This is a genomic window from Streptomyces sp. NPDC040410 (assembly GCF_055595715.1).
This window is the reverse complement of record NZ_JBVIVK010000001.1, coordinates 217,933-274,300: the sequence shown is the minus strand read 5'-3', so window position 1 is coordinate 274,300 and position 56,368 is coordinate 217,933. Positions and strand designations below refer to the sequence as shown.

At 70.7% G+C, this 56,368-nt stretch carries 48 protein-coding genes, 1 tRNA gene and 1 pseudogene (1 of these 50 cut by a window edge); 27 read left to right on the top strand and 23 right to left on the bottom strand.

Annotated features, from left to right (window positions below; all coding sequences use genetic code 11):
• Together ACZ562_RS01180 and ACZ562_RS01175 are read left to right on the top strand one after the other, a co-directional pair.
• Nucleotides 1–421 carry the 3' portion of a cupin domain-containing protein gene (locus tag ACZ562_RS01180; protein ID WP_471172739.1) on the top strand. It extends 461 nt beyond the left edge of the window, so 421 of the gene's 882 nt are visible here — the last part of the coding sequence; its start codon lies off the left edge, out of view; the stop codon is at nt 419–421.
• Nucleotides 418–1,107, top strand: coding sequence for an SDR family oxidoreductase (locus ACZ562_RS01175; RefSeq protein WP_471172736.1), 690 nt, complete (start codon nt 418–420; stop codon nt 1,105–1,107). Before ACZ562_RS01180 ends, ACZ562_RS01175 begins: the two co-directional genes overlap by 4 nt.
• A gap of 49 nt (nt 1,108–1,156) precedes the next feature.
• On the opposite strand, the pseudogene ACZ562_RS01170 reads toward ACZ562_RS01175, so the two are convergent.
• From ACZ562_RS01170 to ACZ562_RS01155, 4 genes and pseudogenes are all read right to left on the bottom strand, one after another.
• Nucleotides 1,157–1,488, bottom strand: a pseudogene (locus tag ACZ562_RS01170) (DUF3140 domain-containing protein).
• A gap of 60 nt (nt 1,489–1,548) precedes the next feature.
• Nucleotides 1,549–2,028 (bottom strand): Dps family protein, encoded by a 480-nt coding sequence (locus tag ACZ562_RS01165; protein ID WP_471172734.1) that lies wholly within the window; start codon nt 2,026–2,028, stop codon nt 1,549–1,551.
• The gene (locus ACZ562_RS01160; protein ID WP_471173936.1) at nt 2,025–2,282 is read right to left on the bottom strand and encodes a WhiB family transcriptional regulator; all 258 of its coding nucleotides are present in this window, start codon (nt 2,280–2,282) and stop codon (nt 2,025–2,027) included. Before ACZ562_RS01160 ends, ACZ562_RS01165 begins: the two co-directional genes overlap by 4 nt.
• 97 nt (nt 2,283–2,379) lie before the next feature.
• Nucleotides 2,380–3,186: an alpha/beta hydrolase gene (locus tag ACZ562_RS01155; protein ID WP_471172731.1), complete on the bottom strand. Its 807-nt coding sequence runs from the start codon at nt 3,184–3,186 to the stop codon at nt 2,380–2,382.
• A 189-nt stretch (nt 3,187–3,375) separates the two neighbouring features.
• On the opposite strand from ACZ562_RS01155, the gene ACZ562_RS01150 reads away from it, so the two are divergent.
• Both ACZ562_RS01150 and ACZ562_RS01145 read left to right on the top strand, forming a co-directional pair.
• Nucleotides 3,376–4,563, top strand: coding sequence for a thiolase family protein (locus ACZ562_RS01150; RefSeq protein WP_471172728.1), 1,188 nt, complete (start codon nt 3,376–3,378; stop codon nt 4,561–4,563).
• A gap of 153 nt (nt 4,564–4,716) precedes the next feature.
• Nucleotides 4,717–5,490, top strand: coding sequence for a sulfite exporter TauE/SafE family protein (locus tag ACZ562_RS01145; RefSeq protein ID WP_471172725.1), 774 nt, complete (start codon nt 4,717–4,719; stop codon nt 5,488–5,490).
• Here ACZ562_RS01145 and ACZ562_RS01140 read toward each other — a convergent pair.
• Nucleotides 5,476–6,276: a TIGR01458 family HAD-type hydrolase gene (locus ACZ562_RS01140; RefSeq protein WP_471172723.1), complete on the bottom strand. Its 801-nt coding sequence runs from the start codon at nt 6,274–6,276 to the stop codon at nt 5,476–5,478. The genes ACZ562_RS01145 and ACZ562_RS01140 overlap by 15 nt on opposite strands.
• A 162-nt stretch (nt 6,277–6,438) precedes the next feature.
• Here ACZ562_RS01140 and ACZ562_RS01135 point away from each other — a divergent pair, with 162 nt between their 5' ends.
• The gene (locus tag ACZ562_RS01135; RefSeq protein ID WP_471172721.1) at nt 6,439–7,185 is read left to right on the top strand and encodes a cobalt-precorrin-6A reductase; all 747 of its coding nucleotides are present in this window, start codon (nt 6,439–6,441) and stop codon (nt 7,183–7,185) included.
• A gap of 95 nt (nt 7,186–7,280) precedes the next feature.
• Here ACZ562_RS01135 and cobF read toward each other — a convergent pair whose 3' ends face one another.
• Both cobF and ACZ562_RS01125 read right to left on the bottom strand, forming a co-directional pair.
• Nucleotides 7,281–8,054: a precorrin-6A synthase (deacetylating) gene (gene cobF, locus ACZ562_RS01130; protein ID WP_471172719.1), complete on the bottom strand. Its 774-nt coding sequence runs from the start codon at nt 8,052–8,054 to the stop codon at nt 7,281–7,283.
• A gap of 57 nt (nt 8,055–8,111) precedes the next feature.
• Complete coding sequence (locus tag ACZ562_RS01125) at nt 8,112–8,636, bottom strand: DUF309 domain-containing protein (RefSeq protein WP_471172715.1); 525 nt, start codon at nt 8,634–8,636, stop codon at nt 8,112–8,114.
• A gap of 100 nt (nt 8,637–8,736) precedes the next feature.
• On the opposite strand from ACZ562_RS01125, the gene ACZ562_RS01120 reads away from it, so the two are divergent.
• Nucleotides 8,737–8,810 (top strand) — tRNA-Pro (locus ACZ562_RS01120).
• Nucleotides 8,811–8,911: 101 nt separating this feature from the next.
• Here the strand turns inward: ACZ562_RS01120 and ACZ562_RS01115 are convergent.
• From ACZ562_RS01115 to ACZ562_RS01065, 11 genes are all read right to left on the bottom strand, one after another.
• Nucleotides 8,912–9,979 (bottom strand): GNAT family N-acetyltransferase, encoded by a 1,068-nt coding sequence (locus tag ACZ562_RS01115; protein ID WP_471172713.1) that lies wholly within the window; start codon nt 9,977–9,979, stop codon nt 8,912–8,914.
• A gap of 23 nt (nt 9,980–10,002) precedes the next feature.
• A complete protein-coding gene (locus ACZ562_RS01110) occupies nt 10,003–11,319 on the bottom strand; it encodes a beta-galactosidase (RefSeq protein ID WP_471172710.1) in 1,317 nt (438 codons plus the stop codon).
• On the bottom strand, nt 11,316–12,410 hold the full coding sequence (locus ACZ562_RS01105) for a glycosyltransferase family 4 protein (RefSeq protein ID WP_471172708.1): 1,095 nt from the start codon (nt 12,408–12,410) through the stop codon (nt 11,316–11,318). The genes ACZ562_RS01110 and ACZ562_RS01105 overlap by 4 nt, the downstream gene beginning before the upstream one ends.
• Nucleotides 12,403–13,965, bottom strand: a complete 1,563-nt coding sequence (locus ACZ562_RS01100; RefSeq protein WP_471172705.1) for a phospholipid carrier-dependent glycosyltransferase — start codon at nt 13,963–13,965, stop codon at nt 12,403–12,405. The genes ACZ562_RS01105 and ACZ562_RS01100 overlap by 8 nt, the downstream gene beginning before the upstream one ends.
• An 8-nt stretch (nt 13,966–13,973) precedes the next feature.
• Nucleotides 13,974–14,789 (bottom strand): PIG-L deacetylase family protein, encoded by an 816-nt coding sequence (locus tag ACZ562_RS01095; protein ID WP_471172704.1) that lies wholly within the window; start codon nt 14,787–14,789, stop codon nt 13,974–13,976.
• Nucleotides 14,771–16,606 (bottom strand): glycosyltransferase family 4 protein, encoded by a 1,836-nt coding sequence (locus tag ACZ562_RS01090; protein WP_471172701.1) that lies wholly within the window; start codon nt 16,604–16,606, stop codon nt 14,771–14,773. Before ACZ562_RS01090 ends, ACZ562_RS01095 begins: the two co-directional genes overlap by 19 nt.
• Nucleotides 16,603–19,044, bottom strand: coding sequence for a lipopolysaccharide biosynthesis protein (locus tag ACZ562_RS01085; RefSeq protein ID WP_471172697.1), 2,442 nt, complete (start codon nt 19,042–19,044; stop codon nt 16,603–16,605). Before ACZ562_RS01085 ends, ACZ562_RS01090 begins: the two co-directional genes overlap by 4 nt.
• Complete coding sequence (locus ACZ562_RS01080) at nt 19,041–20,519, bottom strand: glycosyltransferase family 4 protein (protein ID WP_471172694.1); 1,479 nt, start codon at nt 20,517–20,519, stop codon at nt 19,041–19,043. Before ACZ562_RS01080 ends, ACZ562_RS01085 begins: the two co-directional genes overlap by 4 nt.
• Nucleotides 20,520–20,525: 6 nt before the next feature.
• Nucleotides 20,526–21,218 carry a glycosyltransferase gene (locus tag ACZ562_RS01075; protein WP_471172690.1) on the bottom strand — a complete coding sequence of 231 codons (693 nt, stop codon included), beginning with the start codon at nt 21,216–21,218 and terminating at the stop codon, nt 20,526–20,528.
• Between the two features lie 598 nt (nt 21,219–21,816).
• Entirely contained in the window at nt 21,817–22,869 is a 1,053-nt protein-coding gene (locus tag ACZ562_RS01070) for a right-handed parallel beta-helix repeat-containing protein (protein WP_471172687.1), read from the bottom strand.
• Nucleotides 22,870–23,385: 516 nt separating this feature from the next.
• A complete protein-coding gene (locus ACZ562_RS01065) occupies nt 23,386–24,150 on the bottom strand; it encodes a TetR/AcrR family transcriptional regulator (protein ID WP_471172684.1) in 765 nt (254 codons plus the stop codon).
• 153 nt (nt 24,151–24,303) lie between these two features.
• Between ACZ562_RS01065 and ACZ562_RS01060 the strand changes: the two genes are divergently transcribed.
• The 6 genes from ACZ562_RS01060 (at nt 24,304) to ACZ562_RS01035 (ending at nt 31,595) form a co-directional block, all read left to right on the top strand.
• Entirely contained in the window at nt 24,304–25,635 is a 1,332-nt protein-coding gene (locus ACZ562_RS01060) for a DegT/DnrJ/EryC1/StrS family aminotransferase (protein WP_471172682.1), read from the top strand.
• Complete coding sequence (locus ACZ562_RS01055; protein ID WP_471172678.1) at nt 25,635–26,693, top strand: LCP family protein; 1,059 nt, start codon at nt 25,635–25,637, stop codon at nt 26,691–26,693. Before ACZ562_RS01060 ends, ACZ562_RS01055 begins: the two co-directional genes overlap by 1 nt.
• A gap of 144 nt (nt 26,694–26,837) precedes the next feature.
• Nucleotides 26,838–28,316 (top strand): lipopolysaccharide biosynthesis protein, encoded by a 1,479-nt coding sequence (locus tag ACZ562_RS01050; RefSeq protein ID WP_471172674.1) that lies wholly within the window; start codon nt 26,838–26,840, stop codon nt 28,314–28,316.
• Nucleotides 28,313–29,512, top strand: a complete 1,200-nt coding sequence (locus ACZ562_RS01045; RefSeq protein WP_471172671.1) for a glycosyltransferase family protein — start codon at nt 28,313–28,315, stop codon at nt 29,510–29,512. The genes ACZ562_RS01050 and ACZ562_RS01045 overlap by 4 nt, the downstream gene beginning before the upstream one ends.
• Nucleotides 29,509–30,573: a glycosyltransferase family 2 protein gene (locus ACZ562_RS01040; protein WP_471172667.1), complete on the top strand. Its 1,065-nt coding sequence runs from the start codon at nt 29,509–29,511 to the stop codon at nt 30,571–30,573. The genes ACZ562_RS01045 and ACZ562_RS01040 overlap by 4 nt, the downstream gene beginning before the upstream one ends.
• On the top strand, nt 30,570–31,595 hold the full coding sequence (locus tag ACZ562_RS01035) for an NAD-dependent epimerase/dehydratase family protein (protein ID WP_471172662.1): 1,026 nt from the start codon (nt 30,570–30,572) through the stop codon (nt 31,593–31,595). The genes ACZ562_RS01040 and ACZ562_RS01035 overlap by 4 nt, the downstream gene beginning before the upstream one ends.
• A 77-nt stretch (nt 31,596–31,672) precedes the next feature.
• Here ACZ562_RS01035 and ACZ562_RS01030 read toward each other — a convergent pair whose 3' ends face one another.
• Together ACZ562_RS01030 and ACZ562_RS01025 are read right to left on the bottom strand one after the other, a co-directional pair.
• Entirely contained in the window at nt 31,673–33,055 is a 1,383-nt protein-coding gene (locus ACZ562_RS01030; protein WP_471172659.1) for an O-antigen ligase family protein, read from the bottom strand.
• An 18-nt stretch (nt 33,056–33,073) separates the two neighbouring features.
• Complete coding sequence (locus ACZ562_RS01025) at nt 33,074–34,516, bottom strand: tyrosine-protein kinase domain-containing protein (RefSeq protein WP_471172657.1); 1,443 nt, start codon at nt 34,514–34,516, stop codon at nt 33,074–33,076.
• 113 nt (nt 34,517–34,629) lie between these two features.
• On the opposite strand from ACZ562_RS01025, the gene ACZ562_RS01020 reads away from it, so the two are divergent.
• From ACZ562_RS01020 to ACZ562_RS00985, 8 genes are all read left to right on the top strand, one after another.
• Nucleotides 34,630–35,694 (top strand): glycosyltransferase family 4 protein, encoded by a 1,065-nt coding sequence (locus ACZ562_RS01020; RefSeq protein ID WP_471172654.1) that lies wholly within the window; start codon nt 34,630–34,632, stop codon nt 35,692–35,694.
• Nucleotides 35,695–35,786: 92 nt separating this feature from the next.
• Entirely contained in the window at nt 35,787–36,512 is a 726-nt protein-coding gene (locus ACZ562_RS01015; RefSeq protein ID WP_471172652.1) for a sugar transferase, read from the top strand.
• Nucleotides 36,512–37,459 (top strand): NAD-dependent epimerase/dehydratase family protein, encoded by a 948-nt coding sequence (locus ACZ562_RS01010; RefSeq protein ID WP_471172649.1) that lies wholly within the window; start codon nt 36,512–36,514, stop codon nt 37,457–37,459. The genes ACZ562_RS01015 and ACZ562_RS01010 overlap by 1 nt, the downstream gene beginning before the upstream one ends.
• Nucleotides 37,460–37,572: 113 nt before the next feature.
• A complete protein-coding gene (locus ACZ562_RS01005; RefSeq protein WP_471172646.1) occupies nt 37,573–38,877 on the top strand; it encodes a glycosyltransferase in 1,305 nt (434 codons plus the stop codon).
• A gap of 97 nt (nt 38,878–38,974) precedes the next feature.
• Entirely contained in the window at nt 38,975–40,294 is a 1,320-nt protein-coding gene (locus ACZ562_RS01000; RefSeq protein ID WP_471172643.1) for a UDP-glucose dehydrogenase family protein, read from the top strand.
• A gap of 19 nt (nt 40,295–40,313) precedes the next feature.
• A complete protein-coding gene (locus ACZ562_RS00995; protein WP_471172640.1) occupies nt 40,314–41,297 on the top strand; it encodes a UDP-glucuronic acid decarboxylase family protein in 984 nt (327 codons plus the stop codon).
• On the top strand, nt 41,294–42,361 hold the full coding sequence (locus ACZ562_RS00990) for a glucose-1-phosphate thymidylyltransferase (RefSeq protein WP_471172637.1): 1,068 nt from the start codon (nt 41,294–41,296) through the stop codon (nt 42,359–42,361). The genes ACZ562_RS00995 and ACZ562_RS00990 overlap by 4 nt, the downstream gene beginning before the upstream one ends.
• Nucleotides 42,362–42,371: 10 nt before the next feature.
• Nucleotides 42,372–44,168 (top strand): glycoside hydrolase family 15 protein, encoded by a 1,797-nt coding sequence (locus tag ACZ562_RS00985; protein ID WP_471172635.1) that lies wholly within the window; start codon nt 42,372–42,374, stop codon nt 44,166–44,168.
• Between the two features lie 19 nt (nt 44,169–44,187).
• On the opposite strand, the gene ACZ562_RS00980 is transcribed toward ACZ562_RS00985, so the two are convergent.
• Nucleotides 44,188–47,247, bottom strand: coding sequence for a putative bifunctional diguanylate cyclase/phosphodiesterase (locus tag ACZ562_RS00980; RefSeq protein WP_471172632.1), 3,060 nt, complete (start codon nt 47,245–47,247; stop codon nt 44,188–44,190).
• A gap of 113 nt (nt 47,248–47,360) precedes the next feature.
• A complete protein-coding gene (galE, locus tag ACZ562_RS00975; protein ID WP_471172630.1) occupies nt 47,361–48,419 on the bottom strand; it encodes a UDP-glucose 4-epimerase GalE in 1,059 nt (352 codons plus the stop codon).
• A gap of 197 nt (nt 48,420–48,616) precedes the next feature.
• Between galE and ACZ562_RS00970 the strand changes: the two genes are divergently transcribed.
• The gene (locus tag ACZ562_RS00970; protein ID WP_471172627.1) at nt 48,617–49,291 is read left to right on the top strand and encodes an NUDIX domain-containing protein; all 675 of its coding nucleotides are present in this window, start codon (nt 48,617–48,619) and stop codon (nt 49,289–49,291) included.
• Nucleotides 49,292–49,297: 6 nt separating this feature from the next.
• Here the strand turns inward: ACZ562_RS00970 and ACZ562_RS00965 are convergent, their stop codons facing one another.
• On the bottom strand, nt 49,298–50,086 hold the full coding sequence (locus ACZ562_RS00965) for a GntR family transcriptional regulator (RefSeq protein WP_471172622.1): 789 nt from the start codon (nt 50,084–50,086) through the stop codon (nt 49,298–49,300).
• A 585-nt stretch (nt 50,087–50,671) separates the two neighbouring features.
• On the opposite strand from ACZ562_RS00965, the gene ACZ562_RS00960 reads away from it, so the two are divergent.
• From ACZ562_RS00960 to ACZ562_RS00935, 6 genes are all read left to right on the top strand, one after another.
• On the top strand, nt 50,672–51,691 hold the full coding sequence (locus ACZ562_RS00960; protein WP_471172620.1) for a sugar ABC transporter substrate-binding protein: 1,020 nt from the start codon (nt 50,672–50,674) through the stop codon (nt 51,689–51,691).
• The gene (locus ACZ562_RS00955; RefSeq protein WP_471173934.1) at nt 51,691–52,767 is read left to right on the top strand and encodes an ABC transporter permease; all 1,077 of its coding nucleotides are present in this window, start codon (nt 51,691–51,693) and stop codon (nt 52,765–52,767) included. The genes ACZ562_RS00960 and ACZ562_RS00955 overlap by 1 nt, the downstream gene beginning before the upstream one ends.
• Before the next feature lie 4 nt (nt 52,768–52,771).
• Nucleotides 52,772–53,686 (top strand): ATP-binding cassette domain-containing protein, encoded by a 915-nt coding sequence (locus ACZ562_RS00950; RefSeq protein ID WP_471172617.1) that lies wholly within the window; start codon nt 52,772–52,774, stop codon nt 53,684–53,686.
• 1 nt (nt 53,687) lies between these two features.
• A complete protein-coding gene (locus ACZ562_RS00945) occupies nt 53,688–54,590 on the top strand; it encodes a sugar phosphate isomerase/epimerase family protein (protein WP_471172612.1) in 903 nt (300 codons plus the stop codon).
• Between the two features lie 175 nt (nt 54,591–54,765).
• Nucleotides 54,766–56,010, top strand: coding sequence for a serine hydrolase domain-containing protein (locus ACZ562_RS00940; protein WP_471172609.1), 1,245 nt, complete (start codon nt 54,766–54,768; stop codon nt 56,008–56,010).
• Nucleotides 56,011–56,043: 33 nt separating this feature from the next.
• Nucleotides 56,044–56,283: a hypothetical protein gene (locus tag ACZ562_RS00935; protein WP_471174003.1), complete on the top strand. Its 240-nt coding sequence runs from the start codon at nt 56,044–56,046 to the stop codon at nt 56,281–56,283.
• Nucleotides 56,284–56,368 lie beyond the last annotated feature (85 nt).

Here is a 56,368-nt window from a genome sequence, read left to right as displayed (position 1 = left end):
CCCGGGCAGGCAGTCGCAGGACCTGCTCGCGGTGTCGGCGAGCATGCGGACCGCGCTGCTCGTCTACAGCGGTATCACCGTGAAGATGATGGTCGACGGCGACCTGGGCGCGGTCGCCTCCACGATGTTCATGGTGCAGTACGCGCCCGACGGCGTCGCGGGCAGCCACGACCACCCCTTCGAGGAGACGTACCTGATCCTCGAAGGCACCGTGGACGCCGCCTTCGACGGCTCCCTGTACCGGCTGGAGCCCGGCGACGTGGCCTGGGCGGGCGCCGGCTGCGTGCACGGGTTCGCCAACGCGGGCGAGGGGCCGGTGCGTTGGCTGGAGACACAGGCCCCGCAGCCGCCGGTACGCCACTCCTACCGGTTCACCCGGGACTGGGAGTACCTGCGGCAGGCACTGGAGGAGAAGCCATGAGCAGTGTCCTCGTCGTCGGCGGCACGTCCGGAATCGGCCGCGAGTTCGCCCGCGTGCGCGCGGAGCGCGGGGACCAGGTCGTCCTCACCGGCCGCGACCCGCACCGCACCGACACCGCGGCCGAGGAGACCGGCGCCCGGGGCCTCGCCCTCGACCTCGCCAGGCCCCGGGAGATCGCCGCGGCGCTGGCCGGCGTCGGACGCGTCGACCATCTGGTGATCGCGGGCATCACCCGTGACGACAACAGGGTGCGCGAGTACGACATCGACGCCGCCCTCCAGCTCGTCACGCTCAAACTCGTCGGCTACACCGAGGTCGTGCACACGCTGCAGACCCGGCTGCACGACGACAGCGCGATCGTGCTGTTCGGCGGACAGGCCAAGGAACGCCCCTACCCGGGCGCGACGACCGTGGCGACCGTCAACGCGGGGGTGACCGGCCTGGTGAACACCCTCGCCCTGGAACTCGCGCCGGTCCGCGTCAACGCCGTCCACCCCGGCGTCGTGGGCGACAGCCCGTACTGGCGGGCCAAGCCGGAGCAGGTGCTGGCCGGCCTGCGCGCCAGGACGCCCACCGGGAGGCTCGCCACCATGGCGGACGTGGTGGACGCCGTGGACTTCCTGCTGCGCAACCGGTCCGTCAACGCGGTCGGGCTGAGTGTGGACGGCGGGTGGCTGCTGGGCTGAACGTGCGTCCGTGCCGGGCACGGGTCGTCCTACCCGGTGCTCCTGACGCTCATGGCCTGAGCGGGTCGTGGCCGAGCGTCATCAGCCGGTGCCGGCGGCGCGTCTCCCCGGCCCCGGGCTCGCTGTCCACGCCGCCTGCGCGGTGACCGTGTCCACGACCGTGTACATCACCCGCAGGTCGTCGTCGGTGAGGTCCGTGCGCCGCTTCTGCAGGATCGCCAGGACGTGACGTCCCGTGCGCGTGCCCGCCCGCTCCGGCAGCGGCTCCGCGTTCGCGTCGGCGTCGCGGACCCGCAGCCAGGCGGCCAGCTCCTGCGAGGTCATGTTCACCACGCGGTGGAAGTCCTCCCACAGCGCGTCGAATTCGAGGGCGTCGGTCATCGAGTGCCCTTCCCTGCCCGTGTGTCCGGTCCGTACATGTGTGCTCGAACCGTGCTCCGGTCAGTCGCGCGGCCAGTTCTCCGCCTCGAACATCCACCGCTGCTTCTCCAGCTCCGCGGTGATGCCGATCAGCAGGTCCTGGGTGACCGGATCCGGCTTCTCGGTCGCCGCGATGCGCTCGCGCAGCCGCCCGATCGCCGACTCCAGCGCCTGAGCCATCACCTGGACGGCCTCGGTGTCCCGCAGCCAGCCGTCCTTGGGGCCGGGCAGGCCGAACGCGGCGGCCACGGTCTCGGGGCGGCCGTCCGGCGGCACGCCGAGCGCGGCGGCGCGCTCCGCGACCGTGTCCGCGAACTCGCGTGCGGCCGTGACCACCTCGTCCAGCTGGAGATGGACGGAACGGAACCTCGGTCCCACGACGTTCCAGTGCGCCTGCTTCCCGGTGAGGGAGAGCCCGAGCAGATCCACCAGGGTGTCCTGCAGCGCGTCGCCGGTGACCCGGCGCGCGTCGTCGGGCAGCGTGCTCCTCACGACCGTCATTGCGTGCTCCTCCTCTTCGTCTCGTTCCCGGGCGTCCGGAGCAGTGCGACGCGTTCCTCCTCGCAGGTCCCGCCCCACACCCCGGAGACCTGTCCGCTGTTCAGTGCGAAGGCCAGACACGGGGTGCTCACCGGGCAGCGGGCGCAGACACGCTTCGCGGCCGCGAGGTCCCGCAGCGCCGGCCCCTCTCTGCCCACGGGGAAGAACAGCTCGGGGTCCTCTCCCACGCAGGCTGCTCGTCGCAACCACTCCATGCGGGCGCGGGTGCCCAGGGCGAACCGGCGCAAACGCGGCACACGTGCGGGCGCGTCGCGGGGGTGGCGGGAATTTGACGACAGGGCCCGGTCCGCCTCAGCGCGCCACAACGCCGTCCAGGAAGCGCGTCAGGTCGGCGAAGACCTCCGCCTTGTTCGTCTCGTTGAACACCTCGTGGCGGGCGCCCGGGTAGATCCGCTCCGTGAGCGTGCCGCCGAGCTCGCCGATGCCCACGCGGCTCCCGGCGAGCGGCACCAGCCGGTCGTCGTCGCCGTGCAGCCACAGCAGCGGCAGCCGGCCGATCTCACCGCTCCTGGACACGGTCTCCAGGGTCCGGGCGAACGCCTCCACGGTCGGCCGCTTCATCGGGCCGTGCCACACCAGCGGATCCGCCGCGTACGCCGCCCCCACCCCGGGGTCGCGGGACAGCGCGGCCGGGCCGATGGGCGTGTCGGGGATCTCGTCGAGGGCGAGCAGCCGCCCCGGCAGCTCCCAGGCGCCGATCACCGGCCCGGACAGCACCAGCGCGGCGAGCCCGTCGCCGTGGCGCTGCGCGTAGCGGGCCGCGATCAGGCCACCCATGGAGTGCCCGATCACGACGACCGGCACATCAGGATGCGCGGCCCGGGCCAGCCCGGCCGCGGCGTGCACATCGGTGACGACGTCCTCGAAGTCCTCGATCAGCACGCGTTCGCCCGCCGACCTCCCGTGGCCGGTGTGATCGGGCGCGTACACGGCCGCGCCGTGCGCCACCAGAACCCGGGCCGGCTCCTCGTACCGGCCTGCGTGCTCTCCGTACCCGTGCACCACGAGCGCGACGTACCGCGGGTGCTCCCGCGGCCATTCGCGCACGGTGACCGGACCCCGGGTTCCGGCGAGGACGTGCTCGCGGGCGTCGCCCATCAGCTCCTCCAGCTGCGTCGGTGAAGTCCCGAGGATCTTCCCAGGGAGCCGCTCGGCGGTCTATAGTCCAAAACTAGCAGTGCTAATTAAGGTCGTTTTCCCGCGGCTCCGGGCCGGCCGGCGACTTCGGGTTCCCCGGCGGACTCCGGGGCGCCGGGGAACCGAGCGATGACGGTCAGGAGTCCTGTCGTGCGTCCCGTCCACTTCGCGGCCGCTCGCCGCACCCCCATCGGAAAACTGCGCGGCGCCCTGTCCGGCGTACGGCCCGACGACCTCGCCGCCACCGTGATCCGCGCCCTGGTCACCGACCTGCCCGCGCTCGACCCGGCCCGCATCGACGACGTCTACTGGGGCGCCGCCAACCAGGCCGGCGAGGACAACCGCAACATCGCCCGCATGGCGGCGCTGCTCGCGGGCCTCCCCGAATCGGTGCCCGGCGCCACGGTCAACCGGCTGTGCGCCTCCGGGATGGAGGCCGTCACCGCCGCCGCCCGCACGATCGCAGCCGGCGAGGCCGACGTGGTGCTCGCGGGCGGCTCCGAGTCGATGAGCCGCGCCCCCTTCGTGTTGTCCCGCCCCGACGAGGCCCTGCCGCACCGCATCGAGACCGTCGACACCCGGCTCGGCTGGCGGCTGGTCAACCCGGCGATGAAGGATCTCCACGGTCTGCTGTCCATGGGCGAGACGGCCGAGGAGGTCGCCGCACGGTACGGGGTCCCGCGCGAGCGGCAGGACGAGTTCGCCCTGCGCAGCCACCGGCTCGCCGCCCTCGCCCGCAAGAACGGCCACTTCGACGACGAGCTCCTGCCCGTTCAGCGCCCGGACGGAGTGGTCGTCGACAGCGACGAGTGCATCCGCGCGGACACCTCGTACGAGAAGCTGTCGAAGCTGAAGCCGGTCTTCCGCGCCGGCGGCACGGTCACGGCGGGCAACGCCTCGCCGATGAACGACGGCGCGGCCGGACTGCTCCTGGTGAGCGAGGAGGCACTCAACGACCTGGGGCTGGAGTCACTGGGCCGCTACGTGGCCGGCGCCTCGGCCGGCGTCCACCCCGACGTGATGGGCATCGGACCGGTCCCGGCCACCCGCAAGGCGCTGGCCCGCGCCGACTGGAACGTCGCCGACATCCAGGAGGCCGAGTTCAACGAGGCGTTCGCCGCCCAGGCCCTCGCCTGCGTCGACCAGCTCGGCATCGACCCGGACCTGGTCAACCCGACCGGGGGCGCGATCGCCCTGGGCCACCCGCTGGGCTGCTCGGGCGCCCGCATCCTCACGACCCTGCTGCACCGGATGCGGCGCACGGGGGCGGAGCGGGGGCTGGCGACGATGTGCGTGGGGGTGGGGCAGGGGAGCGCGGTGCTGGTGGAGCGGCACTAGGTGGACTCGGCCAAGAGCCCGGTGCGGCGGGAGTGTCCATGGCGTCGCGGGGCAGGCGGGAATTCGACGACGGGGACTGGCTCAATCACCCAGGGCCGTCAGGCGAGACGGTGCTTACGGTCATCGGCTGGGTGCGCATAGCATCGGCCCCGCATGAACACGATGACCCTCTGGCACATCACCGGCTGGGAGTTCGCCGCGCTCGCCTTCGCGGCCCTCCTCGTCGGCTTCTCGAAGACCGCGGTGAGCGGGGCCAACACGGTCAGCCTCGCGATCTTCGCGGCGGTCCTGCCCGCCCGCGCCTCCACCGGCGTCCTGCTGCCCATTCTGATCGCCGGGGACGTGTTCGCCGTCCTCACCTACCGGCGGCACGCGCACTGGCCCACGCTGTGGCGGCTGTTCCCGGCGGTCGCGGCGGGCGTCGTCGGAGGCACGCTGTTCTTGATGTGGGCGGACGACGGGATCGTGCGGACCTCTATCGGCGCGATCCTGCTGCTGATGGCCGGGGTGACGGTGTGGCGCCGGCGCACGGCCGACGGGGAGCGGGAGCCGGACTCCGTCGCGACGCGAGCGGGCCGGGTCAAGGCCCGCTCGTACGGTGTCCTCGGCGGCTTCACCACGATGGTCGCCAACGCCGGCGGCCCGGTGATGTCGATGTATCTCCTCTCGGCGGGCTTCCGGAAGCTCGGCTTCCTCGGCACCTCCGCATTCTTCTTCCTGATCGTCAACGTCTCGAAGGTCCCCTTCAGCGTCGGCCTCGGCCTGATCGACGGACGTTCGCTGCTGCTCGACGCGGCGCTCGCGCTGTTCGTCGTGCCCGGAGCGTTCTTCGGCACATGGGCTGTGAACCGGATCAACCAGCGCCTGTTCGAGCAACTGGTGATCGCCGCGACGGTCGTGGGCGGCGTGCAACTACTGCTGCGCTGAGGCCCGCAGCAGCGCCGGCAGGTCCGCGAAGGAGCCGATCACGTGGTCGGGCGTCCCGCCGGCGGCCCGGTGGGTCTCCGGCAGGTACTTGCCGGTCCTGACGAGGACTCCGGTGACACCGGCGCGCTGCGCGGCCAGCACGTCGGACTCGATGTCGTCCCCGACCATCACCGCCTCGTCCGCTCCGGCCCCCAGACGAGCCAGCGCCGCCTCGAAGAACGCGGGCGACGGCTTCCCGGTGACCTCGGCCTCGGTACGGGCGGCCTTCTCCAGACCGGTCAGGAAGGCGCCCGAGTCGAGCTGCAGCCCCTCCCCGGTCCGCCAGTACAGATTGCGGTGCATGGCCACGAGCCGGGCCCCGCGCTGGAGATGGCCGAAGGCCCGGTTGAGCGCCGCGTAGTCGAACTCGGGACCGGCCCCGCCGACGATCACGACGTCCGGCACGGTCTCGGTGTCCGCCGCGTCCAGGACGGTGACGCCGTCGAGGTCCTCCCGGATGTCGCCGCTGTTCAGCAGGGCACACCGCGCGCCGGGACTCCGCTCGGCCAGGTACGCGGCGGTGACGGCCGGCGCGGTCAGGATGTCCTCGGCGGACACGGGGAACCCCGCGTCCTGGAGCGTCGCGGCGATCGACGCCCGTGTCCGGGACGTCGTGTTGGTCACCAGCGCGAGGGCGAGACCGGCCTCCCGGAGCTCCCGGAACGCCTCCACCGCACCCGGCAGCGGCTGCCACGACACGGTGAGGACCCCGTCGATGTCGATCAGCACGGCGCGCACGGATTCCATATCCGGACGATAGCGTCGCGGCCCGCCAGCCGGGCTGTACCCGGCGTACCGTCCTCCGTCCGTCTCTGTCTGTCCTCCGCCCTGTCCTCCGCCCTTCCTCCGCTCGGCCTCCGTCGCCCCCGGCGTACCGACAGCCGTCCGGGACCTCGTAGGCTCGTCGCCATGTCCCCCCACGTCCTGGTCCTCGGCGGCACCGCCGAGGCGCGCGAGTTGGCAGCGGCGCTCGCGGCGCGCACCGGCGTCCGGGTCACGACGTCTCTCGCGGGGCGTGTGGTGCGGCCGGGAGCACTCGCGGGTGACGTACGTGTCGGCGGCTTCGGCGGGGCCGAGGGGCTGGCCCGGTGGCTGCGTGAGGAGTGCGTGGACGCCCTGGTCGACGCCACGCACCCGTTCGCCGAGACGATCACCGCGAACGCGGCGCGGGCCGCGGCGGCCACCGGAGTCCCGGCGGTGGTGTTGCGCCGGCCGGGCTGGCGGCCCGGCCCGGGGGACCGCTGGCACCAGGTCGCCTCCCTGGGCGCGGCGGCGGACCTGCTGCCGCGGTTCGGCAGCCGGGTGTTCCTGACCACGGGCCGGATGGGCCTGGCCGCCTTCGCACACCTGACGGACCTTCACTTCGTCGTACGGTCCGTGGAGCCGCCCGAGCCGCCGATGCCGCCGCACACGGAAGTGCTGCTGGCGCGCGGCCCGTTCACCGTGGCCGACGAGTCCGCGCTGCTGCGCGAGCACTGCGTCGACGTACTGGTCACGAAGGACAGCGGGGGAGAGGCGACGGCGGCCAAGCTCACGGCCGCGCGCGAACTCGCGCTGCCCGTCGTGGTCGTACGACGGCCGCCGCTGCCGGACGGCGTGGTGCCGGTACCCGATGTGGCGGGCGCCCTCGATCGTCTCGGCCTCACCGGGGCCTGACGACGTAGGCCATCGTCCACGATCGATCCGGTGGGCCGAACCACGCCGGCGGTCCGCCAGGGTGCCTCATACCTGCCGCCCGGGTGCCGTACGCCTCACGGGTTCTTCGGGTGCCTCCGCAGCAGATACGTGTCCATGATCCACCCCTTGCGCTCGCGCGCCTCGGCGCGCATCCGTTCGATGCGGGGCGCGGCCTCGGCGATCGGGCCGGAGGCGAGGATCTCGTCGGGCGTGCCGATGTAGGCGCCCCAGTAGATGTCGAGGTCCTGGTCGGCGTACTGCCGGAACGTCTGGTGGGCGTCGAGCATGACCACCACGTCGTCGACACCCTCCGGGAAGCCCTCGGCCAGCCGCCGTCCGGTGGTGATCTGCACGGGCCGGGCTACCCGGTTCAGGCCGGTCCGGTGCCGGGCGACGAGCGCCGAGACACTGCTGATGCCCGGCACGACGTCGTACTCGAAGGTCACCGCGCCGCGGTCGAGGATCTCCTCGAGGATCCCGAGCGTGCTGTCGTACAGGGCGGGATCCCCCCACACCAGAAACGCGCCGCTCTCGTCCTCGCCGAGTTCCCCGGCGATCAGCCGCTCGTAGATGTCGGCACGGGCGCTGCGCCAGTCGCCGACGGCGGGGGAGTACGCGGCGGTGCCGGCGGTCCGGTCCCGCTCGGGGTCGCGTGCCTCGACGACGCGGTACGTCCCCTCCGGTATGTGCGCGTCGAGCATGTTCCGGCGCAGCTGCACCAGGTCGTTCTTCACCTCGCCCTTGTCGAGGATGAAGAACACGTCCGTGCCGCGCAGCGCCCTGACGGCCTGCAGGGTGAGCTGGTCGGGGTCGCCCGCACCGATACCGATGACATGAATCTTTCGCACGCCCCGAGTCTGCCGCACGGCACTGACAGACGGGACACCGAGTCCGGGCCGCGCTCCCTACCCCCGCAGCCGCGGAGCCCGCTCGCCCGCGTCGACGGCCTCGCCGCCGTCCGCCAGGTGCTCCACGCCCTCCGCGAGCCCCCGCGCCCAGGCGATCAGCCCCGCGAGATCCATCCCGTACGGCCGCTCCCGCCCGGAAGCCGACGCCCAGGCCTCCGTCGCCGCGGCCCCGCGCCGCAGCAGGCGGGCCCCGCCCATGGCGTTCCCCCGGGCGGCGTGCGTGAGCCCCACCGCGAGCTGGGCGAGGCCGCGCCACAGCTCGCGTTCCTCCTCGGGCCCCGACTTCCAGGCGTCCTCGAACACCTCGTGGGCGTGGAACGGCTTGCCCGCGTCCAGCAGCTCCTGGGCCTCGGCGACGCTTTGCTCCGGCGTGCGGACGACGCCCTCGGGCTGGCGTGCGACGCCTTCCGCGCCGTACGGCAGGGGCCGCCCCAGCCCGTCCCGCGGGCGGGCGCTGCGGGCCCGCCCCTCGCTGTCCCGGTCCCGCGCTTCCACCGGCCCTCCTGAGGATGTGCTGCCCATACGCCGATTGTCCCGCGCCCCGTGGCCTGCTTCGGTGCCGCCCCCGACGTGGGGTAAAGTGCTGTTCGCGCGATCACGCGGGTCACCGCGCGAGGCGCACCGGGACGTGGCGCAGCTTGGTAGCGCACTTGACTGGGGGTCAAGGGGTCGCAGGTTCAAATCCTGTCGTCCCGACGGTGCGAAGGGTCTTCGCGGGCGAGAGCTTGCGAGGACCCTTTTGTCGTGCGGCTGGGGGGACACCCGGACCCGGCGAGCGGCCGGCGGGCAGTTTCCCGTCAGCGACGTCGATCGAACACGTCGACCGCTCTGACGGCGGCGCGGTGGACCGTCGGGTTGGCGCGGACCGCCGCACGAGTGGTGCGACCCGACGCCATCCGCAGCCGGCACAGCGCCCCCTTGGCGGTATGGCGGTCGACGTACCCCTCGGTGACGCCCAGTTCCGCCGTCTTGAGATTGTCCTTGTACTCGGCTGCGCCCTTGCCCAGGTCGATGTGGGCGATACCGCGATCCGCGGCGGCCTCGGCGAGCTTGAGGTGCAGCAGTATTCCGGGCGAGTACCGGGCGAACCGGGCGTCGTAGGTGGGGAACCAGGTGGCGAGTATTCGGCGCGAACGCAACCCGTAGAGCATGGAGACGGGCTCCGCGCCCGCGTAGAGCACGGACAGGGTGCCCGAGCAGGATTCGGACGGGAGGTCGAAGAGCTCCCGGAGGACCGCCACGAACCGCTCCTGGGTGAGCGGGTCCCGGCGCCCCTTCGCCCGCGCCTGGGCGGACTTCCAGCTGATCAGGACGTCCAGCAGCTCCGGCGCGGACGTATGGAAGACCAGACGGAGCGGACCTACGTCCCTGATCAGACTTCGCTCCCGCGCGCGCACCGATCGGAGGAACTTGTGCCGCAGCTGTTCGAGGTACGTGTGGTGGCCGCCGTTCAGTTCCATGATGGGCGAGCCGGCATGGACTCGGCGTTTGCCGGCGGTCTCGAAAGGAGTCTGTCCCGCGGCCAGGTGGTCGTACTCCCAGACCGCGAGATCACAGGCCTGGAGCAGCGCCATCGGGTCCCAGTCGAGGCCCGGCCGGTGGATCAGTCCCTGGCAGTCGCAGTAGCCGGAGCCGATGGGTTTGCCGGCGCCGAAGGCATGCCGTTCGAAGGGGAAGAACCCCACGGTACGGGAACCCTCGGAGAGCCGCGCCACCCGAGCGGTGGCGCGCTGGTGACCCACGGCCTGGGTGAACTCGGGAGAGAGGAAGGGACTGGCCAGTGCCAGGTCGGCTCGCTGCATGGCGCGCCACGCGCTGATGTCCGCTGCGGTCAGTTCGTCGGTGCGGAGGACCGTGACATCCATCGCGATCACCTCGGTTGTACCGGTCAGTTGTACCGGGAGATCACCGCGGAGTAGTCCGCCAGTGACGAGCCCGGAGTGCTGTTGTAGAGGTTGTGGTCGAAGGCCCACATCAGCCCCTGCAGTCCGCAGCTCTTCATCTGACGCGCCGCGTCGTCCATGACTCCGGGATAGTAGGGGCTCACCTGAGTCCCGGCGCTCTCTCCGCTCAGCAGGGAGAAGTGGTGGTGCCGCGCGACCCGGCTGATCCAGCGCATCGACGACCAGGTGTCCTGGACATGGCGGGGCGGAGCCAGGACGTTCACCCGGCGATCGGTCGGGGCACAGCCGTTGTTCTTCGGCTCTCCCGTGCCGTCCACCAGCGAGGTGGGCACGATCAGCACGTTCCGGCGGTCGCGGATCTGGCCCAGGATGTTGTAGTACCCCACCCCGAGGGCGATCAGCCGGTTCTCGTCCGTCGCGTCGAGACGCTCGCCGACCGCGCGTCGGTAGTCCTCCGGGAAATAGCCGCTGCCCGGTATGAGGACCTTCAGGAACCCCTTGAAGTGCAGGGCCTTGTAGGACCCGATCTGCCAGTTCAGGGCATCGGACAGGCCCCGCAGATACCAGTCGTACCACTCGCGGACCTGGGCCTCGGTGAAGGCCTGTCCCCGATAGTCGCGCTCCCCCGGTCTCCAGTCGGGAAACGGGTTCGCGGGGACGGTGGGTGGCCGCCCCGCCGTTCCCGGACTCTGGGCGTTCTCGTCGAACGCCCAGTAGTAGGTGTGCCCCGGGCGATCGGTGTCCCCCGCGGGATAGCTGAACTCGCCGGTGCCGCTCACGACGACCCGGATCGCCCAGAAGTTCTCCAGCCCGATGTCCCTGGCCACCGCGTTGACGTACTGCTGTGCCTTCTCGCGCACGGTCTGGCTGAAGACCATGTTGGGGGTTTCCAGGAGGCGATCTCCGTGCTGGTTCACATAGGCCGCGTCGGGATACTTCTCGAAGAGCCAGCTCGGCGCGTGGTTCAGGCCCAGGCTCACCTCGACGAGCGACCCCGCGCGCTGGAACCGGCCCAGAGCGCGTTTGACCTGATCGACGTACCGGTAGGAATAGACGTTCTCCTGGGGCTCGTACCGGTCCCAGGAGATCTGCAGATGGGCCACCTCAATTCCCTTGCTCCGCTCCAGGCGCGCCTTGAGCGGCATGGTCTGCAAGGTCCCGAAGTAGTAGCCCCTGTCCTCATGGGGGACTCGGACGCAGGCCACGACGAGGAGAACGGCCGCGATGATGCCGATGCGCTTCCAGCAGAGCGTGGCCTGACGGACCGCGCGTCGGACCGCGTCCCGCCGTGACGCCTTCATGCCACGACCTCCTGGTACAGGCGTTCGTACTGTGCTCGGAAGCGATCGGGTCCGAACCGCTCTTCAACCGTGGCACGCCCACGCCGCGCGAGCATCTCCCAGTGCTGCGGCTGATCGAGGAGCCGCGTCAGCAGTTCACCGGTCCGCCGCCGGTCCCCGACGGGAGCGCGTAGCCCCGCGCCACTCAGCGCGCCGAACTGCGGAAGATCGCTGAGGATCACGGGGCGGCCCACGGCCAGCGCCTCCAGGACGATGAAGGGGAGGTCCGCCTTGCCGCCGAGCGTGCGCGGTGGGAAGAGAAGAACATCGGTCGCCGCCAGCAGCCCCGGCATGTCGGGGACGAAGCCGCGGACGTCGATCCCGGGAAGCCCCTCCCGGGCCGCCAGAGCCCGCAGCCCCGCCTCCAGCGCGCGCTCGTCCTGCCCCGGCCGGCTCCGCATGGCCAGCACGAGACGGAACCGCGCCCCGGAGCGGTACGCCTCCGCCGCGGCGGCGATCGCCTCGCACGCGCCGCCCTGCGGGTCGTGGTGACCGGCGAACAGCACGAGGGGAGCACCCCCTGCGCGCGGCCGCCACGGCCAGCGTTCCAGCGGGATCGTCGGCGCGATCACGCGGACGTCCCCGAACCCCGCCGCGCGGAGCTGCCCGGCCGTCGCCTCCGACAGGGCGACCGTCGTTCCCAGCGGACGCGCCCGCTCCAGCAGACCGACGTCCATCACCCCGGGCACCGTGTGGATGACCGGACCGCTGCCGAGCAGACCCCGCCGCAGCCGGGAGAACATCGGGTACGTCCCCCCGATCGTCAGGATCGCGTGCACGAGCTCCGTCCGACGCGCCAGGACACTCCCGGCGAGCGCCACCTGAATGCGCTCCGGCACGTGCGGGGCGCCGTCCCGCGACACGATGGGGATGCCTCGACCACGCGCCACCCCTGGAGACCCGTGCTGCGGCCACCGCGTGAACCACAGGAACTCCCGGTCCGGCATGCAGTCGGCGATCGACGCCGCGAGCTGGGTGTCGGCTCCCGCTCCGCCGTCACACGGACTGCTGGTGAAGAGCAGCACCCTGTGCCGCTCCGAGCGGCTAGCCACGGCCGCCGCCCGCCTGGCCGGCCGGCGGCGGCAGGGGCGGCACCGGCAGCAGGTACACCGACACCGTGCCGTACGTGCGGCCGTGGAAGGAGAAGAGCAGTGCGCCCTGCCGGGTGAGGTCCCGCACCTGGCGCCGGGTGAACCAGGAGTAACCCTGCTCGACCAGCCGCCACGGCACGACGAGGTACGACACCCTTGCCCTCGCCCGGTCCCCCGGGCTGAGCCATCGGCCGATGCGATAGCGGTCGTCCAGGACCAGGTCCACCGAGCTGCTCGTCGATATGACCGGACTGCCCGCGGGAAGGTGCTCCACCATGTACTGGCGCATCCGGGCGTAGCCGTCGTCGGGCTGCGACCTGCCCCGTGCGTATGCGACACCCGACCACGTCATCGCCAGTGCCAGCGCGAGGACCATCCCGACGACCGGGGCGGAGACGTGCCGTCGGCGCCTGGCGTGTCGCCCCCACAGATGTACGGCCGCCGTCGCCACGATCACCATCGTCGGCACGAGCAGCAAGTACGTCACCTGCTCCTCCAACGTGCCCTTGAGGACGGCGTAGGTGGTGGCGAAACCCGCCGACAGATACCAGAGCGCCATGAGACGCTGCGCCGGCTCGCCGCGCCGCAGCACCAGTATCAGAGCCGGGAGTCCAAGGGCGAGCAGCGCATATGTGCTGCCGAAGTTGGTCAGTTCCTCGATGATGCGCTGGGAGAGTGGGGGCGAGCCCCTCGCGTTGAAGCCGGTCGCCTGGACCTGGCCCAGCAGCCTCCTGATGCCCAGGGTCTTCACCATCCAGAACACGTCGAAATGGCCCGCGGCCACCACCACGCCGACGTAGATCGCGTACGGCACGGTGGCGCAGACGGCGGTGACCAACGGCAGCGACCGCCGCCGCAACGGCCAGGCGAACACGGAGGCGACGAGCAGCGGCAGCACGGTGACGAGGGCCGCGACGTCCTTGGTCAGGGTGGCCAGGCCGAAGAGGAGCCCGGCGGCGGCGGCGCGACGGTGCGCCCTGGCCGGCGGATGCCGTTCCGCCAACGGCAGCAGCACCAGATAACCCAGCAGCAGCCAGAGCATCATCGACGTCTCTATGAGGACACGCTGGTTGAGCCGGAGGACGAACGGGTCGAGGGCGAAAACCAGCCCCACGGCGCCCGCGGCCCAGACGGACCTGGTGACGCGCGCCACCAGCAGCACCAGCACCGCGACGGTTACGGCGGCGAGGAGGGTGTTGAGCAGACGCATCTCGTACACCCCGGAGATGACGTCCGGACGCCAGCCGAACAGCCGCTCCCAGGCGCCCTCGACATAGAAGAAACCGGGCGGGTGCAGGAAGAAGAGGTCACCGCGATACCGGGGAAAGCCCCCGGACTCCACGGAGTGACCGATGTGCCAGTAGTAGACCTCGTCGACCCACACGTCCGCCGAAGGGCCGAACCCGATCAGTCGGAGCAGCCCGGTGAGCAGGGCGGCGGAGCCGGCCACGACCCAGAGCCTTCCTACGACCCGCTGCCGCAGCCAGGCAACCGAGAGTGGGAGAGCCTTGCTCACGACAGCCATCATGCTCCCCCGATGCGGCACGCCCGATCGCCACTGGGGAGCAGATAGATCTCCGGCACCAGGGGAATGCGGCCACCGGGGAAGAGCGCGGCCGCCTGCGAGCGGTACCCGTGAATCAGCGCCACCTTGGTGGCGAGGTTGCGTGACCACTCCACCTGGACCAGCGCGTTACGTGCGACGAATTCGGGGTCGGGGCGGTGCTGCTGGTTGTAGGGGAAGTCGCTGTAGTAGACCACCGGTTCGCCACTGAGCTCCGCGGCGGTCCGCACCAGCACGTGGTCCACGTGTCCGCCCACTCCCGAGGGAGCCAGCAGGACCGCGTGCGGCGGGGACATCACCTGTTCCAGCGAGGCCTGCACACGGCGCAGGGTGCCGATGTCGTGCCGGGAGATCCGGCCGCTGGAGAGATGCAGCCGGTATGTGGGATAGACGTGCGCGGGTTCGGGCAGCGCGCAACCCACCCGGGCCAGGCGGCCGCCGGACGCTCCGGGCTTACGACGGAAGAGGCCGTCGGTCAGTCCCATGTGGAGACAGTCCACACCCAGCCGCCGCAGAACGTCACGGTCCTCGGCGCGCCGGTCCCGGTACAGGCGTTCGGCGTCGGGCTGCCCGGCATGTCGCAGGTACTGCCGCCCGGAGAAGGTGTACGGCGGGGCACCCCCCTCCGTGAAGAACGTCACCACCCGTACCTCGGTGTGCCCGACGGCGTGCGACATCAGCGCTCCGCAGGACAGGACCGCGTCATCCAGATGCGGGGAGAGGACGACGAGTGGTTTTCCCGCGTCGATCGCGGCGGTCAGCGGACCGGCTGCCATGGCCCCGCCTCCTCCCGCTCCGCTTCCCGCGTTGCCGCCTCGCTCGTACTCTTCGGTGGACCGGGCGGGTCCAGCAGCTCCCGGACGAGTGTCAGGTACCGACCGGTCGTCCGCTCCCACGAGAACCGCTGCGCCGCCCGGTACGCCAGGCGCCCCAGCCGTCGGCGCAGCTGCTCGTCCGCCGTCAGAGCGCACATCTGCCGTGCCAGGGCGTCCACGTCGAAGGCGGGGACGGTGACATCGCCTCCGCCGTCCATCCACCGCAGGGTGGGCAGATCGAAGTGCAGCACCGGCTTGCCGTACGCCATGCTCTCCAGCGCCGCGATGCCGAACGCCTCGCTGCGGGAGGGCAGCACCATGAAGGCGCAGCCCTCCAGGAAGCGGCGTTTCTCCGCTCCCGTCACCTCGCCCAGCCAGCGGGCGTCGGCGCCTGACTCGGCGAGCAGCCCGGCGAGTCTGGTCTCCTCGCCGCGGGCGCCCGAACCGGCCAGCACCAACGGCATCGACGGCGAGCCGCCGGAGTGGGCGGCGAGGAGCAGGTCCAGTCCCTTGATCCAGACGTCCACGCGTCCCAGGAAGGCGATGTAGTCACCGTCGCCGAACCGCTCCGGGGCGACGGGCGGCTGATCGACGCCGTTGGGGATCAGGTGGGTCACGGCTTCGGGGGAGTACCGGCGGACGGTCGCACCGTCGAACTCGTTGGTGACGACGACGTCCTGGTAGAACCGCAGGCCGAACCGCTCGACCAGGAAGAAGGGCAGGTGGTATTTGCGTGACATGCCGTCGCCGCTGAGCGACTGGGCGACCCCTACCACCCGGCTCCGTGAGAACAGGGGGAGGAAACTGGTGGAGAAGGGCGGCGTGAAGCCCTCCAGCCACAGGTCGTGCGGCAACCGGCGGGCCATGAGCGGAAGCAGCGCGTGATGGAGCAGCTGCCCGAGGCGTGGTCCGGCCCAGCCGAGCGGCAGGAAGCGGTATCGGACGCCGTCTCGCGTCTCGCTGCCGCCGTGCCCCGCCACGGTGACGACGGTGACCCGGTGCTCCTCGGCCAGGCGGTGGGCGACCTTGTCCATGAGCACCGCGCCGCCGCCGTGGTAATGCGGGTTGCGGGTGTCGTCGAAGGTCGAGATCACCACGTGTTTCCTTCCGTCCGCCGCGTCGCCGGGCGCTCCGTCCGCCCTCCCCGGGGTCCGCCGTTCCGGCAGCACACGTCGCATGGCCTCCGCGGCGACCGTGTCGGGCGGGGCCGCGGCATCCACCACGTGCACGGACGACCGGCGCGTGGCCCAGCGCCGGTAGTGGTCCCGGAGGTCCGCCAGTGGACCGACCGCGTACTCGCCGTCCCGCTCCGCGAGCACCTCGGGCTCCGCGTCAAGGAGCAGGGTGACCTGGTACGCCGTCATCAGCCGTGTGAAGACGGCCGCCAGGCCGGAACCGGGTGCGGGGTCGAACTTCACGAGACCGTCGAGCGGACCGCGATCGGTCACCACCGCGCTCGGCCGCCCCCGAGCCGTGAGACGTGCCCGCACGGTGGCCGCCGCCAGACGCGCGGCGAGTTCCGCCGCGTCCACCCAGCCGTGCAGCCGGCCGACCCACGTGCCGGCACCCGAGGCGACCGGCGGGCGCTCCCCGACGGACGCGGTGAACCGGAACCGAAACCTCCGCGGCAGGCGCCGGCAGACGACACAGCCGTAGCAGTACCGGGTCGCCACGGCGTACCCGCGATCGCGCAGGCCTGTCGCCACTCGCCCGGCCAGGGACGACTTTCCGGCCCCGTCCGGTCCGGACACGCACACCAGCAGGGGGCGACGCCTCATGAGAGGAACCTCCTGCGCGTCTTCGCGACGACGAGCGGCACCCGCAGGGCCGCCTCGCGCGCTGCGACGCCCGTGCGCCCGTCGCGCAGGAGGTACAGCACGTGCTCAGCGCCCGCGCGGAGGGACACGGCCACCGGGAGCGGCACGGGCAACCTGAGCGGTGTTCCCCGGTCCAGCCGCCGCATCGCCTCGACCGCGACGTCGAGTGCCCGGGCACCGCCGACGAGCCACCCCTCGCGCGCCGCCTCGCGCCGCGCCTCGGCCACGATGTCCGGCAGCAGCAGCTCCCGCAGCGCGAACAGCTCCGACAGATCGAGGGACAGATTCTGGAACAGACCGTGCGCCAGCCAGATCCGCAGCTCGTCCGCCGGGTGGGGCAGCAGCCAGGCTCCCCCGTCCGGCGCGGCATGATCGAACAGCCGGCGGCTGGACACCACGGGCACACCGAACCACGACACGGCGCTGTGCAGATGGGCCGCAGGGCCGCGCCGCGGTTCCAGCAGCACCTTGGTGGACCGCTCCAGCCAGTACGTCGAACGGTGGACGTACCAGCCCTCAAGAGCGTCGCACGCAGCCTCCCAACGCCCGTCGGGCACCACCAGATCGAAGTTGCCGTACACGTAGTCGCCCGCCAGGTCCGCCTTGATCAGCACCGTGACGACGCCCGCGGCGCGCAGGCGGTCGGTGACCTCGCTCAGGTTCTCCCGGAACAGCTCGTTCGCTTTGTCCACCTCGGTCACGACATCGGCCAGCTGGCGCGGATAGGCCCGCGCGAGCCTGCCCTCCACCTGGTTGTCGCGCGCGAGCGACAGCGCGCGCCGCAACGCGGCATCGCTTGCCGGCCGCACGTCGTCGCGCCAGACGGCGTCCACGAGGAGGCGGTCGGGCCGCTCTTCCACAGGGCCGGCCGGGAGGGTCGTATGGTCCGCTGCTCGGTGGGTCATGGCGCCACCTGGTTCGTCGATGGTCGTGGCGGGGGAACCGGCGGCCGGAGCCGCCCGAGGGGGCACGGGGGCCGCTTCGGTCAGGTCCTCCGCCGGATCCGGAGCCCCTGGCCGGCGCAGAAACCGCTCCACGGCTCGTAGGCCGATGGCTGTCGCGGCGATCAGCCACAGCAGCGGATAGCGGTGCAGCAGCACCAGCGCCCCTGTGAGCAGTAGCGGCTCCACCAGAGTTATCCGGCTGAGGCAGGCTGCTCCCTGCCGGCGGACGAGCCGGCAGAGCAGCAGGGCGAGCGCCCCGACAGCGCCAAGGGCTCCGCCGACGGCGATGCCGCGTACGCCGTCGACCCGCCAGCCTGCCAGGAGGGCGAAGGTGTAGCCCGCCAGGCCGACGATCTGCCAGCGGGCGCAGGCGTAGTCGTCCGCGGCCTGGGAGAAGGTGACGACCAGGTTGATCGTGCCGATGGCGAAACCCGTGACCGCGGTGAAGGCGAGCAGCGTGCTCATCATGCTGTAGTCGGCGGGGAAGACGGTGGTCACGACGGAGCTCGGCACCGTGGCGATCGTCGCGGCGAGCGGCAGGGAACTGATGACGTACATCCGTACGGCGCTGGCGCTGAGCGGGCTGCCGGCCCGCCGCCGGGACAGCGCCGGGAAGAACGCCATGGACACCGCGCTGGCCACGAACAGCGGCACCCGGGAGAGCGCGACGCTGGCCTGATAGCTCGCGGCGGCGGACCGGTCGGTGGGCAGTACGGTCACCAGCACCACGTCGACCGCGGCCATCAGCGCCACCAGACCCTGGAGACGGGCGATACCGAGCGCGCGCCGCCACAGGTCCCGGTTGGCCGACGCGCTGCGCCAGGGCCGTCCACTGCCCCGCGGCAGAGAAGGCCACCACAGCAGCAGCGGCAGCGCGCCGATACCGAAGGCCGCCAGGGAGCCGGTGTCGCTCAGCCCGAGGGCCACGACCAGGAACACGCCGGCCGCCGCCTTCAGCACCACTTCGGCCACGTGCAGCAGCGACAGCGTCCGCATGCGCTCCTCACCCTGGAGCCAGCCCGTGGTCACCGTCGTCACATAGATCAGGAGCGTGCTCAGGGCCAGCGCCATCGTCGTGGCGGGGCCGGCGAACTGGGTTGCGACGGCGGCGACGAGGCTGCCGATGACGAGCCCGCCGCAGGTACTCGTGATGATCGCGAAGCGGCCCGCGTCGCCTCGCTCGGCGTCCGACCGGGCGCGGGCCAGCGCCTGCGCAAGCACCCACGGGACCGTCACCGTCGCCACGGTCGCCGCGCTGATCAGCAGCCACTGGCCGGCGGCGAACCGCGCGTACGAGGCGACGTCCAGCAGCCTGGTCAGGAGCAGGGCGTACCCGTAGTTCACGGCGCCGACCATCAGCGCGGCCGCCGTGAACCAGCGGGCGCCGTGCACCGCGGTGACCACGTCCGGGCGGGTCTCGGGCCGGTGCGCAGCCGACGTACGGAGGGCGGTCATCCGGGATCACGCCGTTCCCGGGCCCCGGGCCCGGAGTCGGTCGGCGGGTGCTTCGGCCGTGGTGTGCCCACGTCGCTCACATCAGGGTGCACGAGCTCTTCCCGCCGGTGTGCCAGCCGGAACACGGCCTCGCGTATGCCCAGTCGCCGCAGCGCCTGGTACGCGCTCAGCTCGTCGCAGCCGTGCATCAGCAGGCGAAACGAGTCGCCCCGCCGACTCCACCGGTCGGTCTCCCGCAGAGCGGTGTTGAGGACGTGCTCGATGTCGTCGCCGTCCTCGGCCCGGAACTGCGTGAGGACCGTGAGATCGCTGGCCCGGCGGCGCGACCTGCGGTGCCGATGGACGCGTCGGGATTCCTCCAGCACCACCTCGGCGAGCCGTTCGGCGCTGTCGTCCCAGGAGAACCGCGCGCTCCAGGCGCGGCAGCGCTCCGCTGTCCGGTCGCGGGTGCCGGCGTCGCTCAGCTCGGTGAGGGCCATGGCGATTCCGTCGGCCAACGACCTGCCGGCGGGGATCAGCCAGCCGTTGTTGCCGTGCTGGACGGCGTCCCGCAGGCCGGGGACGTCGAAGGCGATCGCGGGCGTTCCCACGCAGTTCGCCTCGATGACCGTCAGACCCCAGCCCTCGGCGGAGGACGGCACCACCGTGAGCCAGGCGCTGCCGAGCAGCGCCCGCTTCTTCTCGTCGCTGACGTGGCCGTGGAATGCGACGGCGGAACCGAGATCGAGCGTGGAGGCGAGCGCGCGAAGGTACGGCAGCTCGCTGCCGTCGCCGGCGAGGTCGACGTGAAGGTCCGGCCAGCGCCGACGCAGGTCGGGCAGGGCCCGGAGCAGGAGGTCCACGCGCTTTTGCGGTGTCATCCGACTGACCACGGCGATGGTGGGCGTCCCTGCGCGGTCGGCAGGTTCGGGATCCGGCCCGGGGCTGCCGTTGGGCACGAGGTAGATCGGGTTGTGGAAACCGAGTGTCGCGCGCACGCCCTCCCGGGTGGAGGGCGACACGACGACCAGTGCGTGCCCGCGGTAGACCCAGCGGCTGATCTGCTTCTCCAGCAGCCGCCCGAGGGCGTTCATCGGCCATCGGAAGAACAGGTCGAACTGCTTCTGGTGAATGTGGTGGATGACGCAGATGTTCGCGGTCCAGCGCGGTGAGAAGAGCGGCGAGAAGAAGGGTATGCCGTTCTGGAAGTCGACGACCGCGTCATAGGTGTGGCGGTTCCGCAGCAGATGGACGGCCGCGGCGGGATAGACCCCGAAGGTTCCGCCGGCCCGCAGGATGCGCACGCCGTCGGCCGTCTCACTCGCCGGGGACCCGGGGAATCGCGCAGCGAAGAGGGTCACCCGCGCGTCCGAGCGGGTGAGCCGTCGTGCGATCTCGTAGCAGTAGGCCTCTGCGCCCCCGGCCTGTGGATGTGCCGGGTCGCGCCAGTTGAGGAACAGAACGGTCGTGCGGGCAATGTGCTGGAGTGCAGTCATCAAAAGTCACCGCGAGAGAGAGGTGCGAAGCACGTCCGCCATGGAGCGGAGGCCGTCACGCCGAGCTGAGAACGTCGATCCGGGCATGTCCGACCAGTCGACGGGTACCTCGACGATCTTCCCGCCGGCCCGCGTCAGCCGCACGAGCAGCTCCACGTCGAAGGCGAACCCGTCCACGTGACAGGCCGCCGCCACGTCCCGGACGAGCGGCCCGTCGAAGAACTTGAAGCCGCACTGGGTGTCCGCGACGTCCGGCAGGGCGAACCGGGCGAGTCGGCGGAACATCCAGCCGCCGCACCGGCGCAGCGCCGACTCCACGTCGCAGCGGGAGCCGTCGATGTGCCGGGAGGCGATCACCGCCGCGTACCCGTCCCGGAGCAGCGGGAGCACCTTGTCGAGCGTCTCGATGGGGGTGGCGTTGTCGGCGTCGACGAAACCGATGAATCGCGCCGCCGACGTGACGATGCCCCGGCGGACGGCGGCGCCCTTGCCGGGCTCGCTGCAGCCGATCACATGGACGGGCGCCGCGGGGCTGTCGAAGCGTTCCGGCACATCGATCGTGCAGTCCACACTGTCGTTGTCCACCACGACGACAGCGGACGACCAGGTCTGCCCCGTGAGGTAGTCCACCGTCGCCGCGATGGTGCGGGGCAGGCGTCGCTCCTCGTTGACCGCGGGAATGACGATCTCAAGGTCCACCGGGGGGCGTCTCAGACACGAGGGAATCCCCTCGGGGGAGTGGGCATCCCGCCCGGCAGAGCCTGGCGGCAACACGGGCACCACGTGAATTCACCTCCGTCGCCCGTCGCCGGCCGGCGAGCGGGCTGATCGGAAACGAGAGAGCAATCACTCAGATGCTGCGGCGCTGAGTGAGGACCGCCGGCGCGGCAGGCTCACCGCCTTGCGGGTCGCCTCCGGGAAGCGGCCGCGAGCGGGGCCGAACGGCGATGGCGGGGGGCCGATCCCGAAGCTCGATCTTCGTCGCACGTCTACCGCGTCCGCGGCCGGCTGGGTGCCGACGACGCCGAACAGGCCCTCGTCGTGGGAGTCTCGTCCTGTGGAACGGATCTTCCATGACTCTCAGCTCCCATCCTCCCCGGGCGGCGCCTTGACCTGCAGCGTCCTGTCGACTGTGTACGTATACTGCGTCAATGTACCATTTTTCCGTCTTGGTGGATATGTGCCCTGTGCTGGCCGACCGCGCTCCGCCCGGCGGAGCCACCACATGGATCAGGGCCTTGTATCACCGGGGTGATACAAGGCCCTGATTCGATTCCTGGCTCACTTCGCACGCTTTCTATGCAAAGTGCGGATCTTCGTTTGTTATTTGCGTCGTCACTCCGATGAACGTGTTGCCGGTCGAAGTGCCGAGAGCGCCCTTGTAGTTGTAGATGGCCCACTGCATGCCGTTGAACGTGTTGTCGTAGATGTTCGCACCGATGTAGTGGTTGATGGAGACGCCGAACCTGTTCGCACTGCCCATGGCGTGGATGGTGTTGCTGTACACGTTCACGTTCTTCGCGGCGTTGAACGGGCCACCGCTGATGCCGATGACCAGAACGCCGTCCGTGAACCTGGTTCCACTGATGTCGTTGTCGTGGATATTGATGTTGTTGGCCGCAGCGTTCTGGAATCCGCTGTACACAATGCCAGGCAACGTGCCCGTACCGGTCGCGGACCCGCCGACGATGGTGTTGTGGTGAATGAATACGTCGGACAGGGTCTCGGTGGACGAGTTGGGCTCGAGGTCGATGGGCCCGGGCATTCCAGAACGCGAACAGTTGACAAAGGTGTTGTTGTGCACCTCGATTTGCGTCCCGGTGATGACGGAAATTCCGTTCCGGTTGAAGTGGTCGGACGTGAACGTGTTGTTCGGTCCGATGACGCAGTTCTTGGCGGAACTTCCGATGTTCACGTAGACGCCGTCACCGATGATGTTGTTGAACTCGCAGTTCTTGACGACCACGTTGCTGAAGCTTCCGTGGATCCTCACGCAGTGGCGGTGCTGGGTCCAGGTGGTCCCCTGGTTCGCCGCGCGCCCGTCGAACCTGAGGTTGTCGATGGTGACGCCCGATCCCCGCACCTTCAGGATCTCGTCGCTGTGCGTGGTCGAAGCCGTCGAGTTGTCCGGGAATCGCAGGGTTGCGCCGTTTCCCTCGACGTAGCAGCCGGCCGGAATCGACAGCGATGTGACCGTGTACGTCCGTCCCGCCGGGAACACCAGGTGCTTGCCGGCGGCGGCATTGGCCGCGAGTTGAGGCGTGGCGTAATCCGATACGAGAACCTTGCTGCTGTCGCGGGAAGGGCGCCGCGCCGCGGCCAGGAGAGGGATTGTCGCCAGCGCCAGCATCGACCTGCGGGAGACGGGGCGGGAACCAGGGAATTTCTTCAAACCGGGAACTCCTGTGTACGGAACAATTCAAGCGATAAACGCTGCTCGGCGTACTGTACTCAAAATACTCTAGAGCGCCAGAGCCGACAGTTCCGGGGAGTGTCCTGACCTTGATCCTTGATCTCTGTGCAGTGATCGCCGCACGGCGCGAGAGGCGCGGACGGCGAATCGTGAAGTGGCTTGGCCTGGCGCGCACTTCAACTTGATGACTCCCGTTCGCGTGCCACGAAGAGGGACGCGGACGGGAGGCTCATCATGAAGTAGCTCACAATCGGCGGAGATCCGGATAAGCGTCCGCCGTGCCGGATCGATATGCCGAGGCCGGCCGGGCCTGTCGGCGAATGTGATCCGTGAGCCGGCCCGGGCAGCCGGGAGCGCCCGGGCGTGGACGGGCTGGATATGCGCGGCGCGCACGTCGACAGCTCCGCCCTAGGCACGGTCCACCGAGGGCCGGGGATTGAATGCCCCAGCCGCTCACTCCGCCCGTGTGAAGCGGTCGAGGAGTGCCTCCAGGCCGGCCGCCAGGCCCTCCGGTCCGCCCTGTACGGCGAGGGCGGGGGCGGTTTCGCGGAGCGTGGGCAGTTCGTGAGGCGGCATGCGGTGCAGTCCGAGGCGGAAGGCGGGGTCCGATTCCTCGGCGTTGTCCACCATGAGCCGCAGCTCGGCGGACACATAGCCGAGGAGCCATGCCGTGAAGGCCCGGAACACGGCAGCCGTGCGGGCCTCGTCCAGACCGGCCTCACGGAGCAGGGCGAGCACCCTCTCGTGGTCCTTCAGGACGGCAAGCGGGCGCTGGGCGAGCGGGACCGCCAGCATGCGCGTGGTGAGCAGCGGAACCGCCTGGGGATGGGCGAGGCAGACGTCGTACGTCGCTCTCGCGATGCGCTGGAGCCGGGCGTGCCACGCGGGGCCCCCTGTCTCCTGGCCCGGCTCATCCGCGCTCGGGCCCGGCTCGGCGGCCAGCCGTTCCTCCAGCTCGAGGTACAGGGCCTCCACCAGGCCGTCCAAGAGGGCGTCCTTGCCCTCCGCGTACCGGTAGAGGGCCATCGCCTCCACGCCCAGCTCGGCGCCCAGCCTCCGCATGCTCAGCGCCGACAGGCCCTCCCGGTCCACCAGCTGGAGTGCGCTCGCCAGTACGCGTTCCCGGCTCAGCCGTCCGTAACGGCCGCGGTCGCTCGCCCGGCGTGCCGGGCTGGCTCCGGCGGCCTTCCTCCGTGGTTTCGCCTGTTCCTTGGCCATGCCCCGCCTCCAGATGGTCGGCCCGCGCCCGTGTCTCCCTCTTGTGTTGACTCTATACACCAGCAGGGGCAGAGTGTACGTATACGTCGTAAATATACGTCATCAGGAAGCGCGGCAGCGTCACCCCCGAGCAAGCCGAACCGGGAGCGAGAAATGACAGTCCACCGTCTCCGACCCCGGCGGGAACCCGTCGACCACACCCGGCCCGCCCACAACGGCGTCCACCCGGCCGACCCCCTCACCGTGAACCACACGGACGCACAGGACGTGCCCTTCGCCGTGACCTGGATCAGTCCGGAAGCCCGCAGGGCGGCCCAGGGCGTGCTCGCGTCGGGCTGGGTGACGACGGGGCACGAGACGCAGCGCTTCGAGCGCGACTTCGCGGCCCACGTCGGGGCCGAACACGCCATCGCGGTGAGTTCGTGCACGGCCGCGCTCGAGCTGGCGCTGCGCGCCCTGCGGCTGCCGCCCGGCGCAGCCGTCCTGGTCCCGGCCGTGACCTTCTGCGGCGCGGCCCATGCGGTCCTGCACGCCGGCCTGCGGCCCGTGCTGGTCGACGTCGACCCGCGCACCGCGACACCGACTCCCGTCACCGTCGCCCGTGCCGTCGCGGCATGCGGACGCCCCCGGGCGATGATGGTCCTGCACTACGCCGGGGCCCCGGCGCCGGTCGCCCAGCTGGCGGAAGCCGCGGGGCTGCCCCTGACACACGTCATCGAGGACGCCGCCCACGCTCTGGGCACGTCGGTGGGCGACCGGTCCGTCGGAAGCGTGTCGAGAGCGACCTGCTTCAGCTTCTACGCCACCAAGAACCTGCCCATCGGCGAGGGCGGCATGGTGACCACGGACGATCCGGAGCTCGCCGTACAGATCCGTCGAGCAAGGCTCAACGGAATGTCCGCCGACGCCTGGCGGCGAACGCTGCCGGGCGGCCGCTGGTGGTACACCGTCGACGAGCCGGGTCTGAAAGCCAACATGACCGACGTACAGGCAGCCATCGGACGTGCCCAGCTCGGCTACTTCGACGACTGGCAGCGACGGCGGCAGATTCTGGCCGCACGGTACGAGGCGACGCTCGCGGCCGTTCCCGGAATCGAGCCGCTGGACCGCCCCGCCGCGGGGCGGCACGCCCGTCACCTGCACGTGGTGCGGGTCCTCGACGAGTACGGGATCGGCCGCGACGAACTGGTCGACCGGCTGGCAGCCCAGGGCATCGGCACCTCGGTCCACTTCATCCCCCTGCACCACATGCCGTACTTCCGGCGCACCGCGCTCACACCGCTCGGGGGTCTGCCGGGAGCCGACCTGCTCTTCCCCCAGCTGCTGTCCCTGCCCCTGCACCCGCTCCTCACCGAGCGGGCGGTCGACCGGGTCTGCGCCGAGCTGGCCCGGCTGGTGCCCCGACGGCCCGGCGTCGGTGCCGGTATGAGCCGGACGGCACGCCCGGCCACCGTCATGGCCCGCCGCCGCTCGGAGGGCCCCTGATGTTCGCCCGCCGTCAGTGGCACCAGTGGACGCCGAGGCATCCCGCCGGGAAAGGCCGCCGCCCGCACCGTCGGCTGCTGGTCCTGCTGACGTGCCTGGTGATCGCGGTGCTCGGGCTGCTGGGGCTCGGTGCCGGCGGCATCTGGTGGGCCACCGACCACTACGGCGACCAGGTCACCCGGATACCCGGTGCCTTCCCGGACGGCCCGCGGCCCGAGGACCCCGCCGCCCCGGGACACAAGGGCACCGGCGGCACCACGTTCCTGCTCGCCGGTGTCGACAGCCGCTCCAAGAAGCCCACCACCGGGAACGAGGCCGAGTCCGCGCTGTGGAAGTTCGGCGCCCAGCGGAGCGACACCCTGATGCTGGTGCATCTGGGCCCCGACGAGCGAACGTCGTACACCGTGTCGATCCCCCGCGACAGCTGGGTGCCCATCCCCGGACACGGATCCGCGAAGGTCAACGCCGCGTTCTCGTGGGGCGGCCCGCCGCTGCTCATTCAGACGGTCGAAAGGCTCACCGGAGTGCGGATCGACCACTTCGCCGTCATCGACTGGCACGGCTTCCGGGCGCTCACCGACGCGGTCGGCGGTGTGCCGATCACCGTGTCCCAGAACTCCTACGACCCGTCGCAGCACCGGCACTTCACGGCAGGGACCCACACCATGAGCGGCGAGGAGGCACTCGCCTACGTCCGCCAGCGCCACGGTCTGCCCGGCGGGGAGCTGGACCGGATGAAACGGCAGCAGCAGTTCATGCGTGCCCTCGTCCATGAGATCCGCGGCGACGCGAGCATCACCAACCCGCTCAAGGTCCACCGGATGCTCGACGCGATCACCCGGACCGTGAGCGTGGACGACCGGCTGTCCAACGGCGACCTGCGCGAACTCGTGTTCGGCCTGCGGCACCTGGACTCCGCGGACGCCCGCTTCACCACCGCGCCGATCGTCCGCTCGGACATGATCGGCCGCCAGTACGTCCTGATTCTCGACAAGCCCGGCCTGCGGAAGCTGTGCCACGAGATCGTGACGGGCCACCTGCCCGGCAGCGGGAAGTGAGGCGGTCACGTGTGCCTCCGTCACCACGCGAAGCGATCCACCGGCCCGCCGGCGCCGGCCGCCCCGGACCCGACAGGGCACGGAGAACAGGCGGACACGTCCGCCACCGCGTCCGCCGGCCCGGCCCGGACGCTCGTCCACGGCATGGGCTTCAGCGCGCTGGCGCAGATCGCACCGCTGCTCACCAACCTGGCCCTGACGCCCTGCCTGATCCATCGGCTGGGACTCGACCGGTTCGGCGTCTGGTCGCTGATCCTGGTCTTCCTGGCCACCCTCACCGTGCTGGACGGCGGAATCGGCGCGTCCCTCGCACGCTTCTACGCCTACCACGGCGCCCGCGGCGACCGGGACGGCACGGGGAAACTGGTCGTCGGGTCGGTGTCGGTCTTCCTCGGGCTCGGCGCGCTCGTCACCGCGCTCAGCGTGCTGATCGCCCCCACCGTCGTGACCGCACTGGACGTTCCGCCGCGGCTCTCGCACGAAGCCGAGCAGCTGCTGCTTGCTCTCGGGCCGCTCCTCACCCTGGCCCTGCTCTCCAACTCCGCCATCGCGCTGCTCCAGGCGAACGCCCGGTTCCGCAGCCTGGCGGCCGTCAGCGCGGGGTCGTGTCTCACGTACGCCGTCGCCGTGGTCGTGTTCGTCAACGGCGGGGAGGACCTGCTGCTGCTCGCGCTGCTGACCACCATGAGATACCTGCTGGTGACGGTCGGCGGCTTCTGCGCCGGGGCACGGCACATCCGCATCCGGCGACCGCTGCTGCCGCAGCGCGCCGAGCGGCGCGACTTCGTCGGCTACGCCTCCCGCATGCAGCTGTCGGGCTTCACCGTCTTCCTCAACGGAGAGATCGACGCCCTGGTGATCGCCGCGCTGCTGCCCGTGCGGTACGTGGGCATCTACGCGGCCGGCTACCAGGCGGCGACCGCCCTGCGCAGCCTGCCGCTCTACGCCTTCCCCCCGATCCTCACCCGGATGACGCACGTCTACGCCGCCCATGGATTCTCCGGATCGGTAAGAGAGTTCCACGTCCTGGAGTCCCGCTGGCTGCCCGCGGCCCTCACCTACGGGGCCGTGACGATCACGGCGGTCGGCCCGGCGGTCCTGGTGTGGCTGGGCCCCGAGCTCGCACTCAGCGGTGCCGTGGCCGCCGTGCTGCTGGCCGGATACGTCGTCCAGGTGGCGTTCACCGGGATGCGCACCTGCTTCGTCCGGGCGATCGGCCGCCCCGGGCTGGAAACCCGGTACTCCTGGTGCTCCACGGCGGTGAACCTGACGCTCACCGTCCCGCTGACCCTGCTGTTCGGAGTCGTCGGTGTCGTTCTGGCGACCTCGGTCGGACTCGTCGCGGGTTCCCTGTACCTCGTCGTCCTGTGCCGCCGGCTGGCGGATCTCCGGGAGCGGCGCCTGCCCAGGAGATGGATGCCGGCGACCGCGCTGGCCGTGATCACCGCCGGTCTCGGAGAGCTCCTGGTGCTGAGGCTCGGCTGGCACGGCGCGCTGCCCCTGTTGCTGGCCGGCCTCCCCGTGCTCGCCGGCCTCGGTATCGCGTGGTCGCTCATGGCCCGCGAACTCACCCGAACCCCGCAGGCACCGGAGCGAGTGCCTGTGAAGGAGGAGGCATCATGACCCCCATCACCTCGGACAGGCCCGGCGGCCGACGGCGCAGGCGGGTCCTGGTCGTGGCTCAGCTCGACGGGTACGCGAACAGCGTCAAACCCCTGGCCATCGAGCGGTTCCTGCGGGAGCAGGGTCACGACGTGCAGCTGGTGGACACCAACTGCCTGGCCCGGGCATCCAGCACCAGTGGTTCGCTGGGTCGGAAGCTTCCGGGATCCCTGCGCCCCGCCAAGCTGGCACTGTACGCGAACGACGTCGCGTCCAGGCTGCTCACCCGGCGGTGGGGCCTCGGACGACGCCACCTCTCGTACTACGTGCTTCTGACGGACCACCACCTGCGCCGGCGCATCCTCCGGACGGAACTCGCACTCGACGACTTCGACCTCGTCATCTGCGAGACCCCCTTCGACGCGGGTGTGCTCACGACGGGCACCTCCGCCGAGACTCTCTACGACTGCCCCAACCCGTGGGCCGACGAGGTGCTCCACGAGGGCCGGCTCACCGGACGTCAGCACCGGAGGTTCCGCCGCTGGGAGAAGGACTTCCTGGAAGGCATGGAGCACCTGTCGTTCTCCTGGGAGACCTACGGCCGCTACGCCCAGGCACACTACGGGCTCAGCGGTGACAACTTCGTCCAGCTCAACTGGGGCTGCACCCCGTCGGCCGACCGGGCGCGGTTCGCCCGGCCGCCGCGCGTGGCCTACGTCGGCTCCCTCAGCAGTCAGTTCATCAACCTCCCCCTGCTCGCACGGCTGAGCCGGCTGTATCCCCACATCGACGTCTACGGCGGCCCGCCGCCGGACCCGTCCCTCGGCATCCGCTACCGCGGCTACGCGTCTCCCGAGGTCCTGAGCGAGTATCAGTTCGGGCTGATCACGTGCACCCGGGACCCGATCCGCGAAGAGGGCTTCTCCGCCAAGCATCTGCACTATCTGGCACACGGCCTCCCCGTCCTGGTCCCGGCCTGGCGGCGCCACCTCGACCTGCTCCAGGGATCGGTGCCCTACACCGAGGAGGACTTCGCCGGCGTCATCGAGTCGCTGAGCGACGAGGCCGGCTGGACCGCGGTCAGCGACGCGGCGTACGAGCAGGGACGGCGACTGGACTGGAACCGGACCCTGGAGCCGCTTCAACGGCTGCTGGACGGTTCGCCCCGCCGGGCCGAGCGGGAGACCGCGGCGGCAGCAAGGTACGAGTCCTCATGAACACCGCACCAGCGCGCACCCTCACCGTCGACGTCGTGATCGTCAACTGGAACGCCGGACGCCACCTCGAAGACTGCCTTCGCTCCATCGCCCGGGCCGACCGGTCGGTGCTCCGTGTCGGCCAGGTGGTGATCGTCGACAACGCGTCGAGCGACGGCTCCTGCCGGGACCTGTTCTTCCCCGGTCTGCCGATCCGGCTGGTGCGGAACCCCGACAACCGGGGCTTCGCCCGAGCCTGCAACCAGGGTGCGGCGCTCTGCGACTCGGAGTTCCTGCTCTTCCTGAACCCGGACACCGAACTCTGCCGCGACACGCTGCGGGCCACCGGCGAGTTCCTGCGGACCCCTGAGGCGGCACGCTTCGGGATCTTCGGGGCACGCATGGTGGACGCGGGGGGACGCCCTCAGCTGTCCTGCTCCAGGTTCCCCAGCCCGCGTATCTTCGCCGGCCGGATGACAGGGCTCGACCGGCTGGCGCCCGCGCTCTTCCCGTCGCACCACATGCGCCCGGAGGAAGTGCCCCGCTCGGGTCCCGTCGATCAGGTCATCGGCGCGTTCTTCCTGGTACGCCGGCCCCTGTTCACCGAGCTCGACGGCTTCGACGAAGGCTACTTCCTGTACCTGGAAGAGGTCGACTTCGCCCTGCGGGCGCGGAAGTCGGGCCGGCCCTCGTACCACATCAGGGAAGCGCGGGTCTATCACGCCGGCGAGGTCAGCTCGGTCCAGCTCGGACCGTGGCGGCACTACCTGCTGCTGTGCAGCCGCGCCCGCTACATGTTCCGGCACTGGCCGAAGCGCCAGGCGTGGCTGCTGACGGGCCTGAGCCTGTCGGTGGAACCCGTGGCCCGGCTGCTGGGGGCGGCAGTGCGGGGACAGCGCGTGGAACTGCGGGCCACGCTCGCCGTCCAGCGGGAGTTCCTGCGGTGGATCCGCCGCGATCACGCGCTGGGCCCGCCCCCGCCCCCGCCCGCTCGGCTTCGGCAGACCACGAGAGCACAGCGTGCACGTCCTGTGCGCGAAAGGCGCCACACCCCTGGCACGGCAGGAAAGGCAAGGAAATGAACACACGGATTCTCGTCACCGGTGGGCAGGGCTATCTGGGCTCTGTCGTCAACGAGATGCTGTCCCGGAGCGGATTCGAGGTGCTGTCACTGGACAGCGGCTATGCGTCCGACACACGCAATCCCCTGCCTCATGTGACGTATCTGCAGGGAGACGTGCTGGACCCGGGTTCCTGGCAGTCGGCTCTGACGGATGTCGACGCAGTGGTCCATCTCGCCGCGATCGTCGGAGATCCCGCCTGCGGGGTGGACGAGGATCTGGCGATGAAAACGAACTACCTGGGCACGATCCGGGTGGTGGAGGCATGCAGGAGGTTCGGCGTGGGCCGGATCGTCTTCGCGTCCACCTGCAGCAACTACGGGAGCACCGGGGGCGACCAGGTCGACGTGTGGTCCCCGCTCGACCCCCAGTCCGTCTACGCGAAGACCAAAGTCCTGGCGGAGCACTACCTTCTCTCACCGCACGGCAGCGGGCCGGAACCCTGCATCCTGCGGTTCGCGACACTGCACGGACTGTCTCCGCGTATGCGCTTCGACCTGGCCGTGAACATCATGACGGCGAGCGCCCTCGCGCAGGGACGCATCGTGGTCAATGGCGGTTCTCAGTGGCGGCCCTTCATCCACGTCCGTGATGCCGCCTCGGCAATCCTCAAGTGCCTGAAGGGAACGTCGGGTTCGCTGGCCGCGGTGTACAACTGCGGCTCGAACGAGGAGAACTACCTCATCAAGGACCTCGCCCGGCTGATCCGGCAGGAGATCCCCGGATCGGTCACCGACGTTCTCGGGGAGGTGCGGGACCCGCGGAACTACCGGGTGGACTTCTCCCTGATCCGCGAGACGCTGTCCTTCTCGAACGGCTTCCGCGTGGTCGACGGTGTGCGCGAGATCCGTGACGCGATGATGAGCGGCGCTTACCAGGACTACCTTTCGCCGCGGTACAGCAATCATCTGCGGGCCCTCGAGATGTCGAAGCAGGAGGTCCGGCTTCACAACGGGAAGCACCCCGCCGGCGCAGAGCGATGAGAAGGAAGAAGACGAAGGAGGAGGCCCGGTCCGAGGACCGGGCCTCCTCCTTCGTGGTGGCTGCCGTGAGCTGGTCGCTACCGTGAGCCCGCCGCCTCGGCCGGCTCACGCGTGAGTCCGGCCGGTGGCTGCGCCGTAGCGCTGCGGTGTGCGGCGATCGGCATGAGTGCGACCGCGACCAGCGAGAAGGTCAGCGAGTTGCTGATGTCGAAGGCCCAGGGGCGTTCGACGACCGAGCCCAGCAGGACCGGGAGCAGGACACAGGCTGCGACGGGCAGTCCCCTGGCGCCGTCCCGGAACAGGAGATACGCCAGCAGCGCGACGAAGAGGACGACCGCGACGAGTCCGCCCGCGTACAGCAGGTCGATCCACTGATTGTGCAGCGAGGGCGAGACGGCGGCGGGAATCTCGCCCTGCCAGTACTTGGCCGACCACGCCTTGCCGCCGTATCCGAGAAGCGGCGAGCGGGCCCACTCCTCCTTCGCCATGTCCCAGATGGCGGCCCGCAGCCGCAGGTCGCCGAAGGCGTCGTGGCGCAGAGGGACGAGGAAACCGAGGACGGCCGCGCCGATGAGGGCCCACACGGCAAGGAGGTTGCGTCCGGGCGAACCGCGCGCGGCTCCTCCCGCCCCCGCGGCGCCTTCGTCCCGGAGCCTCGGGCGCAGTACCACCAGCAGGATCACCGTCGCGACCGCCGCCGTGCCGGCGAGCATGCTCCCCGTGGTGGCCGCGAGGAACGCGAGGTAGGCCGCCAGGAGAATCCGCACCCTGCCGCGGAGACCGATCCAGACGAACGGGATGCCCACCATCAGCAACATGCCGAAGATGTTCTCGTTGTTGAAGACGCCCGCGTAGTGGATTCCGAGAACGGTGCACTCGTTGTCGGCGCGGCAGGGGCGTACGACGCTCGCCGGTTCTATGAGCGCCTCGACCCCGCCCACCACGGTGTACACCATGGCGACGGCGGCACCGCCCACGAACGCGGACCGTCCGGGACGCCCCACGGTGGCCGCGAGCAGGGCGGCCAGCAGGGTGAGCTGTCTGGGTGTCCACAACGGCTCACCGTGCAGGCCGTCGGACGCGCCGAGGGTCAGGACGATCGCGCAGGCGATGAGCGGTGCCGTGTTGATGCGGGCGCGCACGAACACCAGCCGGTAGACGACGAAGGCGACACACGCGACCAGCAGGATGCCGTTGGCGATCGCTCCGATGCGGGTCACCCACGCCGGGAAGCCGATCACGGCCTGGCCGAGCGGATCCAGGCGCTCCTGGCGGCCCGAGCCGATGATGTCCGCGGCGGTCTCCACGTTGGCCAGCACTCCGACCAGCAGGACCAGGGTCGCGGTGAGGTCCCAGTCCCTGAAGAGGCGGGCCCTGTGGAAGGCCACCGCCCAGGGGATCAGGGCCAGCAGGGCCAGGATTCCGACGATCAGAACCGAGGTGGACTGAGCCTGCGACATGCGGAGCCCTCCCTGTGCCTACTCGTGGTGCCCGGCAGGGGAGTGGGCGTCGACGGACACCGGCGCCGGTTGCTCCTCGGGCAGCGGTGACCGCCGGCGGTCAGGGACCGGAGGGCCGTTGGGCGGCGTCACCTCGGTGCCGGGGTGCCGGCCGGCGAACCGCTCGGCGGGCGGGCCGGCGAGAACGGCGCCGAGGACGCGCGCGTGGACGGCGGCCAGGCTGTCGAGCGAACGGCGCACCAGTTCGTGGCGCGTCCTGCCGGTCCGGACGACGAGGAGCACCGACTCCGCCTCGGTGGCGAGGATCGCCGCGTCGGCGTAGGGGAGCAGCGCAGGGCTGTCCACCACCACGACATCCGCGTCCGCCTCGAGGGTGCGCAGCAGCTGGGTCATGTACCGGGACGAGAGGAGTGCGCTCGGGTCCGGTACGGGGGTTCCGGCCGTCAGCACCCGCATCAGTCCGTTTCCCCAGGTCTGGAGCGCGTCGTCGGGTGCCGCCCCTCCGGTGAGGACGTCCGTCAGTCCGGTGGTGGAGGACAGGCCGAGTGCCCCGGCCAGACGCGGCCGGCGCAGATCCCCGTCGACGAGGACGACCCGCCGGCCGGTCCGCGCGACGTTCAGCGCCAGGTCGATGGCGGTCTCGGTCCTGCCCTCCTCGGGCAGGGTGCTGGTGATCAGCAGCGAGCTCGGCATGCGCCCGTCGCCCGCGAAGCGCAGCCGGGTGCGGAGCTGGCTCAGCGCCTCGTCCCGCTGTGTCGTGCCGGCGGCGTCCGGGGTGTTCGTGCGACGCCGGGGAGGCTTGGGCAGAGCGCCCACCGTCGCGATGCCCAGACGGCGTTGGACGTCGCCCGCCGAGCGGACGGTGGTGTCCAGCGATTCGCGCAGTACGGCGCCGGCGGCACCGACGACGAGACCGCACAGCAGCCCGATCGCCAGGTTCAGTGCCGGGCGGGGGCTCGTGGGGGTCGACGGCGGGCCGGGGTCACCGACGACGCTGGCCTTGACCAGCGGTGGGGCGTCCCTGGTCGCCTTCTCGATGCTGTCGATGTACTTCGTGAACTGGACGGCGGTCTCGTCGGCGATCGCCTGCGCGCGCGCGGCGGACCGCTCCTGCACTCGGATGTCGACCAGGGTCGTGTCCAGCGGCGCCAGCGCGGTGATCTTCGTCGCGAGCTGCGCGGGTGTGGTGTCCAGATGCAGCTTCGCGATGACGCCCTGCAGCACGGCGGGGCTGTTCGCGATCTTCGTATAGGACTTCACCCGCTGCTGTGTGAAGAGCCCGCCGGCGTAGGCGTTGGCGGCGTCCTTGTCGTTGGTGGCGATGAAGAGCTGCGCCTTCGCCGTGTACGTACGCGGCGTCACGGCGGTCAAGGCGACCGCCGCGCCGAGGCCCAGCAGAACGCACACCACGACGAACCGCCACCGGCGGCGGAGTACATCGACGTATTCGCGGAGATCCATGGGAGCTCCTCCAGCTGTCCGTGCGGCCGCCTTGACTCCGTGCGGACATCAAGGCATATTCCTGTTTACGACGTAAATGTACGATATCAGTGTCGAGTGTAGGAAGTGAAGTCATGGATCGACACCCGGCCCACTGCGCGGTCACTCCCTACAGCCGCGGGGCAGGCAGCTCGCGGGTCCGTGTCTACGAATGGCTGGACCGCGTCGACACCGATTTCGCCGTCAGCGGCTATGCCTCGCTCGCCGACGCCTCCCCGTCCCGTCTCGCCCGGCACCCCGTTGCCGTGGCGCGGGCGGAACTGCGACTGCGGCGGCTCGCGGCCGCGCGGCCGAGGCGTCTGCTGCTGCACCGGGAGGCGTCCCCGCTCAGCCGCGGCTGGTGGGAGCGGCGGCTGCTGTCGAGCGCGGAGTTCGCCGTGTACGACTTCGACGACGCCCTGCAGTGGGACCAGGGTTCCGGAGGCCTCGCGCGCAGGCTGGCACCCAAAGCCGACAAGGCGTGGACCGCCGTACGCCATGCGGACCGGGTCATCGCGGGCAACGACATCCTCGGCGACTGGGCCGCGCAACACCACGGCGACGTCGTGGTGATACCCAGCTGCGTGGCACCGGAGGACTACACGCCGAAGACCTCCTACGCGCTGCACGACCCGCCGCGGCTCGGCTGGATCGGCTCGCGCGGCAACGAGGCGTATCTGCTGCTGGTGGCGGAGGCGCTCGAAGAGATCCACCGCCGCAGCGGCGCCCGCCTGACGCTCGTCGGCACGACACAGCGCTCACTGGGCCGTCTGGAAGCCCTCATCGACCGGGTCGCCTGGAGCCCGCACACCGCGCGAACCGTGCTGGCGGGCATAGACGTCGGCCTGATGCCCCTGCCCGAGACCGCCTACAGCCGCGGCAAGTGCGGCTACAAGCTGCTCCAGTACGGCGCCGCGGGTGTGCCCGCGGTGGCCACGCCGATCGGGGTGAACGCCGACATCCTGCGCCAGTTCCGGATGCCGGCCGCCCGCGACAGCGGCGAATGGACCGAAGCGGTCCAGGGCCTGTTGGACGACTCGGACACCGTCCGCGAGCGGCTGGGGCGCGGCGCCCGGGCCGTCGTCGGCCGGCGGTACTCCTACGACGCCTGGCTCTCCCGGTGGACGGCGGCCCTGGAACTTCCCGGAGCGCCGTCATGACCGCGGCAGCCCGGTCCGAGACCGCGGCAGCCCGGTTCCCGACCGCGCCGGGCCATGACCCGGCGGCGGCAACGAATGAAGGGACACCCTCCATGGACACCACTGGTCACCTGCGACAGCAGGTCCTCCCGCTCATGACTCCGGTGCGCCTCACCCGGCCGCGCCGCGCCCTGGACGTCGTCGTGTCGCTGGTGCTGCTCGCCGTCCTGTCACCGCTGCTGCTGTTCCTGGCCGTCCTGGTGCGCACCACGAGCGGCGGACCGGCGGTCTTCCGGCAGCGGCGCATGGGGGAGGGGGCACGTGAGTTCACCCTCTACAAGTTCCGCACCATGCGGCAGGGCGCCGCGGGTCCCGGGCTCACCGGCACCTCCGACCCGCGCGTGACCGGCACGGGGCGGCTTCTCAGGCGCTTCGGCCTCGACGAACTGCCGCAGCTGTTCAACGTCCTGCGCGGGAACATGACGCTGGTGGGCCCGCGCCCCGAGGCCGTCGAACTGGCTCACCGCTACCCGCCCGAGTGCCGGTGGGTGTTCCGTCACCGCCCCGGGATCACGGGACCCTGCCAGCTCCGTTCCCGCTCCGACGCGGTGCTGTTCGACGGCAGGCCCGATGCCGAGGCGTACTACCTCGATGTCATGGTTCCGCGCCGGGTCGCGATGGACGCGGAGCTTCTGGCGCACATCACCCCGGGCACCGTGATTCTCTTCGTCGCCCGCACACCGTGGTATCTGCTGTCCGCCGCCTGGGAAGCATCCGGCGGTCCCTCCGGCAGGGCGGGCAGACGTGCCGAAAGGTGCCCCGAGGGAGGTCGGTCCTGATGCGCGCCGTCGTGACCGGGGCAGCCGGGTTCATCGGTTCCCACCTGTGCGAGCACCTGTTGTCCCGCGGCGACGACGTGACCGGCGTCGACGCCCTCACGGACTTCTACGACCCCGCGCGCAAGCGCGAGAACCTCCGCCCCCTGCTGGGCCGGGACGGTTTCACCTTCCGGCAGGACGATCTGCTGGCGGCGCCCCTGGAGCCGCTCTTCGCGGAGGCGGACGCGGTCTACCATCTTGCCGGGCAGCCCGGCGTACGGGGTTCCTGGGGCGCGGAGTTCGCCGTCTACGTGGAACGCAACGTCCTGGTCACCCAGCGCGTCCTGGAGACGGCCAGAGCCACCGGACTGCGCCGGCTCGTGTACGCCTCCAGTTCGTCGGTCTACGGGGATGCCGAGACGTATCCGACCAGGGAGACCGTGCGGCCCATGCCTGTGTCCCCGTACGGCGTGACCAAGCTGGCCGCGGAACACCTGTGCGAGACGTATCGCACCGCTTTCGGCGTGCCGGCCGTCTCCCTCCGGCTGTTCAGCGTCTACGGCCCCCGGCAGCGACCCGACATGGCGTTCTCCCGGCTGGTCACGGCGGCCCTCGCGCAGCGGCCGTTCACGCTGTACGGAGACGGAGAGCAGAGCCGCGACTTCACCTACGTCGCGGACGTCGTCACCGCCATGCGCAAGGCGGCGGTCTCCTCGTGGAACGGTGTAGCCAACGTGGGCGGCGGCTCCGAGGTGACGATGAATCAGGCCGTCGCCCTGCTCCGGCTGATGGGTGCCCCCGTGCCCGTGGTGCACGTACCGCGCCGGCCCGGTGACGCCCGCCGTACCGCCGCCGACATCACCGTCGCCCGTGAGGCCTTCGGCTTCCGGCCCGCGACGGGTGTGCGGGACGGACTCGCGGCGATGGTCGAGGCCGCGCACGTGGGCCGGCCGGTGCCGGCCGCCTGACACCCGGGCGGCTCCGTAAGGGTCATATGTCCGGATTGACCTGAAACGCCCGGTTGGTATGATGTACGTATACAGCGTAAATATACGACTTCAGTCGATGGTGGTGATGGACCATGCGGAACGGGATGCTCGTCAGCGGCCCGGGTCGGACGGACGGCAAAGCCGTCGGCTGGCCCGAGGCGCCCCCGCAGGTGGCACCGGCGGCGACGCTGCCGGCACCGCCGGTGCTGCCCCGCATCAAGGTCCTTCACGTCATCACCCGTTTCGTGGCGGGAGCCGGCGGCAACACTTTGCTGTCGGCCGAGGGAATGGACCCCGGGCGGTACGACGTGTGGATCGCCGGGGTCCCGGGGGGCGACCTCTGGGACCGGGCCCGTGCCGCCGGGCTGCGCACGGTCCAGATACCGGGCTTCCGGCACACCCTGACGCCCGCGGACCTGCTGGTGCTGTGGCGGCTGGTGCGCCTCATCCGGCGCGAGCGGTTCACCGTCGTGCACACCCACTCGGGCAAGGGCGGATTCCTGGGGCGGGCCGCGGCGCGGCTGTCCCGTACGCCCGTGGTGGTGCACACCTTCCACGGCTTCAGCTTCCACCCCTACATGTCCCGCCGCAGGCGCATGGCGTACCGCTGGCTGGAGCGGGCGACGCGGCGATTCACCCATGCGTTCCTCGCCGTCGCGCCGCGCGTGGCCGAAGAGGCCGTCGAAGAGCACCTCGCCCCGCCGGGCCGCGTCCGCGTGGTGCCGTCGGCTGTGGATCTGGAGACCATCCCCGAGCGGTTCGACCCCGTCGCCCGCCGTGTGCTGGGCGTGCCCCGCGGGACGCCCCTCATCGGCACCGTCGGCCGGATCGACTATCAGAAGGCCCCCCAGGACTTCATCCGCATGGCCGCCGCGATCCGGGCCGTGCGCCCCGACACCGCGTTCGTCGTGATCGGTGACGGCCCGCTGCAGGGGGAGGCCCGCAGCCTCGCCGCGGACATGGGCGTCGACGTGACCTTCACCGGGCACCGGCCGGACGCCTCCTGGCTGGTGGCCGGGCTTGACGTCTTCGTGACGACGTCGCTGTACGAAGGCCTCGGCCGCGCACTCACCGAGGCGCTGGCCACCGCTCGCCCGGTCGTCGCCACGGCGGTGAACGGCGTGCCCGATCTGGTCGAGCACGGTGCCACGGGCCTGCTCGTGGCACCGGCCGACCCCGAGGGCGAGGCCGGGGCCGTCGGCTGGCTGCTGGACCACCCGAGGGAAGCCGCCGAGATGGGGCGGCAGGGCCGTCGGCGGGTTCGTACGTCCTTCGAGCCCACGGCCATGTGCGCGGCCGTCGACGCCTGTTACCGCGAACTGCTCGGCCTGCCGCCTCTCCCCGAGCAGGAACCCTTCGGCCCGAGTCCTGTCCAAGGGGCCGCCCCGGGCCTCTGAACCCAGCGCCGGGGCCCTTGTCCTCGGCCCCTCGATCCCTGATCCGAGCGTCCAACGGTGATTCGCCTCGGACGACGCCCCCACCACGGAGACCACTATGCGCCTGACAGTAATCGGCACCGGATACGTAGGAGCAGTCCATGCGGCCTGCATGGCGGAGATCGGGCACGACGTGCTCGGTGTGGACGTCGACGCGGAGCGCATCGCCGCTCTCGCCGCCGGCAGGCCCCCGTTCTACGAGCCCGGACTGTCCGGGATGCTCAAGCGGACGGTGGACGGGGGCCGACTGCGTTTCACCACGTCGCAGGCCGAGGCCGCACGGTTCGCCGACACGCACTTCGTCTGTGTCGGCACCCCGCAGCATCCCGATTCGGGTGCCGCCGACATGAGGTACGTCGACGCCGCCGTGGACGGCCTTGCCCCGCATCTTAACGACAGCGGCCGGGTGCTGGTCGTCGGCAAGTCCACCGTGCCCGTGGGGACGGCCGAGCGCCTTGCCCGGCGGCTGCAGGCCGTCGCCCCCGGGGCCGACGTCGCCTGGAACCCGGAGTTTCTGCGCGAGGGCTGTGCGGTCCAGGACACCCTTCGGCCGGAACGCATCGTGGCGGGCGTCCGCTCGCGGCACGCCGAGGAGCGGCTGCGGGAGATCTACGCGGCACTGCCGGCGTCAGGGGTCCCCTTCATGGCCACCGACACCGCCACCGCCGAACTCGTCAAGGTGGCCTCGAACTCCTTCCTCGCGACCAAGATCTCCTTCATCAACGCCATGGCCGAGATCTGTGACGCCACCGGGGCCGACGTGCTGACCCTGGCGGAGGCGATGGGCGCGGACTCCCGGATCGGTCATCGCTTCCTGGCTCCGGGCCTCGGCTTCGGCGGCAGCTGCCTGCCCAAGGACATCCGCGCCTTCGCCGCCCGGGCCGAGGAGCTCGGACGGGGGGAGTCGGTCGCCATCCTCCGCCAGGTCGACAAGATCAACACGCGGCAGCGGCAGCGCACGGTCGACCTGGCGCAGCAGCTCGTCGGCGGCTCCTTCGCGGGCATGAGCGTCGCGGTGCTGGGGGCGTCCTTCAAACCGAACAGCGACGACGTCCGCGATTCCCCGGCGCTCGCGGTCGCCGAGACCGTACGGCAGCTGGGGGCCCGGGTCCGCGTCCACGACCCCGAAGCCGTCGACAACGCCCGGGCCATGTGCCCCCAGCTGCAGTTCGCGCTGGACGTGGCCAAGGCGTGCGAGCAGGCCGACATCGTGCTGCACCTGACCGAATGGCCCCAGTACCGCGAGATCGACCCCGCCGTCCTCGCCACCGGCGTACGCACCCCGGTGATCGTCGACGCGCGCAACACCCTCGACGCAGAGCTCTGGCGCTCGGCGGGCTGGACGATCCGTGCCCCGGGCCGTCCGCCGCTCGCGTGACGGCAGGATGGAGGACCCCATGCGTGTCATAGTCTCCGGCGGGAGCGGCTTCCTGGGATCGCATCTGTGCGAGGCCCTGGTGAAACGAGGCGACAGTGTCTGCTGCCTGGACGACTTCTCGTCGGGCCGGGCGGCCAACATCGCCCACCTGCTCCGCCAGCCGGGATTCGTGTGTATCCCGTGCGACGTGGCGGAGCGGTTCCGGGTCCAGGGGGTCGTCGACGCCATCGTCCATCTCGCCAGTGCCGCCTCGCCGTTCGACTACACCCGCCGTCCCCTGCAGACGCTGGCCGCCGGCAGCCGTGGCACGGAGAACCTGCTGAGGCTCGCGCTCCGTCACCGCGCCCGCTTCGTCCTGGCGTCCACCAGCGAGGTCTACGGCGATCCCGAGGTGCATCCGCAGCACGAGGACTACTGGGGACACGTCAACCCCATCGGGCCCCGCAGCGTCTACGACGAGGCCAAGCGCTTCGCCGAGGCGCTCACCACGGCGTTCCGGCGCAGCCACGACGCCGACGCCGGCATCGTCCGGATCTTCAACACGTACGGGCCCCGCATGCGCGCGCACGACGGCCGTGTGGTGTCCACCTTCGTCCGGCAGGCGCTGAGCGGAGAGCCGCTGACCGTCTTCGGCGACGGCGGCCAGACCCGCAGCTTCTGCTACGTCGACGACATGGTCCGCGGCCTGCTGGCCATGGTCGATGCCCACCTGCCCGGCCCGTACAACCTCGGGAACCCCGGCGAGCGGACCGTGCGGGAACTCGCGGAGCTGGTGCTCCGGATCACGGGATCGGACAGCGAACTGCGCCACCTGCCGCTGCCCGTCGACGACCCGGTCCGCAGGTGCCCCGTCATCACCCGGGCCCGCGACGATCTCGGGTGGCAGCCCCGGGTGCCGCTGGACGAGGGGCTGCTGCGCACGGTCGCCTGGTTCGCGGCCAAGCCGGACGAAGGCACCGTCGCACGGTCGGCGCGGCGATCCCCTGCGGGGTGGCGATCATGAAGGCGCTCGTCCTGTGCGGCGGAGCCGGCACTCGGCTCCGGCCCATCACCCACACGTTCGCCAGGCAACTGGTCCCGGTGGCCAACAAGCCGGTGCTCTTCTACTGCCTGGAGGCCGTCGCCGCCGCCGGCATCAGGGAGACCGGAATCATCGTCGGGGACAACGGGCGGGAGATCCGTGAAGCCGTCGGGGACGGATCCCGGTTCGGCCTGGACGTGACCTACGTCCCCCAGCAGGCACCGCTCGGGATCGCCCACGCCGTGCTGATCGCCCGGGACTTCCTGGGCGACGACGACTTCGTGATGTACCTCGGCGGCAACTTCATCGTCGGCGGCATCTCCGACGTGGTGGACGACTTCCGCCGCGAGCGGCCCGACGCCGGCATCCTGCTCACCCGCGTGCCCGACCCGACCGCCTTCGGCATCGCCCAACTGGACCGGGCGGGACGGGTGGTGGGCCTGGAGGAGAAGCCGCAGCGGCCCAAGAGCGACCTCGCGCTGGCCGGGGTCTACCTCTTCACGCCGGCCGTGCACGAGGCCGTCCGGTACGTCCGGCCGTCCCGGCGCGGTCAGCTGGAGATCACGGACGCACTGCAGTGGCTCCTCGACCAGGGCCGCGACGTGCGCGCCACGACGATCTCCGGGTACTGGAAGGACACCGGGAACGTCACCGACATGCTCGAGGTCAACCGCTCCGTCCTGGAGAACGTCGAGTCGCGGGTCCACGGCTCCGTGGACGACGTCAGTGAGATCATCGGCCGGGTCCGGATCGACGACGGGGCGAAGGTGTTCGCCAGCCGGATCGTCGGGCCGGCCGTCATCGGCGCCGGGACCGTGATCGCCGACTCCTACGTCGGACCGTTCACGTCCATCGCCGAGGAATGCCGGCTGGAGGACAGCGAGATCGAGTACTCGATCATGCTGCGGGGGGCGTCCGTCGTCGGGATGCGCCGCGTGGAGATGTCGCTGATCGGCCACGACGTCGAGGTGAGCCCCGCGCCCCGAAATCCGGCGGTGCACCGGCTGGTGCTCGGCGACCACAGCAGAGTGCAGCTCGCGTCCTGATCACGACGTCATGACTTCCCCCATCGAGGACTACGCCCTCCTCAGCGACATGGAGACCGCCGCCATGGTCGGCCGCGACGGCTCCGTGGACTGGCTGTGCCTGCCCCGCTTCGACTCACCGGCCTGCCTGGCCGCGCTGCTCGGCACGCGGGACAACGGCTTCTGGCGTGTGGCCCCCGTCGACGGCGGGCGCTGCGGGCACCGCGCCTACCGGCCGGACACGCTGGTCCTGGACTCACGGTGGGAGACCGCGCACGGCACCGTGCGGGTCACCGACTTCATGCCTCCCCGCAGCGGGCTGCCGTGCCTCGTTCGCGTGGTGGAGGGCCTGTCCGGCTGTGTACAGATGCGCAGCGAACTGCGGCTGCGCTTCCACCACGGCCGGGTCGTGCCCTGGATCCGGACCGCCGACCGCTGCACCGTCGCGGTCGCCGGGCCGGACGCCGTGTGGCTCACCGCCGACGGCCCCGTACGACCGCACGACGGCGGGGACTCCACCGTCTTCGACTTCTCCGTCCCGGCCGGCCGCCGACTGGCCCTGATGCTGGTGTGGGCGCCGTCGCACCTGCCCGAGCGGCCCGTCCCGCTGTGGGTGCCGGCGGCGACGGTGCAGAAGGAGACCGGCGACTTCTGGCGGGGCTGGGCTGCGCAGTGCCGCTACCGAGGGCCGTGGCGGGACGCGGTGGTGCGTTCCCTGATCACACTGAAGGCACTCACCTGCGCGTCCACCGGAGGCATCGTCGCCGCCCCGACCGCCTCCCTGCCCGGCTGCATCGGCGGCGAACGCAACTGGGACTATCGCTACTGCTGGCTGCGCGACTCCACGCTCACCCTGTCGTGCCTGCTGCGCAGTGGCTACCGGGACGAGGCGACGGCCTGGCTGGACTGGCTGGTGCGGGCCATCGCCGGCGACCCCGCGGAACTGCAGACGGTGTACGGCGTCGAGGGACAGCGGCTGCTGCCGGAGACCGAAGCGCCGTGGCTCCCCGGGTACCAGGGATCGCGGCCGGTCCGGTTCGGCAACTCCGCGGCCGGCCAGTTCCAGCTCGACGTCTACGGCGAGGTCATGGACGCGCTGTACCTGTCGCTCCAGGCGGGAATCTCCCTGCCGGACCACGTGTGGAGCCTGGTGAGGACGATGATGGAGCACCTCGGGCGGCACTGGCGGGAGCCGGATCACGGGCTGTGGCAAGTACGCGGGCCGCGGCGGCAGTTCGTCCACTCCAAGGTCATGGCCTGGGTCGCCGCCGACCGCGCCCTGCGCATGGGTGCGCTGCTCGGCCGCAACGGCTCCTCGGCCGAGTGGCGGGCCATGCGCGAGGACGTGCGCCGCCAGGTCTGCCGGCAGGGCTGGGACCCGACGCATCGGACGTTCGTGCAGTCCTACGGCTCACGGGACCTGGACGCCTCGGCCCTCCTGATGCCCCGGCTCGGCTTCCTGTCGCCCCGGGACCCGCGGGTGCACGCCACCGTACGGGCGATGGGGGAACTGGACCACGGCGGGTTCGTACGGCGGTACGCGCCGGACGGTGACGACGTGCACGGCGTGGACGGCGTCCGCGGCCGGGAGGGCACGTTCCTCGCGTGTTCCCTGTGGTACGCCGACGCCCTCGCTGCCACCGGCCACGTCACCGAGGCACGGGAGGCCTTCGAACGGGTCCTCGGCGTCCGCAACGACGTCGGGCTGCTGTCCGAGCAGTGGGACCCGGACGCCGGACGCCAACTCGGCAACGCCCCGCAGGCGTTCAGTCACATCGCCCTGGTGGAGACGGCGTTCGCGCTGTCGGATCCGCGGCCGGCGCCCTGACGGCCTTCCGGCGGCCCCGCTACGACAGCCGGTCCCCGTTGCGCCGGCGCAGCACGGCCTCCCCCTGTTCCACCGTCATCGGCCGCGCGAACAGATATCCCTGGCCGAACTGGCAGCCGATGCTCGCCAGCAGCTCCCGTTGCGCCTGCTCCTCGATGCCCTCCGCGATCACCTCCAGGCCGAGCGTGTCGGCGATGTGGACGATTCCCTCGACGAGCGCGACCTGCCGGGGATCGTCCGGGATGCCGTCGATGAAGGTTTTGTCGATCTTGAGTACGTCGAGCGGGAAGTCCCGCAGATAGCGCAGCGACGAGTACCCGGTGCCGAAGTCGTCCACGGCGAGGCGCACGCCGAGGTCCTTCAGCGCCCGGACCAGCGCGTCGATCTGGGAGTCCCGTTGCATGAGCACCGACTCGGTGAGCTCCAGCTGCAACGAGCCCGGCTTCAGCCCGGGAGTGTCCAGGGCCTGCCGCACCTCGTCCAAGAAGTCCCGGTCCTGCCACTGGCGTCCGGACACGTTGACGCTGACGTACGGCGGCGCCAGCTCCCCGGCCCGGTCCTGCATCCGCGCCATGTCGGCCGCGGCGTGGCGCAGCACCCAGGCGCCCAGGGGCGCGATGTGCCCCGTCTCCTCGGCGAGCGGGATGAACTCCCCGGGCGGCACGGGACCGTCCTGGGACCGCGGCCACCGGGCCAGCGCCTCGAACCCGACGACCTCGTCCCCGGCGATGTCCACCACCGGCTGGTAGCGCAGGGCGAACTCCTGCCGGACGATCGCCTGGTCCAGGCGCGTCTCCAGATCGTGCCGCTCCGCCATGTGGACGCGCAGCTGGGGCAGGAAGCGCCGCCACTGACGTTTCCCGGCCGCCTTGGCCGAGTAGAGGGCCAGATCGGCCAGCGCCAGCAGCTCCTCCGCGTCAGCGGTGTCCATCGCCGTGGCCACTCCCACGCTGGCGCAGACGCTCACCGAGTGGTCGGACAGCTGGAAGGGCCGGTTGAGGGTCTGGATCACCTGGGCGGCCAGCAGCTCCGCGTCCACGGGCTGTCTGGCGTCCTCCATCAGCACCGCGAACTCGTCGCCGCCCAGCCGGGCCGCGGTGTCCGTGCGGCGCAACGCCTCCGACAGGCGCTCGGCCACCGCGCGCAGGAGCCGGTCGCCGACCGAGTGGCCCAGGCTGTCGTTCACGGTCTTGAAGTCGTCCAGGTCGATGAAGAGCAGACAGGTGAGTGTCGTCTCACGTCGGCCGCGCAGCAGCGCACGCTCGATCCGCTCCAGCAGCAGGGTCCGGTTGGGCAGACCGGTCAGCGGGTCGTGAAAGGCCCGCTGGGTGAGCTCCTGCTCCAGCTGACGTTGCTCGGTCACGTCCCTGAGGGTCACCACCAGCCCGCGTACGGTTCTGTCCTGCCGCAGGTCGCGGCAGCGCACCTCCACCTCGATGCGGCCGGTGTCGCGGACCACCCACCAGTGGTCCTGGGCCTCCTGGCGCCCGGCGCTGAACAGGAGCGCCAGCGTGCGGTGCACACGGTCGCGGTCCTCGGGATCCAGCAGTTCCCCGAGCGCCGTGCCCGTCAGCGCGGCGGTGCCGAACACGGCCTCGGCGGACGGGCTGGCGTACCGGACGGTGGTGTCGTCGTTGACGATGAGGATGACGTCCGAGGTGTTGCGCACGAGCGTGCGGAAGTACGCCTCGCTCTCCTGGCGGATGATCTCCTGTCGCAGTGCGACCCGCTCGGCCGCCAGCCCGGCGTGCGAGGCCAGGATCTCCAGTGAGTCGCGCATCTCGGCGAGCCGGCGCTCGGGCCCCGCGGCCAGCAGGACGCCGGGGAGCTCGCCGCCGGCCGGGTGGTCGGGCCCGACCATGGGACAGACCAGGGCGGTCGGCAGGTCGCCGAGCCGGGCGGCGATGCCGGGCGGCAGTTCGGTGACGGGGAGAATCACTGCGGTGGGCGCCTGCTCCAGAACCCTGTAGAGGTCCTGGGCCTCCTGGGCGGACAGCACGATGCCCGCGTGGCGGACCTTCGGGCCGAACAGCGCGGTGATCGCCGAGTCGCAGGACCGTGCGATCTCGGGCGTCTCGAACGCCGCGACGAGTGAGGCCGCCGCCCCGTGCAGGGCCAGTTCCCGCGTCACGGCCTTGCGGTGGGCCACGGCCATGCCCGCGAGACGCAGGCTGACCAGCAGGAACAGGAAGCCGGAGAAGACGGCCAGCGCCGTCGCGTCGCGGACGCCGCCCGACCGCTCCTCGAAGAGCAGAACAGCCGGCGGGATCAGGGTGGCAGCGGTGAGGAGCACGAGCCGGTGCCAGGGCGGGAGCAGGGACTGCGGCGGCGGTTCCGGCGAGGTCAGCTCCGTCATCGCGGGGTGGAGCGCGGCCAGTCCCCAGGCCGTGTAGAAGACGATCCAGGCGGAGTCCAGCAGCAGGCCGGCCTGCCATGTCCCGTCGAGCTGCAGGATCCCGTAGGCGATGTCGAGGACGAGCAGCGCCATGGTGCCCAGGACGAGCAGCTGTACGGAGCGGTTGCGGCCGGAGACGGCGCTCGGGGCGAGCAGCCGGACCAGCATCGCAAGTACCAGGACGTCCCCCAGCGCGTAGGCGATGCGGATCGCGCGTTGCTGCCAGGTGAGGCCGTCCAGCATGGTCAGCGGCTGCACCAGGTAGACCCACACCGGCAGGGCGAGGCCGGCGGTGATGATCAGTGCGTCCAGCAGGCTGGGCAGGTCGTGGTCCGGCCAGCGGTACCGGACCAGACCGAACAGGCCGACGGCGAAGAGCGGGTACGCGGCCAGGTAGCACGCGTCCGAGAACGAGGGAAACGGACTGGCCGCCTGGAAGTACTGTTCCTGCACGTTGAAGTACGTGTCACCCGCCGCGAAGGCCAGCAGTCCGGCGGCGAGCACGAGCCAGGGCCACCGGTGGGCGGGGCGGTGGAGGTGGACTCCGCCGAGGACGGCCGCGGCACCTCCCAGCCCGATGACGGCCCACGACGGCGCCCGCGTGGCGGGGACGGTCGCGTAGAGGCACGTGACGATCCCGACCAGCGTGATGTAGGCGGCCATCAGCCGGCGGCTCGTCGACAAGAGCAAGCGCCTCCCCGAGTCGCGGGACCGGGTCGCGAAAGCACGCGTTAACCAGGACTTAACGTCTAAATCGTAGGCACAGGGGTGCGGGCCTGCATCTCGGCGCCGGCCGGTCAGCCGTGCTCGCCCTTCGTCCGCCGGGGGGATCCGGCGTAGCCGTTCGGGTTGAGCCGCTGGAAGCGCCAGGCGTCCCGGCACATGTCGTCGAGGTCCCGGGTGGGGTGCCAGCCCCAGGCGCGGGTGACGGCGGTCGCGTCGGCGACGAGTTCGGCCACGTCGCCGGGACGGCGGTCCGCGGCCTCGTACGGGATGGGCCGGCCGCACGCGGTGGAGAACGCGGCGACGACCTCGAGGACCGAACTGCCCTTGCCGACGCCGAGGTTGTAGACGTGCATGCCGGGAGCGTCGGCGAGATGGTCGAGCGCGACCCGGTGTGCCTCGACGGTGTCCATGACGTGGATGTAGTCGCGGATCGCGGTGCCGTCGCGCGTCGGGTAGTCGGTGCCGAAGACGCGCAGCCGTTCCCGCCGGCCGACGGCCACCTGGGCCAGGTACGGCATGAGGTTGTCCGGTTCGCCGCGCGGGTCCTCGCCGAGCAGTCCGCTGGGGTGGGCGCCGACCGGGTTGAAGTACCTCAGGCACAGCACGGTGAATTCCGGGCGGCGGTGGCACACGTCGGAGAGAATCTGTTCGCAGGTCCACTTCGAGGCCGCGTACGGGTTGGTGGGCCGGGCGGGGGTGGACTCGTCCAGCGGCCCCGGCCGGGCATCGCCGTAGACGGAGCAGGACGAGGAGTACACGAGCTGGTGCACTCCGTGCTCGTGCATGGTCCGCAGCAGGGCGGTCGTGCCGCCGACGTTGGTGTCGTAGTACTCCACGGGCATGTGGGTCGACTGGCTCACGGACTTGTAGGCCGCGAAGTGCACGACCGCGTCGACGGCGTGCCGTTCGAACACCGCGGACAGGGCCCGCCGGTCACAGATGTCCAGCTCGTAGACGGCACCGACGAAGCGGCCGGCGATCCGCTCCACCCGGGCGAAGGCCTGCGGCACGCTGTTCGAGTAGTCGTCCACCACGATCAGCTCGTAACCGTGGTCGAGCAGGTCGACACAGGCGTGGCTGCCGATGAATCCGGCCCCGCCTGTGACGAGGATGGTCGACGGTGCGCTCATGGCCCCGCTCCCGTGTGCCGGCCGCGGTCGCGGTGACCGCCCCGGAACGTGCTGGAACGACGTACGTTTACGATGTATAAAACGACTGTGCGCCGGTTCGGTCCCGGAGTCAAGGGCTCGAGGGCTTCGACCATGAAGCTCCGGATGGTAGAAGCAAACATGACCAACTTGTTCCCCGCACCCTCGGCCGGTGCCCGATGACCGCGGGCATCGACACCCCCGACCGCCGGGGCCGCACCGGCCTCGACCGGACCGGCCGTGACCTGACCGGCAATCCACGCGTCAAGGTCCGGGACGTGACCCTGCTGTCCAGCCACTGGTACGTCGAGCGCACCACGACCTTCGACTTCCGGCACGGCGACGGCTCCTGGAGGACACAGGAGCGCGAGACGCACGACCGCGGCAACGGCGCCACCATGCTGCTGTACGACGCCGAACGCGAAACAGTGCTGCTCACCAGGCAGTTCCGCTTCCCGGTATACGTCAACGGGCACCCCGACGGGATGCTGGTCGAGACACCGGGCGGGCTGCTCGACGACGATGACGAGCACCCGGAGAACGCCGTACGGCGCGAGGTCGTCGAGGAGACCGGGCACACCATCGGCGCCGTCCAGCACGTCTTCGACGTCTGTATGAGCCCGGGCTCGGTCACCGAACGCGTCAGCTTCTACGCCGCCGCCTACGGCCCCTCGACCCGCACCCACGAAGGCGGCGGCCTCGGCGAGGAGGGCGAGGACATCGAGATCCTCGAACTGCCCTTCCGCAGGGCCCTGCAGATGATCCGCACCGGGGAGATCGCCGACGCCAAGACCATCATGCTGCTCCAGTGGGCCGCGCTGGAGGGGCCGTTCGCCCGCAAGGCGGCTCACTGATCCTTCTCAGGGTCTGACCAGGAGCTGGAAGTCGAACGTGTACCGGGACGCGCGGTAGACGTGCGTGCCGTACTCGACCGGTCTGCCCGTGTCGTCGTACGCGGTGCGCCGCATGGTCAGGAGCGCCGCTCCCTCCTTCTCGTCGAGACGGGCCGCCTCCTCGGCGGTCGCGCCGCGGGCGCCGACGGTCTGGTGGGCGCTGTGCAGGGTGATGCCCGCCGAGCGCATCATCCGGTACAGGCCGGTCGACTCCAGCCGTTCGGTGTCGAGGTCGAGCAGCGCCGCGGGCAGGTAGTTGCAGAGGAAGGCCACGGGCTGGCCGTGGGTGGAGCGCAGCCGCTCCAGGACCGTGACCTCGCTGCCCTCCGCGATGCCGAGAGCCGCCGCCACGTCCGGGGGCGCAGGGACGGGCTCGTTGCGCACCACCTGAGTGGTCGGCCCCTGCCCGGCCGTCTCCAGGTCGTCGTACAGACTGCTCAGCTCCAGCGGCCGCTTGACCTGACTGTGCACGACCTGGGTGCCGACCCCCCGGCGGCGTACCAGCAGCCCTTTGTCGACCAGGGTCTGGATGGCCTGGCGGACCGTCGGCCGGGACAGGCCGAGCCGTACCGACAGGTCGATCTCGTTGCCCAGGAGGTTTCCCGGAGCGAGGAGGCCGTGCTCGATCGCCGCCTCCAGTTGCTGCGCGAGCTGGTAGTACAGCGGCACCGGGCTGCCCCGGTCCAGGGCGAAGTCCAGGGTGTCGAGAGCGGGGGCGGCGGTCACGGCCCGGCCGTGACCACGGGTCTTCGCCATGGACGTACCTCCCTTCGGAAGAGTCGGAAGTGACTGGGTCACGGGTGCCGGCGGCGGTCGGCGGCCTGGCGGTCGTACTCCTCGCGGGCCCGCAGAGCCGCCTCGCGGGAGGCCACCTCGGCCACGGGCACGCCCCACCAGGCCGCGGCCGGGGTCGGGCCTCGGGGCGGGTGATCCGGTCGAAGTAGATGCCGGCGGTCAGCCGATGGCGTATGCCGTCCCGTTGCGGCGGGTAGAGATCGACTCCGATGCGGCCCATCGTGAACAGGTCGAAGGACTGGGCTGACTCGGTCATGCGCGCGACACTCCTCGAGCTGTTGCGGGGGTGCGGGTCCCGAGGGGCCTGCCGCCTCCCAGGTTTAGGACTCGGAGGACCGCGCTGTCAAGACTTTGTACTTACATTCGGACCTGCTTGTGAAATGATGTCTTAACAAAGTATTGACAGCGGGCGCGCCAAGGGGTGGAATCCCGTCCCAGCGCACCAGCCGCGTTCCGCGGCGCACCACCCGGACTTCAGATCCAGGGGCTTCGGATCACCGTGATCCGCCTTCCCTTTCCCCCGTCGCACAGTGAGGTGCAGGAAAGATGGACCGCTCTTCGCACTCCCGCTCCCGCAGATTCGCCCCCGTCGTGGCGGTGGCCGCGGCAGCGGCCCTGACCCTCGCGGGCTGTTCCAGCAGCTCCGGCGGCAAGAAGGCCGAGGAGAGCGCGGGAGGCGCCTCCGCGGGCAGGGCGACCACACCGCAGATGACGGTGGCCCTGGTCACCCACCAGTCGCCCGGCGACACCTTCTGGGACATCGTCCGCAAGGGTGCCGAGGCCGCCGCCGCCAAGGACAACGTCAAGCTCGTCTACTCGGCCGACCCGAACGCGGGCAACCAGGCCAACCTGGTGCAGAACGCCATCGACCAGAAGGTCGACGGCATCGCGATCACGCTGGCCAAGCCGGACGCCCTCAAGGACGTCGTGGCCAAGGCGAAGGCGGCCAACATACCCGTCGTCGGCCTCAACTCCGGTGTGAGCGAGTGGCAGAAGCTCGGCCTCATGGAGTTCTTCGGCCAGGACGAGACCGTGGCCGGCGAGGCGCTCGGCAAGAGGCTCGACGAGGCCCGCGCCAAGAAGGCCGTCTGTGTCATCCAGGAGCAGGGCAACATCGGCCTGACCCAGCGCTGCGACGGTGTGAAGAAGACGTTCTCCGGCTCGACTGAGACGCTGTACGTCAACGGCACCGACATGCCGTCGGTGAAGTCGACGATCACCGCCAAGCTGAAGCAGGACAGCGCCATCGACTACGTGGTCACGCTCGGCGCCCCGTTCGCGCTGACCGCGGTGCAGTCGGTGGGCGACGCAGGCAGCAAGGCCAAGATCGCCACCTTCGACCTCAACAAGGACCTGACCGGCGCCATCAACAAGGGCACGATCCAGTTCGCGGTCGACCAGCAGCCCTACCTCCAGGGCTACCTGGCGATCGACTCGCTGTGGCTCTACAAGAACAACGGCAACTACATGGGTGGCGGTGAGCAGCCGGTACTGACCGGTCCGGCCTTCGTCGACAGGACCAACGTCGACGCGGTCGCCCGGTTCGCCGCGAAGGGCACTCGGTGATCGGTATGACCCAGCAGGCTGAGCCGGCGGTGACCACACCGCCGGCCCCCGGCCGGAAGGAGACCGACGGGCGGACCGCGCGGCGTCCCCTGGCGCTCCGGCTGCTCGCCCGTCCCGAGGTCGGTGTCTTCCTCGGCGCCGTCGCGGTGTACGTGTTCTTCCTCGTCACCGCCCCGCCGGTGCGCGACGGCAGCTCGATGGCGAACATCCTCTACCAGTCGTCGACGATCGGGATCATGGCGCTGCCGGTGGCGCTGCTGATGATCGGCGGAGAGTTCGACCTGTCGGCCGGCGTCGCGGTCATCACCTCGGCGCTCACCGCGAGCATGCTCAGCTACCAGCTGACCATGAACGTGTGGGTGGGAGTGGTCGTCGCGCTGATCGTGTCGCTGGGGGTCGGGTTCTTCAACGGCTGGACGGTGGTCAGGACCGGGCTGCCCAGCTTCCTGGTCACCCTGGGCACCTTCCTGATCCTGCAGGGTGTGAACCTGGCGGTGACCAAGCTGGTCACCACCAATGTGGCCACCGACGACATCAGCGACATGGACGGCTTCGGCCAGGCGAAGAAGATCTTCGCCTCGTCGTTCGAGGTCGGCGGCGTCCAGGTCAAGATCACCATCTTGTACTGGCTGGTCTTCGCGGCCATCGCCACCTGGGTCCTGCTGCGCACCAAGTACGGCAACTGGATCTTCGCGGTGGGCGGCAGCAAGGAGTCCGCCCGGGCGGTCGGTGTACCGGTGACGTTCACCAAGATCTCGCTGTTCATGCTGGTCGGCTTCGGCGCCTGGTTCGTGGGCATGCACCAGCTGTTCACCTTCAACACCGTGCAGTCCGGCGAGGGCGTGGGCCAGGAGCTGATCTACATCTCGGCGGCCGTGATCGGCGGCTGTCTGCTGACCGGCGGCTCCGGCTCGGCGATCGGCCCGGTCTTCGGCGCGTTCATGTTCGGCATGGTGCAGCAGGGCATCGTCTACGCCGGCTGGAACCCCGACTGGTTCAAGGCGTTCCTCGGCGTGATGCTGCTCGGCGCCGTCCTGATCAATCTGTGGGTCAGCCGCACGGCGACCCGGAGGTGACCCGATGACATCCACCGACAAAGCCGGCACCCACGGAGCCGTGCTCGCGCAGACCGTCGACGACGAGGACGGCGCGATCGTCGAACTGCGCAACGCGGGCAAGTCCTACGGCAACATCCGCGCCCTGCACGGCGTCGACCTCACCGTCCACCCCAGCCGGGTCACCTGCGTGCTGGGTGACAACGGCGCGGGCAAGTCCACCCTCATCAAAATCATCTCGGGTCTGCACCAGCACACCGAGGGCGACTTCCTCGTCGACAACGAACCGGTGCGCTTCAGCACCCCCCGCGAGGCACTCGACCGCGGCATCGCCACCGTCTACCAGGACCTGGCGACCGTCCCCCTCATGCCGGTCTGGCGCAACTTCTTCCTCGGCTCCGAGATGACCAAGGGCCCCTGGCCCGTCCGCCGCCTCGACATCGAGAAGATGAAGAAGACCGCCGACGAGGAACTGCGCAACATGGGCATCGTCCTCGACGACCTCGAACAGCCCATCGGCACCCTCTCCGGCGGCCAGCGCCAGTGCGTGGCCATCGCACGAGCCGTGTACTTCGGCGCCCGCGTGCTGATCCTGGACGAACCCACCGCCGCCCTCGGCGTCAAACAGTCCGGCGTGGTCCTGAAGTACATCGCCGCCGCCCGCGACCGCGGCCTCGGCGTCATCTTCATCACCCACAACCCCCACCACGCCTACATGGTCGGCGACCACTTCAGCGTCCTGCGCCTGGGCACCATGGAACTGTCCGCCGACCGCAGCGAGGTCAGCCTCGAAGAGCTCACCAACCACATGGCCGGCGGCGCCGAACTCGCAGCCCTCAAACACGAACTGGCCACCGTACGGGGCGTCGACGTCGAAGAACTCCCCGAAGAGAAGGACCTCACCGCGCCGGTGTCGGCCTCGCCCGAAGGGAACTCCTGACATGGCGACCTCCCTGGACCGCATCCGGGTCGGCTCCGCCCCCGACTCCTGGGGCGTCTGGTTCCCCGCCGACCCGCGACAGGTGCCCTGGGAACGCTTCCTGGACGAGGTCGCCGAGGCGGGCTACGCCTGGATCGAGCTCGGCCCGTACGGCTATCTGCCCACCGACCCGGCGCGCCTCACGGACGAGGTGAGCACGCGTGGCCTGAAGGTCTCCGCGGGCACGGTCTTCACCGGCCTGCACCGCGGCCCGTCGGTCTGGGAGTCCACATGGGAGCACGTGAGCCAGGTCGCCGCCCTCACCCAGGCCATGGGTGCGAGGCACCTCGTCGTCATCCCCTCCTTCTGGCGGGACGACAAGACCGCCGAGATCCTGGAGCCGCCGGAGCTGACCGGTGAGCAGTGGGCGTATCTGACCAAGGGCATGGAGCGGCTCGGTCACGAGGTCAAGGAAGACTACGGCCTCGACATCGTGGTCCATCCGCACGCGGACACGCACATCGACACCGAGGACCACGTCGAGCGCTTCCTCGACTCGACCGACTCCGAACTCGTCAACCTGTGCCTGGACACCGGCCATTACGCCTACTGCGGCGGCGACAGCGTCGAGCTCATCGAGACCTACGGCGAACGCATCGGCTATCTGCACCTCAAGCAGGTCGATCCGGAGATCCTCGCCGACGTCGTCAGGAACGGGGTTCCGTTCGGCCCGGCCGTGCACCGCGGAGTGATGTGCGAACCACCGTCCGGCGTACCGGAGTTGGAGCCCGTCCTGGTGGCGGCCCAGAAACTCGGCGTCGAGCTGTTCGCGATCGTCGAGCAGGACATGTACCCGTGCGAGCCGGACAAGCCCCTGCCGATCGCGGTGCGCACGCGGAAGTTCCTGAGGTCCTGCGGGGCGTGAGCGGGTGAACGGCCCGGTCCGCACGCCGTTGCCGACAGGCGGCGGCGTGGGGGCGCTCCTATGCTGGTGGTGACGGCCGCACCCGGCCGCGGGCGGGTGATGGGCCCCGCCCGGCCTGTGCCCCGTGGCGCGCCTGTGGCGTGCGGCGCATGTCTCCTCACAGGGGAGTGAGCCCATGACACACCCGTGCACCCGACTGCGCAGGGCCGCTGTCGTCGCCACCGCGGTGGGGGTGCTGGTGGCGCCGGCCGCCGGCGGGACGGCCGTGGCGCTGCCGTCCTCGGCCGCCACCGTCGCCGGACAACCCTCGCCGTCGCCCACCGGGGAAGACGTCCGCGAACTCACCCCCGACGTGAAGCGGCAGCTCGACCAGGCCGTGCAGCGGGTCATGAACCAGGCGAACGTCCCCGGTGCGACCGTCGGCATCTGGACACCCGACAAGGGCCAGTACATGAAGTCCTTCGGAGTCGCCGACAAGAGCAGCGGCGAGCGGATGTCGCCGGGCCTCTACATGCGGATCGGCAGCGAGACCAAGACGTTCACCGTCACGGCGGTGCTGGCCCTCGTCGACGAGGGCAGGATCGGTCTGGACGACACGATCGACAAGTACGTCGACGGCGTTCCGAACGGCGCCGAGATCACCCTTCGCCAGCTGGCCGGCATGCGCAGCGGGTTGTTCAACTACTCCCAGGACGACGACTTCTTCAAAGCCATGACGTCCGACCCGTACCGGCCGTTCACACCGCAGCAGCTGCTGGACTACTCCTTCAGGCACCCGGTGATGTTCCCGCCGGGCGAGAAGTTCTACTACTGCAACACGAATCTGATCCTGCTCGGTCTGGTGGTGGAGAAGATCTCAGGGCAGACGCTCTCGGACTACGTCCACGACACCATCCTGGAGCCGGCCGGCCTGGACCACACCCTCTTCCCGGTCGGTCCCGGGTTCCCCGATCCGCACTCGCAGGGCTACACGAACCAGACCGCGACCGGCCGGGTCGAGGACTCGGCGAACTGGAACCCCTCCGGAGCCTGGGCGGCCGGCGCCATGATCTCCCAGCTGCGGGACATGCGCGTCTGGGCGCGCACGGTGGCCACGGGCCAACTGCCCGACGGGGACACGCTGATCAGCCCCGCCACGCAGAAGCAGCGGCTGACCACCCCGCCGACCCCGATCCCGGGCACCGGGTACGGCCTCGGCATCTTCAATGTGCAGGGCTGGATCGGCCACAACGGCTCCCTGCCCGGCTACGAGTCGCTGACGGTCTACATGCCGTCGGAGCAGGCGACCCTCGTCGTGCTGCTGAACACCGACATCGACTACAAGGGCGACGAGCCCAGCACCTTGTTCGGCGAAGAGATCACGGCGATCATCTCCCCGAACCACATCTTCGACCTGCCGGCGCAACCGGCGGCCAGGTGAACCGCGTGACAGGAGTTGGACACCCCGTGCACGATGGACACCCCGTGCACGACCACGGGTTGTGAACAACCGGACGGGGAGGACGAGTTGGCGCCCTTGGAGCACGACGAGAGCAAGCCGGACGAGGCGGAGGCCGTGCGCCGCGCCCGGTTCGGCGCCCTGCCGGAGCGGATCCGCCCGCAGGACACGGTGGAGGAGCGACCGGCCACGCCGCCGGACCCGGCGCGGGACACCTACGACCCCGACGAGTGGTTGGTCCGTTACTGCCTGTGAGGCGCGACTGATCCCGGGGGCCGGGGGGGGGGGGGGGGGGAGACGGGGTGTCCAAACCCCTCACCCCAGGGAGCCCTTTTCGTGC

What these genes read in the sequence shown, in the direction of transcription:
- ACZ562_RS01175 (WP_471172736.1), top strand. Translation starts at nt 418, where the DNA reads ATGAGCAGTGTCCTCGTCGTCGGCGGCACGTCCGGAATCGGCCGCGAG.
- ACZ562_RS01165 (WP_471172734.1), bottom strand. Translation starts at nt 2,028, where the DNA reads ATGACGGTCGTGAGGAGCACGCTGCCCGACGACGCGCGCCGGGTCACC.
- ACZ562_RS01160 (WP_471173936.1), bottom strand. Translation starts at nt 2,282, where the DNA reads ATGGAGTGGTTGCGACGAGCAGCCTGCGTGGGAGAGGACCCCGAGCTG.
- ACZ562_RS01155 (WP_471172731.1), bottom strand. Translation starts at nt 3,186, where the DNA reads ATGGGCGACGCCCGCGAGCACGTCCTCGCCGGAACCCGGGGTCCGGTC.
- ACZ562_RS01145 (WP_471172725.1), top strand. Translation starts at nt 4,717, where the DNA reads ATGAACACGATGACCCTCTGGCACATCACCGGCTGGGAGTTCGCCGCG.
- ACZ562_RS01140 (WP_471172723.1), bottom strand. Translation starts at nt 6,276, where the DNA reads ATGGAATCCGTGCGCGCCGTGCTGATCGACATCGACGGGGTCCTCACC.
- ACZ562_RS01135 (WP_471172721.1), top strand. Translation starts at nt 6,439, where the DNA reads ATGTCCCCCCACGTCCTGGTCCTCGGCGGCACCGCCGAGGCGCGCGAG.
- ACZ562_RS01125 (WP_471172715.1), bottom strand. Translation starts at nt 8,636, where the DNA reads ATGGGCAGCACATCCTCAGGAGGGCCGGTGGAAGCGCGGGACCGGGAC.
- ACZ562_RS01115 (WP_471172713.1), bottom strand. Translation starts at nt 9,979, where the DNA reads ATGGATGTCACGGTCCTCCGCACCGACGAACTGACCGCAGCGGACATC.
- ACZ562_RS01110 (WP_471172710.1), bottom strand. Translation starts at nt 11,319, where the DNA reads ATGAAGGCGTCACGGCGGGACGCGGTCCGACGCGCGGTCCGTCAGGCC.
- ACZ562_RS01095 (WP_471172704.1), bottom strand. Translation starts at nt 14,789, where the DNA reads ATGGCAGCCGGTCCGCTGACCGCCGCGATCGACGCGGGAAAACCACTC.
- ACZ562_RS01090 (WP_471172701.1), bottom strand. Translation starts at nt 16,606, where the DNA reads ATGAGGCGTCGCCCCCTGCTGGTGTGCGTGTCCGGACCGGACGGGGCC.
- ACZ562_RS01085 (WP_471172697.1), bottom strand. Translation starts at nt 19,044, where the DNA reads ATGACCGCCCTCCGTACGTCGGCTGCGCACCGGCCCGAGACCCGCCCG.
- ACZ562_RS01080 (WP_471172694.1), bottom strand. Translation starts at nt 20,519, where the DNA reads ATGACTGCACTCCAGCACATTGCCCGCACGACCGTTCTGTTCCTCAAC.
- ACZ562_RS01070 (WP_471172687.1), bottom strand. Translation starts at nt 22,869, where the DNA reads ATGCTGGCGCTGGCGACAATCCCTCTCCTGGCCGCGGCGCGGCGCCCT.
- ACZ562_RS01065 (WP_471172684.1), bottom strand. Translation starts at nt 24,150, where the DNA reads ATGGCCAAGGAACAGGCGAAACCACGGAGGAAGGCCGCCGGAGCCAGC.
- ACZ562_RS01060 (WP_471172682.1), top strand. Translation starts at nt 24,304, where the DNA reads ATGACAGTCCACCGTCTCCGACCCCGGCGGGAACCCGTCGACCACACC.
- ACZ562_RS01055 (WP_471172678.1), top strand. Translation starts at nt 25,635, where the DNA reads ATGTTCGCCCGCCGTCAGTGGCACCAGTGGACGCCGAGGCATCCCGCC.
- ACZ562_RS01050 (WP_471172674.1), top strand. Translation starts at nt 26,838, where the DNA reads ATGGGCTTCAGCGCGCTGGCGCAGATCGCACCGCTGCTCACCAACCTG.
- ACZ562_RS01045 (WP_471172671.1), top strand. Translation starts at nt 28,313, where the DNA reads ATGACCCCCATCACCTCGGACAGGCCCGGCGGCCGACGGCGCAGGCGG.
- ACZ562_RS01040 (WP_471172667.1), top strand. Translation starts at nt 29,509, where the DNA reads ATGAACACCGCACCAGCGCGCACCCTCACCGTCGACGTCGTGATCGTC.
- ACZ562_RS01035 (WP_471172662.1), top strand. Translation starts at nt 30,570, where the DNA reads ATGAACACACGGATTCTCGTCACCGGTGGGCAGGGCTATCTGGGCTCT.
- ACZ562_RS01030 (WP_471172659.1), bottom strand. Translation starts at nt 33,055, where the DNA reads ATGTCGCAGGCTCAGTCCACCTCGGTTCTGATCGTCGGAATCCTGGCC.
- ACZ562_RS01025 (WP_471172657.1), bottom strand. Translation starts at nt 34,516, where the DNA reads ATGGATCTCCGCGAATACGTCGATGTACTCCGCCGCCGGTGGCGGTTC.
- ACZ562_RS01020 (WP_471172654.1), top strand. Translation starts at nt 34,630, where the DNA reads ATGGATCGACACCCGGCCCACTGCGCGGTCACTCCCTACAGCCGCGGG.
- ACZ562_RS01015 (WP_471172652.1), top strand. Translation starts at nt 35,787, where the DNA reads ATGGACACCACTGGTCACCTGCGACAGCAGGTCCTCCCGCTCATGACT.
- ACZ562_RS01010 (WP_471172649.1), top strand. Translation starts at nt 36,512, where the DNA reads ATGCGCGCCGTCGTGACCGGGGCAGCCGGGTTCATCGGTTCCCACCTG.
- ACZ562_RS01005 (WP_471172646.1), top strand. Translation starts at nt 37,573, where the DNA reads ATGCGGAACGGGATGCTCGTCAGCGGCCCGGGTCGGACGGACGGCAAA.
- ACZ562_RS01000 (WP_471172643.1), top strand. Translation starts at nt 38,975, where the DNA reads ATGCGCCTGACAGTAATCGGCACCGGATACGTAGGAGCAGTCCATGCG.
- ACZ562_RS00995 (WP_471172640.1), top strand. Translation starts at nt 40,314, where the DNA reads ATGCGTGTCATAGTCTCCGGCGGGAGCGGCTTCCTGGGATCGCATCTG.
- ACZ562_RS00990 (WP_471172637.1), top strand. Translation starts at nt 41,294, where the DNA reads ATGAAGGCGCTCGTCCTGTGCGGCGGAGCCGGCACTCGGCTCCGGCCC.
- ACZ562_RS00985 (WP_471172635.1), top strand. Translation starts at nt 42,372, where the DNA reads ATGACTTCCCCCATCGAGGACTACGCCCTCCTCAGCGACATGGAGACC.
- galE (WP_471172630.1), bottom strand. Translation starts at nt 48,419, where the DNA reads ATGAGCGCACCGTCGACCATCCTCGTCACAGGCGGGGCCGGATTCATC.
- ACZ562_RS00970 (WP_471172627.1), top strand. Translation starts at nt 48,617, where the DNA reads ATGACCGCGGGCATCGACACCCCCGACCGCCGGGGCCGCACCGGCCTC.
- ACZ562_RS00965 (WP_471172622.1), bottom strand. Translation starts at nt 50,086, where the DNA reads ATGGCGAAGACCCGTGGTCACGGCCGGGCCGTGACCGCCGCCCCCGCT.
- ACZ562_RS00960 (WP_471172620.1), top strand. Translation starts at nt 50,672, where the DNA reads ATGGACCGCTCTTCGCACTCCCGCTCCCGCAGATTCGCCCCCGTCGTG.
- ACZ562_RS00950 (WP_471172617.1), top strand. Translation starts at nt 52,772, where the DNA reads ATGACATCCACCGACAAAGCCGGCACCCACGGAGCCGTGCTCGCGCAG.
- ACZ562_RS00945 (WP_471172612.1), top strand. Translation starts at nt 53,688, where the DNA reads ATGGCGACCTCCCTGGACCGCATCCGGGTCGGCTCCGCCCCCGACTCC.
- ACZ562_RS00940 (WP_471172609.1), top strand. Translation starts at nt 54,766, where the DNA reads ATGACACACCCGTGCACCCGACTGCGCAGGGCCGCTGTCGTCGCCACC.
- ACZ562_RS00935 (WP_471174003.1), top strand. Translation starts at nt 56,044, where the DNA reads ATGGACACCCCGTGCACGACCACGGGTTGTGAACAACCGGACGGGGAG.